The sequence below is a fragment of the Flavobacterium collinsii genome (assembly GCF_902804485.1).
Taxonomy (GTDB): domain Bacteria; phylum Bacteroidota; class Bacteroidia; order Flavobacteriales; family Flavobacteriaceae; genus Flavobacterium; species Flavobacterium collinsii.
Genome location: NZ_CADCST010000067.1, coordinates 1 through 57,671 on the forward strand (window position 1 = coordinate 1; position 57,671 = coordinate 57,671).

The following is a 57,671-nucleotide window of genomic DNA, read 5'->3' on the forward strand; positions in this document are numbered from 1 at the left end:
TATTTATACTATTATAATCATGAAAGACCACATCAGGGAATTGATGGAAAAAAGCCAATTGAAATGATAAATCCGTTACCGAAATAAGTAACTTTTACAATTTCGACGAAGGAGAAATCACATACGCCAATCAGCAAAGATTGACGACCTCTATTGCGGAGTTTCTAATGCGATCTCTCCTGCGTCGAGATGACAAAACTGTGGCTAAGACTAATTGTAAAAAGCAAAAATCTGCAGAATCTGCGTGAAACAAAACCGCCAATCTTTGTCGAGTTCCGTTTGTGATTCTTCGTTCCTCAGAATGACAAAATTGTACACCTGGCAATATTTATTGAAATAACAAGATTACGTCAAAACTTCGCGTCTTTGCAACTTCGCGAGAAAAAAACTAGCGTATTTTGCGTAATCCCTAGCGCCCTTTGCGATAATCCTTCGACTTCGCTCAGAATAACACAAAAACAAATAATAAAACTTTAAGAAATCAATTTCATGCTGTTTGCTGAAAAAACGTAATTTTGAAATTCGAAGTTCAAAAACCGAATTATTATGAAATATCACCAAATAAACAGCGCTCTTTTTGTAAAAAACCGCAAAAAATTCACGGCAGAAATGAAACCTAATTCAGTTGCCGTTTTTAATTCCAATGACATTTACCCTGTTAGTGCCGACAGTACTTTGCCGTTTGCACAACACAGAGATATTTTTTATCTGAGCGGTGTAGACCAGGAAGAAAGTATTTTGCTTTTGTTTCCCGATGCTCCTTACGAGAGTCAAAAAGAAATTCTTTTCCTGAAAGAAACCAGCGAACACATTGCAATCTGGGAAGGTGAAAAACTGACTAAAGAACGTGCTTTTCAGGTTTCAGGAATCAGAACGGTGTATTGGTTACAGGATTTTCATAAAATTTTGAACGAAATGATGACGTATGCCGATACGATGTACATTAACACTAACGAACATTACCGTGCAACTGTTGAAACAGAAACCCGTGAAGCTCGTTTTGTAAAATGGTGGAAAGAGCATTATCCGGCACACAATGTAGCAAAAAGCAACCCGATTTTACAACGCCTTCGTTCTGTAAAAGAAAGTGAAGAACTTGATTTGATTCAGCAAGCTTGTGATATTACCGAAAAAGGTTTCCGCAGATTATTATCATTTGTAAAACCAAATGTTACCGAATATGAAATCGAAGCGGAATTGATTCATGAATTTATCCGTAACCGTTCTAAAGGTTTTGCTTACACCCCAATTATTGCCTCAGGAAACAATGCGAATGTTTTGCATTATATCGAAAACAATCAGCAATGTAAAGACGGAGATTTAATTTTACTGGATGTTGCTGCCGAATATGCGAACTATTCCAGCGATTTATCACGTACAATTCCGGTTTCAGGAAGATATACCGAAAGACAAAAAGCAGTTTACAATGCCGTTTTGAGAGTAAAAAACGAAGCTACAAAAATGTTGACTCCGGGAACTCTTTGGAAGCAATACCATGTTGAAGTGGGTAAAATCATGACCTCTGAATTACTTGGCTTAGGTTTGATCGACAAAGCCGATGTTCAGAACGAAAATCCGGAATGGCCAGCCTACAAAAAATATTTTATGCACGGAACATCTCACCACATGGGACTGGACACGCACGACTACGGATTACTTCACGAACCAATGAAGGCCAATATGGTTTTTACCGTTGAACCGGGAATCTACATTCCAGCCGAAGGATTCGGAATTCGTTTAGAAGACAACGTTGTGGTACAGGAAAAAGGAGAACCTTTTAACCTGATGCGTAATATTCCGATTGAAGCTGACGAGATTGAAAGCTTGATGAATGAATAAATAGAAAAAAGCCCTTAATAAAATTTATTAAGGGCTTTTTCAATTTTATAAATCAACTATTATGCGATTTTTGCGATTTGCACATCCAACTGGAATTTGCCGGCAGCTTCACTTTCATCAATCAACTCAAAAAGCTCTAAAGCTCTTCTTGCGTTTTTCTCTTCTTCTCTCTGCTCAGCAACATACCACATCATAAAATCTTCTGTAGCATAGTCATTTTCAGCTCTACATTTTGCAATTACTTTATTCACTGCTTGTGTAACTGCAATTTCATTCTGCAAAGCAATTTCAAATACTTCTCTTAAAGAAGCAAATTCCTGCTGCACTTCCGGAACAGACGGCGTAATGGCAATCCCTCCCATATCTGTAATATATTTGAAAACTTTTAGGAAATGCTCTCTTTCTTCTTCGGCTTGTTTGTACAAATAAGATGCTGTATTAGCATAACCATTTCTATCTAACCATGCAGCCATAGCTAAATATTTGTTAGAAGCGTCACTTTCTAATTTTGCTTGTAAGTTTAATATATTTTCTACACTTTCAACTAATGAAGTACGTGTTCTTAATAAATCTTTCATATCCTCTAATTTTTATATCTGTAAAATTACAAAAATTAAAGAAGGCTCCTCCAACTCCTTGAAAATTTGGATTTGATCTAAGTAAGAATCTAAATAAGCTCTACGTTTACAATGTTACAAAGCATAGAATGTAAAGTGAGGGTAAATTTAGTTCCGTTTAATAAATCTCTTAACTGCACTATTTCACAGATAGTAAGATTTCTGGAAAAATTTCTTTTGGTGGTTTCAATCAATTGTGCGTCTGACCGGTCAGATAAGTCATAAAGCATATTAAGAATGTCAACGCTATTAACCTTTCTTTGAAAAATCAAAAAATCATGAATTTTGTAACTTGACACTGTATCAACAAAATTGATAATTATACTATTGGTCAAATCACATTGATAACTATATCCTTTTTCGGTTTCAAATAATACTTTGGTGGTCAAATCACTAACTAACGCCATTCTGATAAAATATAATAACGTTGCAAAAATATAGAATTTAAAGCAATAAAAAACATAATTAAGACTAATTTAAAATAACAAAATCATTTAATCTTCTTAAAAACAACGGTAACTCACTAAAGAGTGTAACATTCTACGGCATTATTAGTCTAATTTTAAAAACAGATAAATTAAGAAATTATGCAAGCACACGAAATAGATTATCAGATTTTTGGTGAAGAAATGCAATATGTTGAAATAGAACTGGACCCGCAGGAAATTGTAATTGCCGAAGCCGGCAGTTTCATGATGATGGAAAACAATATCCAGATGGAAACGATATTTGGAGACGGTTCTCAACAGCAAGGCTCAGGTTTGTTTGGCAAACTTTTAAACGCAGGAAAAAGAGTTCTTACCGGCGAAAGTTTATTTATGACAGCATTTTTAAACCAAGGCACTAGCAAAAGCAAAGTTTCATTTGCGTCGCCATATCCTGGAAAAATCCTTCCAATTGATTTAACAGAATTTCAAGGCAAATTTATCTGCCAAAAAAGCTCGTTTTTATGCGCTGCTAAAGGTGTTTCTGTCGGAATAGAATTTTCTCAGAAACTTGGACGTGGTTTATTTGGCGGTGAAGGCTTTATTATGCAAAAAATCGAAGGAGATGGAATGGCATTTGTACATTCGGGCGGAACAATGGCCAAAAAAGTATTGGGACCAGGCGAAGTCCTAAAAGTAGATACGGGATGCATCATTGGTTTTACCAAAGATGTAAATTATGATATTGAATTTATTGGCGGAATTAAGAATTCTATTTTTGGCGGCGAAGGATTATTTTATGCCACATTAAAAGGTCCCGGAACGGTTTACATACAATCATTGCCTTTCTCGAGACTGGCTGACCGCATTATTGCATCTGCACCAAAATCTGGCGGAAACAGCCGCGAAGAAGGCAGTCTTCTTGGCGGATTAGGAAATCTTTTAGATGGTGATAACCGATTTTAATTTGTAATGGCTTTCAGAAATGGAAGCCATTTTTATTTCGTTCACAAACCCTATTTTGCTATAAATAAATTTATTCCAGTTTTAAAGATTTCCCAATTAAATCAAGACATCTCGATATTTTACTTCAGCTTTCTTAACTTTGTGCCTGACAACAAAAAAAGTTCATTTTGAAAACGCTTTTATACAAAAATACCAAAATATCATACTCAGATTCGGGAACTGGAAATACAATTGTTTTACTTCACGGCTTTCTGGAAAACAAAAAAATGTGGAAAGACTATGTTGATTTTTTCTCCGAAAAACATCGCATCATTACGATCGATTTACTGGGACACGGCGAGTCAGATTCTTTGGGATATGTACATGCAATGGAAGACAATGCCAATGCTGTTCACGAAGTTCTAAATCACTTAAAAATTGAGAAAGCTACAATCGTTGGACATTCGATGGGAGGTTACGTAGGTTTGGCTTTCGCCGAATTATTCCCAAAAAGTATCCGAAAACTCGTTTTACTCAATTCTACTTCAAGAGAAGACAGTGCTGAGAAAAAAATCAACCGAACACGTGCAATCAAAGCGGTCAAACAAAACTACATAACATTCGTAAGCCTTGCCATTGGCAACTTGTTTAGCGAAAACAATCGAATCCTATTACAAGACGAAATTGAGAAAGTCAAAATTCAAGCCCTAAAAACTCCGTTACAAGGAATTGTTGCTTCTTTGGAAGGGATGAAAATTAGAAAAGACAGAGAAGCACTCCTTCATCAGAATTTGTTTCCGGTCTTATTGATTTTAGGCAAAAAAGACCCTGTTTTAAATTATGAAGAAAGCATCACCCAAATCAATGACACTACAGCTGAACTGGTTTCTTTTGAAGACGGTCACATGAGCCATATTGAAAACAAAGAAGAACTCAAAACCATATTATTAGGTTTTTTCGAATAAATCAGGAAAATATAATTATCCAGCTTATAAAACTCTAAGTCTCTAAGAAGTTTAACCAGGAGCTATTTCCTGCTGTCCGCTATATCTTTTTAGGCAGAAGATTTATGCTAAACCAAAAAACTTCCTGATTGCCTAAAAAGGATGCCGCTTCCATCAGGGCTAGGGCATCCGGTTTCAAGAAGAAAATTCAATAGGTTAACCATTAATAGTTCGATGGTTTAATCTATCTTTTCTTCAAAAGGAATATCCATATTAAAGATTTCTTTTAGCAACACCACAATCTCTTCCAGATAGCTGTTTAAGATCTCATTCGTAACGGTAACATTCAATTCCTTATCTTCTTTAAATCCAAAAGGCAAAAATCCTGATTTTAGATTTTTAAAAGATATAATCCCAACTTCAATCGGAATATCACCCGCTTCCTTTTCAAACATGAACGCATAGGCCAAAACCTGAATAATTTTATCATTTTTAAGCTCCTGAGTCAATCCGTTCCAGGATTTAAGGATAACGTTCGTCTTTTCAACTTTTCCGGTCTTATAATCAATAATTCTGATTTTACCGTTGCGCAATTCAATTCGATCCACATTTCCTTTAATCAAAACCGGAAATGGCAGATCCGGATGATGCAACTCACGTTCGTATGTTTCTTCTAATGCAATGATCTTAACGGCATCACCATTCTTAAGAGACTCCAGTTCCATTTTTAAAAAATTGGAGACGTTTCGTTTTGCTACTTCAAAGGCCAGAAGATTACGTCCTTTTTTAATTTCTCCTTCTTTATAGACCAGTTTAAATTGTTTTAAGACTTCATCATCCAGTAATTTGAAGCAATTTTCAAGATCCGCTTCCGAGATAAACTTTCCGATAAAAGGTTCGTATAAAGTCTTTAATGTTTCATGAATTATGGTACCAAGGGTATTCAAAGCGATGTTCTCCTCTACCTCTTCAACCTCTCGAATTCGAAGTATTTTTTGAAAATAAAAGTCAATCGGATTTCTAATGTAACTCGTCAAAGCCGAAGGCGAAAAACCCGCGAGTGCAATTTCTTTTAAACGATCCATTACAGCCTCGGATTTCGGGACCATCATTGGCTGATAAGCCGTTGTTGGTAAAACCGGGTTATAGATATCAAAAGTCAAATTGTGTTTGTGTTGTTTTTCTACTTCCAGCTGCGTGATGAAACGGCTGCGTTCTCCGGCATCCAGTCCGTCATTTTCGGTATTATAAATCAAATAGATGTTTTTAGCCCTCTGCAATAAATGATAAAAGTGGTAGGTATAAATAGCGTCTTTCTCTTTAAAAGTTGGCAAACCTAATTCGTTTTTAACGTCATAAGGAATAAATGAATTTTGAGATTTCCCGGCCGGGAATTTCCCTTCATTCATAGACGTTACGATTACGGTATCAAAATCCAGCACACGGCTTTCAAGGACACCCATAATCTGCAAACCACGCAAAGGCTCCCCTTCAAACGAAACTTCTGCAACATCGATAATTTGTTTATAGATCGCATGCAAAGTATCTATATTGTCGATATGATTGTGTTTTGTATAATAATTAATCAGCTTATTAATTACTTTAAAAACCGCATAAACAAAAGCCTTGGCAATTTTTTCCTCTTCATTGTCATTGCTAAAATTCTCTTTTATCAGAAGTAAAAGTGCAGAAACATTTTCAAGAACAGCAATCGATCCGCTTTCCCACTTTTGGAAAAGCAATTTAAACAATGGAGACGGATTTAGATTAAGTTCCAAAACCCGGTTATGCGTAATAAAAGTGTAATTATTCTCCTTGATAATCCGCACTAAATTACCGGCATTCGCATACGGTTCAACCAACGGATGCGTCAGGATATCAAGTATATCTTTATAATAAAAAACATAACTTTCCCCTTTACGCGAAAGCGCATTAGTGTGCATTCTGAACAATTTTGCAATTAATATCTGCGACGGGTTGTTCTTTCCGGAATATCCCATCGTAATATTCAAACTTCCAACCGAAGAAGGCAGCGAATATAAAATTGGCATCAGCAAATTTTCCTCACCAAGCACAATAGCCACTTTATCAAGAGCAGTTGCTGGGTTCTCTGTAATAATATTTTCGATAATACTACCCGCCAATTTTGCCTGACCAATAGTTTTGGGTGTACCAATTATCTGAATGTTTTTAGACTGCGAAAAATCATCTACAATCCACTCAAACGGGTTAGCTTTATAATGTTTCCAATTTTCTTTAAAACGTCTGACAAAGAGTCCCGCATCATGATAAGGATCGTTCAGAAAAGTCTGATCGACATCCCAATAAATTTTAGCTTGGCCTAAAGCCAAAAGATGCTGAACAATTTTTTCTTCAGCTGCATTTAAAGCATTAAATCCCGCAAAAATAAAACTTCGTTTTGAAACTGTATTCGAAAAGTGATTAAGGTTGTTTACCGCCTCACGATAAATCAGTCCCTGATAGCCAATTGATTTATTAAGCAAATGATTGTACAACGAATCATAATACAACGGAAGAAGTTTCCAGAAATCAATATAATTTTCTAAAAGTTTGGTTTTATTTTCAACCTCAATCCCCCATTTTTTGATATCTTCAATATCGCTCAAGTAAGACAAAACATGGGAAGGATCTAAAAGATAACGATCGATTTCGTTAAAATCCTGCAGCAGTGTTTTCGCCCAATTGGCAAACAATTCAAAGGACTGCTGCTGTTGTTTTTCGGTTACAGAAAGATAAACTTCATAAAACTCAAACAAAAGTTCAATTGAATCAACCGACCTGATCGACGCTACATCTTGCACAAAATCTTCAATACTAATAATTTCAGGAGAGAGTATCGTTTTCTTAGTCTCATTTTTCAGGGCTTCGATTAAAAAAACTTTCGCTCTTTTATTAGGTAAAATAATGGTTGTTTCAGCAAGTTTAGCCGAATAATCCTGAATTATAACAGTCGCTATTTTTCCGAGAAAGGAAGTGTTTATCATTTGATAAAAATAAAAAAAGCCATTCAATTAAGAATGGCTTTTAGTATTTATTTAGAAAGTAAATTAGATTTTACCTTGGTATTTAGAACCAATGTGTCTAATTTCTGTTCTTCTGTTTTGTGCTTTACCTGCAGCAGTTTTGTTACTTGCAACTGGTTGAGAAGATCCAAATCCTTTAGACTCTAAATTTTCTGGATTAACACCTCTTTCGATTAATGCATTTTTCACAGCGTCAGCTCTTTCTTGAGAAAGTTTGTCGTTGATTTTTGCAGAACCTGTACTATCTGTGTGTCCTTCGATAGCGAATTTCGCGTTTGGATAGTTTTTAAGGATTTCTTTAATAGCATCTAATCTAGCTGGAGTTTCTTTGTCTCCTGTTTTGAAAGTTGCTTTTCCTGAGTTAAAGTAAACCGCTCTAGCTTGAACTTTAAGATCTTCTAAAGCTTCAGTAGTTACTTCAGGACAACCTCTGTTAGAAGCAGGACCAGCTACTGTAGGACAATCATCATCTTTATCAGCAACACCGTCTTTGTCAGCGTCTAAGAAAGGACAACCACCATTTTCTTTAGGACCAGCAACTGTAGGACATTTGTCATCTTTGTCTGGAACACCGTCTCCGTCTGTATCAGGACATCCGTTGAATTGTTTTGGACCAGCAACATCTGGACAAGCATCATCTTTATCAGCAATTCCGTCTCCGTCTTTGTCTGGACAACCGTTTAATGCAGCTAAACCAAATTCAGTTGGACAAGCATCACTAGCGTCAACGATTCCGTCTCCATCAGTATCAGGACATCCGTTGAATTGTTTTAAACCAGCAACATCTGGACAAGCATCATCTTTATCATAGATTCCGTCTCCGTCAGTATCTTTACCTCCGAATTTGAAAACTAGACCAGCAGTGTGTTGAAAGTGAGATGGAGCATCTGGAACACCAGCTTTGTCTTCTCTATCACCACTAACTGACCATTTGTATCTTGTAGCAAGCTCAAGACCAATAGCATCAGTAAACCAGAAAGTAACACCAGCACCTGGGTTAACAGTTCCGTAGCTGCTATCTCCGAAGAAAGTATAACCTCCACCAACAGATAACGAAGGATCAATCACTTTAGATTTGATCAACTCTTGGAAGCTATATTTAATAGTAGCATCAATTCCGTAATACATCAAATCACCAGGATTAGTAACTACATTACCTCTACTATCATGCCCTACAGCAGATGGATTGAAAGTAACATATTTATCGATCTTGTTTACAGATCCTTGTAAACCAACAGAGAAACCGCTACCTACATATCTATTCACACCAATGTAAGATAAAGAAGGAAGGATATTCCAGTTGTCTTTTACAGCGAATGGCTGAGAGAAGTGTTGATCAAAGAAACCACTTCCAGCACCAGAACTTGTTCTAGTGTCAACGGCATTAACTCCGAAAGAGATAGCCCATGGATTGTTACTGTCTTGTGCGTGAGAACTTAAACCCATCACCATCATCACAGCAACTAAAAGTTTGTTAAGATGTTTCATACTTAATTTTTTTAATTACAATTTAGTTAATTACAAGCAAAAGTAACACCAAAATTTTTAAATACAAAATGAAATGTTAAAAAAAACCTACAAAAATTTGACCAAAGTGGGAATTATATAACTTTTAACATTTGTCCGACAACTATAAACGCCTCTATAGCCCTGTCTAAGTGCTCTTTTGTATGTGCTGCAGATAATTGCACTCTAATCCTGGCTTTTTCTTTCGGAACTACAGGGAAGAAGAATCCGATTACATAAATACCTTGTTTCAATAACTCATTAGCCATTGTTTGCGACAATTTTGCATCGTATAACATTACCGGAACAATCGCTGAATCTCCATCAATGATATCAAAACCGGCTTTTTTCATTCCTTCTTTAAAATAATTAGTATTCCATTCTAACTTATCTCTCAAAGAAGTATCTTGTTCCAACAACTCAAACACCTTTATTGAAGCACCAACAATAGCCGGTGCCAGTGAGTTTGAAAACAAATATGGTCGTGAACGCTGACGCAATAACTCAATTATTTCTTTTTTAGCAGTTGTATAACCTCCCATTGCTCCTCCTAAAGCTTTACCAAGTGTTCCGGTTATAATATCAACCCTTCCCATAACACCTTTGGCTTCAAGAGTCCCTTTTCCTGTTGCTCCAATAAATCCGGCAGCATGACATTCATCCACCATCACCATAGCGTCATATTTATCAGCCAAATCACAAATCTTATCCAAAGGCGCCACAAGACCATCCATTGAGAAAACTCCATCAGTAACAATTAATTTGAATCGTGCACCAGCCTCATTAGCTTTAATTAACTGTTGCTCCAAATCTTCCATATTACTATTTTCATAACGGTAACGCGCCGCTTTACACAAACGAACTCCATCAATAATAGAAGCATGATTTAAACTGTCTGAAATAATAGCATCGTTTTCTCCCAGCAGCGGCTCAAAAACACCACCATTTGCATCAAAAGCAGCAGCATAAAGAATCGTATCTTCTGTACCATAAAAATCTGCTATCTTTTTCTCCAAAGTCTTATGAATATCCTGTGTTCCACAAATAAAGCGTACTGATGACATTCCGAAACCATGTGTATCCATAGCATCTTTTGCTGCCTGCACCACTTGAGGGTGTGACGAAAGCCCTAAATAATTGTTGGCGCAAAAATTCAAAACTTTTTCTCCTGTAGAAATCGTTATCTCTGCATCTTGTGCTGAAGTTATAATGCGTTCTTTCTTGAAAATTCCATTTTCTTCAATCGTTTGCAACTCATTTTGCAAATGTTCTTTTATTTTTCCGTACATTTTTATTTATTTAAAACGTTAAAAATTAACAACTTAAGCCATAAATACCTAACTAAATCCTTAACATCTGATTAATTTTTTCACAAATTTACTATATCGATTTCTGATCCGATGTATACCAATGCTTTTTTTAACACTTTATACCCTAAATCCTCAATAGCTTCCTGATACTCCTGTATTTGCTTGGTATATTTTGGATTGATAGCTCCCGTTTTATAATCCAACAAATATGCTTCTCTGCCCCCTGTTAAAACAATTCGATCAGGTTTTAAAATCCTGCCTTCTTTCTGAACAATTGTCTGTTCGTTCAAAATAGTATCCTTTCCATCAAAACAAATACTCAACTCAGGATGATTGACAATTTCCCGGAGCGTCTTCAAAACCATATCTATCTGGTCATTCGTGATCAATCCGTTCTCAATACCTTTTGTAATCGCCAGATCGACATCTGTTTTATCTTTTACAAAAGCCAAAATTTCATGAACTATATTCCCATAAGCAATTGCCTCTTGTTGGTGTGTCCCCCACATTAAAGCCTCACGTTGTGCAATTTTAATATTTTTTGGATTTAAAACTTCTGAGACCACCGGAATCACTTTGACCAGATCAACCGACTTTACCGAACTTGAAAGCCTGGTTTTACTCCCAAACTCGTACTCTAATCTCTCGGCATCATAAACTCCTTTATACATTAAATACCTGATAAAAAAAGAAGCCATATTACTGGGCAATTCGCCGTCTTTTCTTTCTTTTAAAGCTTGCGATACTACATGCAGCTGCTCTTCGGCACGTGTTAATGCCACATACAAAACATTAATATTATCGAGTAATTCTTCCTGCTTTTTCAAATTAAAAACCGCCGAAGCACTTTCACCAAAACCTTCAACCGCGCTACTATTATCAATTAAAGCTTTCGGAACATCTAAATTCACATCTTCGGTATCGAGCCACAATTTATCTTTTGGCTTTCTATTGTAATCTTCTTCTGCAAATGGCATAATTACAACCGGAAATTCCAATCCTTTTGATTTATGAATCGTCATAATTCTAACAGCATTGTTTCCTTCCGGAGACGGAATACTAAATTTCTCTGCATTTTTATCCCAATAACTTAAAAAATCAGCTATTCCAGCCTGATTTCTCATGTCCCGCTCTAAAACAATATCCAGAAAAAACTGAACATATGCATTCCCCTCGTCAGGAATAACAAACTTCGAAATTATAATTTCTACCGCTTCATACAATGATTTTTTTCGAACATCTTCAAAAGAAAACGCAACATCAAAAGTCAATAACCATTTTTCAAAATCATCTTCCCTTTTTTGAGCCATTCCCAAAGCAATGAAATCATGAATTGGCATTTGAACCTCTTTGTTCGATCCTAAAAAATGAAGAAAATTAGCTTTTGACTCTAAATCGGCACTATTGTTTAAATATTTCAGCAAATGAACAATCAAACGCACCTCTGTAGCATTTTGAATCATTAAAGTTTCAGAAGATAAAAGCGGGATATTTTGTTCTGTCAAATAATTCGCGATTGCAATTCCCTGATCTCTTTTTCGAGTTAAAATCACAATATCTTTGTACTCAAATCCTTCCCTAACTACTTTCTGAATTATATTTAATGTCGCCAAAACATACAAATCTGATTTCTCCACAACTTCTTCTTCGTCCGCAAAATCTGACTTCTCAATTATAGGCAGAAAAGAAATATTGACATATCCTCCTTTTTTCGAATTTACATTCTGAAAACTATGATTTTCATACAAATCTTTATAATCTTCATTTGTAAATTCAGTCGAAATTAATTTAAAAAAATCATTATTAAACTCAATTACCTCACTATAACTTCGGTAATTTGTATCCAAATGTTTGACTACTTTTTCATGATTAAAAAAAGAAACCTCTTCTTTCCCCAATTCGATAAACTGTTCCGCTTTTCCACCTCTCCATCGATAAATAGATTGTTTCGGATCCCCCACTATCATCAGAGTTCCTTTGTTTCCAAAATCATCCTGACCGGAAAGAGAGTTATGTATTAGCGGAATAAGATTCTGCCATTGCATTTCGGAAGTATCCTGAAATTCATCAATAAAAAAGTGGCGGTATTTCTCCCCTAAACGCTCATAAATAAAGGGCGCGGGCTGATTTTGAATTTCACGATGAATAATCGCATTAAATTCAGAAATAGACAAAATATTTTGTTCTGATTGAATTTTCGCCAATTCGTTACTAACAGTATTCAAAAGCGAAAGTGGTGTAATATTTTTCAGGAACGCTTTATAAAAATCCCTTTTCTCAAAGTTCTTATAGATTTTTTCCAAAATTCGAAGCAGTTCCTGAATTATATTTTCGATTAACGCTCTGTCTTTTGCCGTTTTATTAATCGCAATATCATCAAATTCATGGAACGTTTTATTACGGGGATTAAATTTTCCATCGCGAATACTCTCTAAATGGTTTGGAAACGTTCCGCGTGAAAATGATTTTAAATCAATTCCATTTTTATCTATTAAAGCAAGTGTTTCTGTAGCAAAATTTTCATTTTCAGCTTCCAATTCTTTACACAAAGCCTGCATTTTCTTTTTGATGACAACAAACTCTTCAATAGATTTATCCTGAAAATGGGAGATCTCATTCCGATTGTTTTCATTCAAAACCAACCTTCCTGTTTCTAATATTTCACGAGAAACATCCCAACTTTTATCATCGTCGGTTTTCTCCATCGTAAAATCAATCAACAACTTAGTTAATGTTTCGTCCTGGCCTGCTTGCGCAATAATAGCATCAACAGCTTCAATTAACAAATTCTCAGTATCCAAAGTGACCTCGAAAGTCATTGGCAAATTAAGATCATGCGCGAAAGCACGAATTACTTTGTGGGTAAATTTATCAATAGTAGAAATATCAAAAGCAGCATAATTATGAATCAGATGCTTTATAATATTTTGAGACTTTACTTTGATTTTAACAATTGAAAGTCTTGTATCACGAGACAAGTCCTCCATCAAGTCAACTGCTTTCACAGAAGGCTCTTCTTTTGCAAACTCCGACAAACTTCCCACAATACGGCTTTTCATTTCATGAACCGCCTTATTCGTAAAAGTAATCGCTAAAATATTTCGATAGGCATCATTTCTTGGAGAAGAAAGAATAATTTTGAGATACTCTTTCACCAAAGTATAGGTCTTTCCAGAGCCTGCAGATGCATCGTAGATAGAGAAAGACGGACTTTGCATGAGTTTAGTTTTTCGTACGGTAAAAATAACACATTAAAATATGAAATCCCAATAAAGCAAAAATTCCAAATTCCAATAACTAACTCTTTTATCAAGCAGCTATTGGAATTTGGAATTTTAAATATTTCAGTTTTTCTACAACAACTAGGCAGTTTTAGGAAAGGCTCTTTTATTAAAAACCAACAATATACCTACTCCTGTAGAAATTGCTACATCGGCAACATTAAAGATCGCATTAAAAAAAGAAACTTCTTCACCACCCCAGTAAGGGAACCAAGACGGTAAAGTACCTCTCCAGATTGGAAAGTAAAACATGTCTACCACTAAACCGTGAAACCATGTTCCATAAGGCTCTGGTGAGAAAAGGGTTGCCAGATTACCATGACTACCATCAAAGACAATCCCATAAAATACCGAATCAATTATATTTCCGGCTGCTCCGGCAAAAATCAACGCTATAGCTACAATTAAGTAATTTGAATAACGTTTCTTAACCGAATCTGCCAACCAGTATCCAATTCCTACTACAGCAAAAATTCTAAAAACAGTTAGAAATAGTTTACCATATTCACCAGGTATCTTTGTCCCCCAAGCCATTCCTTCATTTTCAATAAAGTGAATTCTAAACCAGTCAAAAATTACTACTTCATCACCTAAAACAAAGTTTGTTTTTACATAGATTTTTGAAAGCTGATCGACAATTAAAACTAAAAATATAAGGAAATACGCTTTTCGTAATGACATTTTATTAAATTTTGATGGGGCAAAAGTAACAATTTAATCAAAAAAAACGCCCCTATCGGAGCGTTAATTGTTTTTGGAGATAAACCAGCAACTGCCAAAGCATTTTAGTCCTTTAACTGAAGCTCTATTTTTTAACATTTGACCGAACCGTTTTTTTAGGTGGATCCGCAAAGAAATCTGAAATAGATTTAAGCAATCCTTTACCTTCTTTTCCCGCTGTCCCATTCTTGACTTCAGCCTTCTTTATCTGAGTTTTAAACTGTATACGAATCTTTTCAAATTCCTTCATTCGATGCTCAACATCGGAGTTCACTTCTTTGAATTTCAATACTTTAGCCATTTTATAAGATTTTTATGTTAAATAAATAAAATTATAATGATTTGATATTACAATGATACATAATTTAATTTATATTTGTTAATAAAAATTAACACTTGTTTAGACTAAAAGATCATATTTACCTCTCACGCAGTATTAAAACGAAAAGAATTTAACAACTTTCCTAAATCTTACAAAATATGAATGAAATCACAACTACTCTAAACGATTTTCTACTTACTACCAAATCTTCCGCAGCATTAATCATTAATGGGAAAGGAAAATTAATCACATCACTTCATTTAGATTATGCGGATAGTATCGCCGCAATGAGCTCGGCCATCGTATCGATGAGCGACAAATTTTTATTAGATCTCGAAAAAGGCTCTTTAAAGCAACTTTTTTTAAAAACCACAGAAGGAGTTGTTGTGGGAAACAAAATAAGCGGCACAAATTTTATTATTACATTTTCAAAAGACGGCAGTAACCTCGGTTTATTACTACGATCGACCGAAGAAACAGCTACGGAACTAAGCAAAAATTCTTTGTTAAAATAACATATTTCTATTAACACCAAACCCCGAAAAACTATGAGTAATGACTTTTTAAACGTTTTTTTGAATGAAATGAAAACTAACGTAAACGGCTTTATTGCAGTAGCTGTAACAGAAATCGAATCAGGATTAAGCTTTGGAAACCTGACAACAGATCCGGCATTTGACCCTGAACTTGCAGCAGCTTACAATCTCGAAGTTGTGAAAGCAAAATTAAGTGCAGTAAAAGCTTTAAATTTAAACCAGGAAATCGAAGACATTTTGATTACTCTTTCCAATCAAATTCACATCATCGACATTTCTCCCAACAAAAAGTTCATGATCTATCTTGCCGCAGATTCGACTAAAGCAAATTTAGGAATGACAAGAGCCGTTTTAAGAAAACACAAATTAGAATTAGAAAAAAACTTAGCTTAAACTCAAGCTTATTTTATTAATTAGAACTGTCTGCAAAGAAGACAGTTCTAATTGATATTACTTCTTTCCTACGTAAAAACTCCTGTTTTTTAAATTCTTACAAAAACAAACAACCCAATTTTACTACATCTTTATTTATATGTAGTAAAATTCTCTCTTTAAGGAATTATCTTTACTTCGACAAAGCTGCTCAAACATTAAACAAAAAAAACGCCCCTAAAAGGAGCGTTTTATTTTATAGAGTACAAAAACCCTGGATTTTATCTCTGCAAGTTTTTAGCTTCGATACTCATTGTAGCATGAGGAACGATTTTAAGCCTTTCTTTGCTAATTAATTTACCTGTTACTTTACAAATACCATAGGTTTTATTTTCAACACGGAATAGTGCGTTTTTTAGATCGCGAATAAACTTTTCCTGTCTGATAGCCAACTGTGAGTTTGCCTCTTTAGACATTGTTTCGCTTCCTTCTTCAAATGCTTTAAAAGTTGGAGAAGTATCATCTGTACCGTTATTCAAATCATTCATGTAAGCACTTTTAATTAAATCCAGATCGGCTTGTGCTTTTTGTATTTTAATTTGAATTATTTCTTTGAACTCTGCTAAATCAGCATCAGAGTATCTTGTAATTTCATCTATCATATTATACTTATTTTGAAATTAATATCACTGTTTTAATATCATCAAATTCAATTTCTGTGCCGTTTTCCAAAGCGTCTACAAAAACCAAATCATCAGTTAATGTCTCAGACTTAATATAGTCTTCATTTTTTAGAATTGCCTCTTCTAAAAGGCCGCTTCTTTTTATTTGAACTTTAATCTTATCGGTAACTTCAAATCCTGAATCCTTACGGATGTTTTGAATTCTGTTTACCAATTCTCTTGCGATTCCCTCGTTTTTCAATTCGTCAGATATTGTAATATCAAGCGCAACCGTAATTCCGTTTGAATTTGCAACCAACCAACCTTCAATATCCTGAGAGGTTATTTCTACATCTTCTAATGATAAAGTTACAGTATTTCCTGCAATAACAATATCCAATGCGCCCTGCTTGTCTAATTGACTGATTTGATCTGCCGAAAAAGACTGTATCTCTTTGGAAATCAGACCCATATCTTTCCCGAATCGCGGCCCTAAGGCTTTAAAATTAGGCTTAATCTGCTTCACCAAAATACCCGAATCATCGTCTAAGAGTACAATTTCTTTCACGTTAACTTCCGCTTTTACAAGTTCAGAAATAGCTTCAATTTTAGCTCTCTGATTATCGTCAAGTACCGGAATCATTACCTTTTGCAAAGGCTGACGCACTTTAATCATTTCCTTTTTACGAAGTGATAAAACCAAAGACGAGATGGTTTGCGCCTTCTGCATTTTACTTTCTAACGTTTTATTAACAAAGTTTTCGACAAATTTTGGAAACTCTGCCAAGTGAACACTGCTATATTGCTCGGTTTGCGTAGAACCTGTTAAGTCGCGGTATAATTTATCCATGAAAAAAGGAGCGATCGGCGCACTTAATTTACTTATCGTTAATAAACAAGTATAAAGTGTTTGATACGCTGCAATTTTATCATGAGCGTACTCCCCTTTCCAGAAACGACGACGACACAAACGAACGTACCAGTTACTTAGATTTTCCTGAACGAAGTCAGAAATAGCTCTAGCTGCCTTAGTAGGCTCATAATCTTCATAACATTCATCAACAAATTTTATTAATGTATGCAATTCAGACACGATCCATTGGTCAATTTCCGGCCTTTCGTTTAATGGAATTTCTGCCTCAGCATATTTAAATCCATCGATATTTGCATATAACGAAAAGAAGGAATAGGTATTATACAGGGTTCCGAAGAATTTACGACGAACCTCAGCAATCCCTTCAATATCAAATTTTAAGTTATCCCAAGGATTTGCGTTAGAGATCATGTACCAGCGTGTGGCATCAGGACCGTATTCCTTAATTGTTTCAAAAGGATCTGTCGCATTTCCTAAACGTTTCGACATCTTTTGTCCGTTTTTATCCAGAACCAAACCATTCGAAACTACATTCTTGTACGCAATTTTATCAAAAACCAAAGTTCCGATTGCGTGCAGCGTATAAAACCATCCACGAGTCTGATCGACACCTTCTGCAATGAAATTTGCAGGGAAATCTTTATTCTCGTCAATTTTATCTTTATTTTCAAAAGGATAATGCCATTGTGCATAAGGCATTGCTCCTGAATCAAACCAAACATCAATTAAATCACTTTCGCGTTTCATTGGCTGGCCTGAAGCTGAAACCAACGTGATTTCGTCCACTACATTTTTATGTAGGTCGACTAAATCATAGTTTGATTCAGACATATTTCCGATTTCAAAACCTCTGAATGGATTTTCTTTTTGAAAACCTGCTTCGATAGATTTTTCGATCGCATTGTACAATTCTTCAACAGAACCAATAAGAACTTCTTCTTTTTTGTCTTCAGTTCTCCAAATTGGCAACGGAATCCCCCAATATCTAGAACGAGATAAATTCCAGTCGTTAGCATTTTTCAGCCAGTTTCCAAAACGTCCTTCACCAGTAGACTTAGGCTTCCAATTGATAGTTTCGTTCAGGTCGAACATTCTATCTTTAACATCGGTTACTTTAATGAACCATGAATCTAGTGGATAATATAATAACGGCTCATCAGTTCTCCAACTGTGTGGATAACTATGTACGTATTTTTCAACTTTAAAGGCTTTATTTTCTTCTTTTAATCGAATAGCAATCTCAACATCTACAGAACGCTCTGGCGCCTGACCCGCATCATAATATTCATTCTTTACATATTTACCGGCCAAATCACCTACATGTGAAGTAAATCTTCCCTGTAAATCAACTAAAGGAACTGCTGTCCCATTTTCGTCTAAAACTAACATTGGTGGCACTTCCGGTTTTGCTTCTTTTGCAACTTTAGCATCATCAGCACCAAAAGTAGGAGCGGTATGTACTACCCCTGTTCCATCCTCTGTAGTAACAAAATCTCCTGTGATTACCCTGAACGCATTCTCAGAATTCTGATAAGGCAATACGTATGGCAATAATTGCTCATAACGGATTTCAGCCAAATCGGCACCTTTTGCCTCTGCTAAAATTTTATACGGAAGCTGTTTGTCTCCATTTTTCACTTTATCAAAATCAACATCGTCTTCGCTCACAAAAAATCCTTTTCCGAACTGTTTTCCGACCAAATTTTTAGCCAGAACTACATTAATCGGTTCAAAAGTATACTGATTGAAGGTTTTCACTAAAACATAATCTATTTTTGGCCCAACTGTCAAAGCTGTATTCGACGGTAATGTCCATGGAGTTGTCGTCCAGGCCAAAATATGAACATCTCCAAAACCTTGTAAAAAGGCTGGCAAAGTTTCCGGCAAAGTTTTAAATTGTGCTACGATCGTAGTATCCGTAACATCACGATACGCTCCGGGCTGATTTACTTCGTGAGAAGACAATCCTGTTCCGGCTTTAGGTGAATAAGGCTGAATCGTGTATCCTTTGTACAACAAACCTTTATCATAGATTTGTTTCAAAAGCCACCATACAGATTCCATATATTTAGGTTTGTAAGTTACATACGGATCTTCCATATCTACCCAATATCCCATTTTTTCGGTCAAATCATTCCATACATCGGTATAACGCATTACGGTTTTTTTACACGCTTCGTTATATTCTTCGATAGAAATTGTTTTACCAATATCTTCTTTTGTAATTCCAAGTTCTTTTTCGGTCCCTAATTCTACAGGTAATCCGTGAGTATCCCAACCCGCTTTTCTTTTTACCTGAAAACCTTTTTGAGTTTTATAACGACAAAAAATATCTTTAATCGCACGCGCCATCACGTGGTGAATACCCGGCAATCCGTTAGCTGAAGGCGGACCTTCAAAAAACACATAAGGCTCAGCACCTTCACGGGTACTTACACTCTTTTCAAATATATTTTCTTTCTTCCAAAAATCAAGTACTTCTGATGCTACTGTTGGCAAGTCAAGTCCTTTGTATTCAGTAAATTTTGTGCTCATTTTATCCTTTTCTTAAACGAGGTGCGAAAGTAAGGAATTTTGGATTATTGACCATCAATTTCTTTAAATTTCACAAACTTTTGTTGAGATAATACGCCCTAAAACAAAAGAATTGATTAATTTCCGGCATCCAACTCAGAAAACCGAGTCTATAAACCAAAAACTAATCAATTCTGATTATTCTTTTTCAAAAAGACAACATAGACTATTTAAAGCCTCCGAAATACACTTCTTTCATAAAAATTCGATTTCCAAAAACGGGATTAACCTCTACTTTTTCGCGTATTTCCTGATAAAGGGTTTCTCCGTTAAAATCTTCGATTTCATAATTAATCTTATGTGGAATTTTTCCGGAATTTAATGTTGCAACGGGGCGGTAATCGCCAAAAAGTTTTCGTTCGAAAAAACTTTTGTTACCGTTATCGAATTCTGTTTTTTCGGTAGAAACGATATTAAAATTCTCTTTATCAATAAAAACATGATAATCTGTTTTAGGAATTGTTCTATTTCCTGAACTTAATGTTTTTTCAAAATAATTCAAATGATAACATACTCTTCCTTCATACATTTCATCTTGCAAAACTTCAAAATTATTCCATAAATCAAGTCTTAAATCGGTTAAAAAATTTACCGGATCTAAATTTTTAGATAAATTACTGTAATCGTATGCGGTGAGTTTTGCCCATTTTGCATTTACGCCACTTTCGCGATCATCATGACTCCAGGCTTCGGTTCCATTAACAATCTCATAATAACTTTCAGGCATTTTTTTTCTTAAAAGATAATTCAAGTTAGTCGCCCATCTTTCTTCTGTTTGAGATACTTTATTACCCTCTATAGAAAGCTTAGAATACAAATGTGCTTTTTCGATTTTTTTTAAAGCCTGACTTCCTCCTAAATTATCAATTACTTTGGCCAGCAAATTAGCATTGAGCTGATAAGGTATAGAATCAAGCAAATTAGATCTTTGCATTTTAGCTTTTTCTAGTTTGGCCTCACGATTCGATTTTTCGATTTCCCACTCTGCATCCTGCTGCTCTATTTTCTCAAAGAAAGCTAATCTTTTTTCTTCTTTTTCTTCAGCGATTTTCAATCCTAATTTTTTAAGATCGGCAAAACGTGTTGTATGGCTTCTGACTTTTTTGTCAACAAAATTGGCACTATTTACTCTTTTAACAATAGCCGAGCCCCGTGAATCCTGCTTGTCATTTTCGATCAGTAAATTTGCATACTGCAACGCTTTTTCTTTATTTTCCAGTAAAAAATACGTTTCGGCTAAATTGTTTGTTACAATAAACCGGATATTTTCGTTTGCAGGTGAAGGCGGATATTTGACCAATAAACTTTCTAAATATTGTAAATGCGGCGCCAGTAATTTCTCGTCTAACCCCTTTTCAAGTGTTATTTTTTCTATTTGAGCCGTAATTTCATTCTCAAAATCCAGCATCTGTTTGTATTCTGAATGCCCTTTTGAAGTTACGAATTCAAACTTTTCTTTGGATTCATCAATTGTATAAGCAAATTTATAATTAAGATAATTCTGGATCTTTTCTACAGATTGATAAATTACTCTATCCATACCCAATTCTTCTGCAGTGTAATCATTATCTTTTTCTGCTTGTTCAACTCTTTGATTACTTAAAGCTATCGCGGCTTTTACATTTTCTTTTTGATAAGAACCTCCAATTACATACGATTCTGTATTATTAAAATCTTCAGATAATAAAAGTTTATCTCCACATTTAGCTTCTACTTTTATTTTCACACTATAATTAGAATAGACCATAAATTGCCAGCTATTCTTTTTCTTATCAAATGTGCTATCGACTTTTGTCGCATTGTACTTAGGAAGTGCAATGGTTAAATAAATTTTCAACTTACCATTTGCAGGATCCTTTATAAAACCTTCTATATCAAAATATTTTTTCTTTAAGATAAGCTCTTCCTGCACCAATTCTTTATCCATTTGATAAAACGTGGTTTGTGTTAAGGCATTATCAAGAATAGGGAATGAAGAATATTTAATTACTGGTATAAAAAATTTCTTCTTTTTTGAGCTTATCTTTTCTTGTGCCTGAATTGAACCAATTACAAGCAAAGCAATTAAGAGTAATGTTTTTTTCATAGGCAAAAAAAAAGCCACCAGAAATAAATTCTGATGGCTTTAGGTTTTTATTTGGTTTATTTTTTATTGAAAATTTGAATAGATTTGTCAGACACATAAAAAATGTTTTGCGTCGCAGGATCTACCTCATAAATAGGTTTTGTGTTATTGAAGATAATTTTATCCACTTCAGTCCCTTCAGCTTTACTAACTTTCACTAAAACTTTTTCTCCACTATCTGCTTTTGCAAAAATATAAGAGTAGTCTCTGTTTTGTTTCATCGCATTAAAACGAGAATTAAATTTAGCAGCTACAATACCAAGAGCTGCTGAAGCCATAGCCATATTCTTAGCCTGGTTCTTTTTTGATTTATCCTCTTCTTTAATAACAGTAGACCTCATATTTCCGCTGGAATCACGATAAGTCATTGTTAACTCAGCACCTTGTGCAGCACTTACTGCTGATCCAACTCCTAAACCAATACTTCCAGCAATTGCAGCACTTTTAAGTAAACGTCTGGTTCCTTCACCAGGTTGTGTATAAGTAAGGTGATATTTTATTGTTCCATCCATATTAACTCCCATTACCTCAACTGGCCCTGAAAGCACTACACCCCAAGGAAATAATTCGATACTGTTTAATTCTTTTTCCTTTTTGATATTTACTTTAGCAAAAGGCTCTGGTTTGTCCTTAATACTTGGATCGAATTTGTATAATTTCTCATCATTATATACCAAATACGAATTTGTAGCTTCGTCATAAGTTGGTAAAACCGGACGACCTTTATCAAAACCGATGTTACGCTTCCAAAGTTTAATTCCAGTTTTATAATCAACCATATTTCCGTAAGTTCCGGTAAGGTACATTACTTTTTCGCCTACTTTTCCTAAGTAGTAAATTGGATCTTCTTTGTCATCTGAAATTTCGATGAATTTTTTCCAAAGTTTTTCTCCGTCTTTATTGATCAGCATCATTTCATTTTCTGCAACATATAAGAAATCCTCGTCGATAGGAATTACTCTTTTTAATCCATCTCCGCGAGCATCTTTTTTCCAAACTTTTTCGCCTGTATTTAGGTCAAAAAAGTTAAATCCGCCATAATGAGCAATTAATAATTTTGTACCCCAATCTTCTAAATAAACAACACGTTTTGTTTTAATAGATTCTTTCCAGATACTTTTTCCGTTTTCTGTATTCAAAACATTTAAATATTCTTTGGCCGCAAACAAACCTTTACTGTTCACTACTACAATATTTTTATCATTCTGAGTCAAAAAGAATCTTGAGTACTCTTCTTCAGCTTTCCAGTTTAATTTTCCTGAATTTCTGTCGAATGAATATAATTTCCCGTACAATAAATAATAAATTACTGATCCATGTACCGTAGCTTTATTTGTAAATGCAGATTCTTTTACTGATAGTGAAAAACTAAACAATGATTTTGCTTTATCTACAGTAGTGTTCCATTTTAACTCTCCTGTTTTCATATCTAATAAGGCAATTGCCATATCTCCGTCTTTTTTCATAGTAAGCAAATACTCATCTGTTTCAGGAATAAAATCTGACTGCATTACCCAGAAAGATTCTTTAGATGAATTATAAACCACTTTACCTGTATCAGTATTAATAATAATATATTTACTGTTGATATAGGCCTCTACATAAGGACTTCCGGCAACACTTGACAAATCACTTTTTTCTTTAAAAAGTTTCCCAAAATCAGGATCAGTCAAAATATCACCTGCAGAGGTTGATCCAAAATCATCTTTTGTTAAAGTCCAAACAATTTTTTTTGTCTCAGGATCTAAACCTTTTACAGTTCCTCCTTCTTTAAAAACAACAATTCCTGTTATTTCGTTTTGAACCATGTCTTTTACACTGTTCTCTGTAGTGATGATTTCATCATATTTTCTTTGAGCTGTAACCGAAAGGCTAACCAGAAAAAGTAAAATAATAGAAAAAGTCATTTTCTTCATGCTTTTTTTCTTTTAAAAAAATTAATAATTAGGCTGAAAATTTCATTATCGAATTGACATACTAAAAAATATTTATCAAAACTTTAATAAAAATTCCCTGCACAAATATATAAAAATAGCATTCCGTTTTAAGAAAATATCTCTTTCAAAACATCAAGTGATTTTGGTCTTTTAAAACCCTCCAGATGAAAACCATAATAATCAATTAAAACCTTCAGTAATACTTGTCTTTCAGCTACGTGAAAAACCTTCTGATCGTTTTCGAATTTAAGATCTATCAGTTTCTTAAAAAGATTGGTTTCGTGTTCTGTCAGTGTATTTGCTCCGTGAAACAAAGTAAAAACACCATCGATCATTTCAAAGTAAGGGAGTTCTGCTTCTGAGAAATCAGGGTAAAAACCAAAATACTTTGTAGCTTCCAAAAGCAGAATCAAATGAAAATTCGAAATTTCATCATGATGATCCAACCAGGTCAGTGCTGTCTCTAAGAACACAAAAAATGATTCGTTTTTCTCCTCTTCCTGAATAGAATAATGGAGCATCTCAGACAAAAACATAACCATAGTACTTTTTACCAGATCGGTATGGATACTCTGAAAAGGCACTGCTGTTTTTATTTCTTTAAAAGTCTCCAAAGTTCCTTTATTCTTATGCATCGCCTCAATTTCAAGAATAGACAAAGGCTGAAAATAGGCAATTTTCTGACTTGCTTTCCGACTTGAAAAAGCATCACGCACAAAATAAGATTTCAGGCCGTTTGAAAGAGTAAAACACTTTACAATCAAACTTTTCTCCTGAAATTTTAACGATGAAATTACTATTGCTTTGGTTTTGATTAACAAAATTAGACTTTCTTAGAGATTAGACTTTCTTAGACTTCTTAGATTTAACAATTATCACATTATCTAATTATCATCACTTTTTTCACTTTGGTCTCACTACCATCCTCAGCCGAAATAAAAACCATATATACTCCCGAAGCTACTTTATATTTTCCAAAAGCGGTTGTATCCCATTCAATTGTTCCGCCTGATGAAGTGGCTTCATAAACCAGATTACCTTCAATATCTGTAATTTTAATATTAGCTTTATCAATAAGTCCGGCAACTTTTACCGTTCCGGCATATGTTGGACGCACTGGATTTGGATAAACATATACATTGCTCAAATCTTCATTTGCTCCCGTTGCTATTCCTTTAAAAGATATCATTCCTTTGTTAGTCGCAATAAAAACTTCCCCGGTTACACTGTTGATTTTAACATCGTTTACGACATTACTTGGTAAAGGTGAATTGTTTATTGTAAAATGATACTTCGTTTCCTGACCGTTTGGTGACACCATAAATATTCCGGAATCTACTGTACCAATCCATTTATTATTAGCACCGTCAACTGCGATCGATGTGATAAACTGCTCGTAAAGTAATTCCTGAGCCAAATTATCCTCCATAATTATAATCGGGTTTGCCTTTAGCTGACTTTCTGTTTGAAAACCTCCCACATTAGATAAAACTCTTAATCCTTTAGTGGTACCAATCCAAAGCTGATTCTTTATATCAAGTGCCACCGCTCTGACATCAGCAATTGGAAGATTTCCCAAATCAGCTCCAAAAGTCATCTTTTTAAAGGTATTATTACTTTCATTAAAAGCAATTAACCCGTCATTGTTCGTTGCAATCCACTTTGTATTGTTTTTATCGATTACAATACCAGCATAGCTGGTTGCTTCTGCATTTTTAAGAATTGAGGTTGTAGCATAACTCTGCCACTTCCCATCAGTTTTCAGTACTTTTAAACCATTCTTAATTCTACTGTTGGTCACCCACAAATTACCTGTTTTATCAAAAGCGGTTCCGTTAACACGAACATCAATATAATTTGGCCCTTCGTAGGTTATCGTCTCTAATCCACTATTTTTTTCATTATATAAAAAGACCGGAATATCATTTTCAATTTTCAATAATCCGGAAAAAAAAGAACTTACAAAGACCTGTTTTTCATTAGTTGGATTTATAATAACCCGAGTCAATGATTTCGCATCTAAAACCTGTGAATAAGGAATATTCAGCCAACTCGAAGTATTGTATTTACTCACGCCGTAGCTATCTAAGTTATAGGGATTATAATAAATATCATAATCACCATACACAGCCCAAAGTACATTAGGACTTACATCCAGAGAAAAAATATTATTTCGTACTGGTCCCGAAGGTGTATTCTCCTGAAAAGCAGAATTTCCTGAAAGTGTAGACGAAAATAGACCTTTTTCTTTTGTTCCAATATAAATCTGATCTCCAATAAGGGTTGAGCAGGTAAAATTCAGGGTGTTATCCAAAACCTGCGTATTTGCTATTTGGCGCATCAATACCATTTGATTGGTATAAACATAAACCGTACTAGATGTTGTAACTACTAAATTATGATTTACAGCGCGCATGTCTGTTGAAGGCCGCGGAAGCTGAAAAAAGCTAACAAATACATTTGAATTGTACCGATGAATGTATCCTCCTGAATTTATAGCAATAAGCTCACTATCTAATGGTTCGACACTGGTCCAATCACCCGCGGTTACCAAACTCCACTGGTTAAAATCGATAAGATTACCATTAGTACTACTGGCTTTTTTAATTCCGTTTGAAGTCGCAGCATAGAAAAATCCATTAAAATAAGCCGTTTGTCTTACTTTTACTTCCGCACCATTATCTCCGATAAAATAAGTATCTCCAAATTGCAGAGTGGTTAAATTAAACTGCACAATTCCAAAATCGCAGGAAACATAAACTATTCCGTTATGCTCCATAAAATGGTTAATTCTCTTTAAATTGGCCGGCAATTGTTTATTAATAATATCGATCACCTTTAATATACTGCCATCGGTATCATTTACCACGATCATTAATCCGTTTTCATATCCAATTACTGTTTTCTTAAATCCTTCGCTATGGTATAAAGAAGAGATCGTCTGTCCTGATAGCCCATCGACAGTTGTGGTAGTTTTTATTGTATTTAACGCCGTGTTTTTAGAAAAAAGGGCATTCTCTGAAGCAGTAAAAATGGTAGTTGAGGATTGTGAGATATCTTTTACTTCATTGAATGAAAAATAACCCTGCCAGGACAATTTATTCTGAGAGAAACAAAATTGCACCACCAACAAAAACAAAACGTAGAAAAACCTTCTTTTCATTATTTAATAAATTCAGATAGACAAATATACTACAAACGAAAGTATTTGATTTTTGTTCTCCTGTAAATAAAAAAATGCCTCCGATTTATCTTTATAAAAGACAAATGGAGGCACTAAAAAACTATAACTAAAAAATTATACTACACCTTGTGCAAGCATAGCATCGGCAACTTTAACAAATCCTGCAATGTTAGCTCCTTTAACGTAGTCAACATAACCTGATTTATCCGAACCGTATTTTACACATGAAGCATGGATTGCTAACATGATTCCTTTTAATCTTTCGTCAACTTCTTCAGAAGACCAGCTTAAACGCAATGAGTTTTGCGACATTTCAAGACCTGAAGTTGCAACACCACCAGCATTAGAAGCTTTTCCAGGAGCAAATAAAATTTTTGCATCAAGAAAAACAGTAACAGCTTCCGGAGTAGAAGGCATGTTTGCTCCCTCTGCAACGGCAATACATCCGTTAGCCACTAAAGCTTTAGCCTCATCACCATTTAATTCGTTTTGAGTTGCACATGGTAATGCTACATCACACTTAACTTCCCATGGACGTTTTCCTTCTACGTATTTCGCATTTGGATATTTTGCCACGTACTCGCTGATTCTTCCTCTAAGCTCATTTTTCAACTCCATTACAAAAGCTAATTTTTCAGCATCGATTCCATCTGCATCATAAATGTATCCGGCAGAATCTGATAATGTCACAACTTTTGCTCCTAATTGAGTTGCTTTTTCGGTTGCATATTGTGCTACATTTCCAGAACCAGAAACTGCAACAATTTTTCCTTTAAAGCTATCTCCTTTAGTTGCTAACATACTTTGAGCAAAGTAAACTGCTCCGTAACCTGTAGCTTCAGGACGAATTAATGATCCTCCAAAAGAAATCCCTTTTCCGGTTAAAACTCCGGTAAACTCATTTCTTAATCTTTTGTACTGACCAAACATATATCCTACTTCTCTACCTCCTACTCCGATATCTCCGGCAGGAACATCTGTATCAGCTCCAATATGTTTTGAAAGTTCCGTCATAAAACTTTGACAAAATTTCATAATTTCGTTATCTGATTTTCCTTTTGGATCAAAATCAGAACCTCCTTTACCACCACCCATAGGCAATGTCGTTAAGCTATTTTTAAAAGTTTGCTCAAAAGCCAAAAACTTCAAAATACTTAAGTTAACAGAAGGATGAAAACGCAAACCTCCTTTGTAAGGTCCGATTGCTGAGTTCATCTGGATACGATATCCTTTATTAACCTGGATTTCACCTTTGTCGTTCAACCAGTTTACTCTGAACAAGATAACACGTTCAGGTTCTACCATACGCTCTAAAAGCATTTTATTCTGGTATTTTTTATTTTCTTCAATAAAAGGAATTACCGTTTCGGCAACTTCTAAAACTGCTTGTAAAAACTCTGATTCGTTCGGGTTTTTTGCACTAACCGAATCCATAAAAGCGGTAATACTTTGTGACATGATTATTAGATTATTAACATTTAAGAAAACGTTTTCGTTATTTAAGACAAAGGTAATCGAAAATGGTATTTATTGAATATTTTTTTAAGAATCTCTTAAACTTTTATTTATAATACAGCTAATAGAGAAAAAAGATATTTTAGGTTTTGCGTTTTGCAGTAAATTACTACCGAAATATTTAATAATTTAATATTTTTAATAAATATTCATCAATACACCTGTTTATCCTTTTTAGTTCCTCGTGTTTTTATATATTTGCCGGGATTTGAAAGCCCAAACCCCATGCTTAAACCTATAGTACTCACGTTATTTGCCTTTCTGGGCATCTCAACATTATCGACTGCACAATCACTGGCACACGAAGTTGGAATAATATTCGGCCCCGTTACTTTCCAATCTGATTTTGGTGAAAGAAATAACCTGGATACTAATCTTGGAAACACCGGATTTGGTGTCGGATTGGTTCACTTTATCAATTTCTCATCCAATAGCAACGGAGAAAGCTTCTTTACCGAGCATTTTAAAGTTAGATCAGAGCTTTCTTTTAACAATACAAAACTGAATCATTTTGGAGAATGGACTGAGAAAAAACCTCAAACATTAGGCGTTAAGCAGCTTAAAGCCATGCACGGAAAATCAACTGTAATTAGTTTTGGATCACAACTCGAATTTTCTCCAGTAAAAATACATTACTACGAAACTTCTATAGGGACTTTCAGTCCTTATGTAAGCTTAGGCTTTTTAGTAAGTTACTATACGACAGAAGTAAGCTCTGAACTTGGCCAACTGGGAACTCCCGAAACTACATTTCCAAAATACCTAACCCCTTCAGACGGACGTCAATTTGGCTATTCCAGTGAGAATGGTTTGGTTTTATCAGGTACAGCTGGTTTAGGTATTCATTACAAATTAGGCCGTATGAATGATTTAATGTTTGAAACCCGTTTTCAGGTTTTCAACTCCGACTGGGTTGACGGTTTAAATCCAAACAAGAAGATTTACAAAGAAAACAAATCAAATGACTCACAGATTTGGTTTAACGTAGGATATATACAGTACTTATAATCTTTAAAATTCCACATAAAATAAATCCCAAATTCCAAAATATTAAAATTGGAATTTGGGATTTATTTTTTGGATTTTACTTTTTTATGCTAAGGCTTGTTCCAGATCAGCAATTAAATCTTCGGCATCTTCAATACCAACACTTAATCGAACTAAGTCGTCGGTAATGCCAACTTCTGCTCTTTTGTCTGCCGGAATTGAAGCATGTGTCATCAAAGCCGGATGATTCGCCAAAGATTCCACTCCACCTAAAGACTCAGCCAAAGTAAAAACTTTCAGCTTTTCTAAAAAAGTAATCGAATCTTCTTTTTTCCCTGACTTAAATGTAAAAGACACCATTCCGCCAAAAGCTTTCATTTGTTTTTTAGCAATTTCATGAAATGGATGACTCTTTAAACCCGGATAATAAACGGTATCAATCTTAGGATGATTACTCAGATATTCTACTACTTTTTCCCCATTTTCACAATGTCTCTGTACTCTCAACGAAAGTGTCTTGATCCCTCTTAAAACCAGAAAACTATCCATTGGTCCTAATGTTGCTCCGGTAGCAAATTGCTGAAAATGCAACTGATCACCTAAAGCCTCATCTTTCACAATTAAAGCTCCGGCAATGACATCTGAATGTCCTCCCAGGTATTTTGTTGCAGAGTGCATTACAATATCAGCTCCCAAATCAAGTGGTTTTTGCAAATAAGGTGTCGCAAAAGTATTATCGACAGCAAATAGAATATTATTCGCTTTGGTAATTTTTGCTACTTCTTCGATATCTGCTAGTTTCATCAACGGGTTAGTTGGCGTTTCAACCCAGATCAGTTTCGTATTTTCATTGATTAACGATTTCAGTTTTTCGAGATCTGTCATATCAACAAAATGAAACTTAATCCCTGAATCTTTATAGATTCGAGAGAACATTCTATAGGTTCCTCCGTACAAATCATCCATTGCGATAATCTCATCGCCAGCTTTAAACGATCTTAAAACACAATCAGTAGCCGCCAAACCTGATGAAAAAGCCAATCCACGAGTACCATTCTCAATACTTGCCAAAGCATTTTCTAAAGCCGAACGCGTTGGATTTGATGCTCTGCTATACTCATAGTCCGCCAAAGGTTTTCCCGGACTGGTTTGTATAAAAGTTGAAGTTTGATACACGGGAGGCATAACAGCCCCTGTAGCTGGATCATGATGCTGACCACCATGTATTACTTTAGTATTGAATTTCATATAGTTATATATTTAAAATGCATAATTGTGGTACAAATTTACCGTTTAATTTATTTTAATCCTGACACAACTTCTTACCTTTGTATATAATTAACATTTTTTGACATGAAACAATATACTTTTTTAATCTTTTTGCTTTTGACGCTTATAAGCTGCAGCAAAGAACTTTCGTTTGAAAATGAGACATTTGAAAAAGAATCTACATTGCCTTGCGAAAAAGACTGCCCAAAAATAACCATTGATATTCCTATTGCAAAAAACATCCCTATTGTAGCTGACAGCATTAATAAAAAAGTTTTTTCGGTCATTAAAGAAATCGTCTATTTTGAAGAAGATCCGAAAAAAGCCAATGATTACAAAGCCCTGACGGCTTCTTTTATCGGCTCTTATGAAGAAATGCATAAAAAATTCCCTGGTGAAACTTTTGGTTGGGAAGCAAAAATCAAAGGAAATGTTGAATTTGAATCCGATCAGATTATCAACCTGAAAATTGACCACTATACTTTTACCGGAGGAGCGCACGGTTATCAAGGGTATCGATCCTTACTATTTCATTCTAAAACCGGAAAAACGATTTTTACCGATCAGATCTTTAAAAACGAAAAAGAATTTTTGGCTTACGCCGAAAAAGAATTCCGCAAGAAATATAAAATCCCGGAAAAATCAAATATTAACGCAACAGGCCTGATGTTTGAAAATGACAAATTCCACCTGCCACAAAACATTTTTTATACCAAAGAAGGATTGCTTTTGTATTACAACTCGTATGAAGCCGCTTCTTATGCCGATGGCCCAAAAGAACTATTGTTTCCTTATGATGAAATCAGTAAATATTTAAAATACCTATAGCTTTAAACCAAAGCTGCACGTGCCAAAAAAGCCTTTGTCGCTCTGAACCTTTGCAACTTCACTTAGAACCTTAGCAACTTAGAACCTCTATTTAGCCCCTTCCTGAAAATCGTATTTCATCTTACGCAAGATTCGAAGTGCTTCTTTAAAGGACAGATAAATATTTCCAAAAGGTTTTAAAAGTAGTTTGGCATCAATTAGTTTTTGTTTGGCATCGTCAAAGCCATTCAAATAACAGATCATGAAAGTGGAAGGCAGATTTTCCAGATCTTTCAATTCCCGCTCTGACAAAACCATTCCCCGTTGAAGTTTTTGAAGTAAAGCCATATTCGCATTGTAAATATGATACAGCATTTTACGGTTGAACTCAGGAGGCTGAAAAAGCATTTCGCTATCAATTTTATAATAGCCGTTGTCAAAAAAATGAATGGTTTGCTTTTCTAACGGATAGTAGCTGGTCTTGTCGTTTAAACCCAAAGGAACATACTCCGTTATGGTAAAACTATCTTCATCATAAACAATTGTAACCACATCCTGAGCAGAATAAAAAAGTTTAATCTGTTCATTGATCAGCTCAATATCAACACGGGATAAGAAGGTTTTATCTCTGGATTTTTTTGGAACCCCAGCCCAGCAAATTACAAACAGCTCTTTAAAAACATGATATTTGGGCGACATGTCTTTATGTCTGAAATTCATAAAATCAATTACACCGTCAAGCGTGTACTGAATGCTGTTTCTCGAACTGTTTTCGATCCCGATGACGGTTTCTGTGTTCTGGTAGTTTTTTTCGATTTCGCCCTCAACGGGAACCGAATTACTCCCCCGACGCACAAAAACACTATTAGCAACGATCGTATGAATTCCTTTTTTGAAATAGGAGATTTTACTTTTTGGTTTAATAGTCACCAATCCGATTACTTTATCTTTTGGAAGATTCGGAAAAGGCACATTTTCGTATTGAATTTTAGGTGGGTTTTCTAAAAAGGCATTAACAAGATTCTGGATTCGGCTGTCATCAAAGAAATCATCACCTACAATTTCGTTGTCGTGATCCTCTACTCCCACCACGATATAAGAATTATTCGTAGGATTTGAATTCGACAAAGCACAAATGTGTTTCAGGAACTTCCCTTTTCCTTCACGGGAATGCAGGTTCAATTGCCTTTTTTTATCATAAAAACTGCTCTCGTCGTTATGAGCGAGCAGGTTTTTTATTAAAAGGCGTTTATTGATCATGTGAATGTTGATTATTTTTTATTTCTATTATTTATTATTCAGATTGCTCACTATTCATTATTTCAATCTATTAATCAATCGTATTTTGAACCTTTCTTTTCTGAAACCTTTAAGTAATTAATGAATTTAGAAATTTGATCAATTATAATTTGTGCATTAGCATTTAACTCTAAAAATGTAATCTCATTAATATACTTTCTATCAAAACATCTTTGCAATTGAGCTTTTGTTTCACAACATGATCCTCTGGAATAGCTTAAAAAAGTAATAAACTCTTTATTACCCCCTCGACCAAAACCTTCCGCAATATTATCCATCACTGAACCTGAAGATCCATTAATCTGTTCTCTCAACTTAAAATCCTGACCTAAAGCTGTTGTCAAAATTAAATTCCAAACTTGATTACTTTGTTCCCTTGTCAATTTATAAATCACCATTTCTTCAAAAGAACTGTAATTTGCCATATTTTAAATAATAAAAAATAGAAATAAATAATAATTTAATCTCTTTTAACAATGGTCGATGACGCCTGCGCCGTACTCATGACCACTAAATCGGCAATATTAACATGGTAAGGTCTTGAAATTACAAAGTGAATAATATCGGCGATATCTTCTGCCTGAAGCGGATCAAAACCTTTGTACACATTCGAAGCTCTTTCGACATCTCCCTTAAAACGCACTTCACTAAATTCGGTTGCTACCATCCCAGGATGAATCCCTCCAACTCTGATTCCAAAAGGATTTAAGTCAATTCGCATTCCTGCAGTGATGGCATCAACGGCATGTTTACTTCCGCAGTATACATTTCCGTTAGGATAAACTTCTTTTGCAGCTGTTGAGCCAATGTTTATAATGTGCCCTGATTTTTTGGCTGTCATTTTCGGAATAACCGCTTTCGAAACATACAAAAGTCCTTTTACATTAATATCGATCATAGCGTCCCAATCGTCTAAATCTCCCGTTTGAATAGGATCTAAACCGTGTGCATTCCCGGCATTATTGATCAAAACATCAATATCCGAAAAGGACGCAGGAAGTGCCTCAATTTTTTCAAGAACCTCCTTTTTATCCCGAACATCAAATGACAGAGAATGTACTTCTGTAAATGCCGAAAGTTCGTTTTCAAGTTCGTTTAAGCGATCGATACGTCTTCCACAAAGCACCACTTTAAAGTTGTTTTTAGCCAGTATTTGTGCGGTTGCTTTTCCAATTCCGCTTGTGGCACCAGTAATTAAAACTGTTTTTTTCATTGTGTATTTTTATTTTTTTGCCACAGATTAAAAGATTTTCACAGATTAATCAATCATCTCTAATCCGTTAATCCGTGGCAAAATATTTTTAGCATTTTCCCTGAATACTCAAAACTGCGACTGAAAACTTAAAAAAATTAAGCAACATCGTCACCCATACTTTCTGTCCAAATAGCGAACCAGTCTTCTTTATCCATTTCCAATTCTACTGCTTTCATCAACGATTGAATTCGGGCAACATTTACAGTTCCTGCAATCGGAATTACTTTCGCAGGATGTTTTAAAATCCATGCCAATAAAAGTGTATCAGAACCAAAACCATATTTTTTAACTAAATCTGACAGCAGTTTTTTCAATCGACGTGTTTTTTTAGTGTCTTCTCTAAAAACTGTTCCTAGCGGATTCCATGACAACGGACGGATTCCGTGTGTTTGCATATAATCAAAACTTCCGTCAACCATAGGCTCAAAATTCGTTGCTGAAAATTGCACCTGATTGTAACTCACTTCTGTTTTCTGACGAATCAGCTCGGTTTGTGAACTTGTAAAATTCGAAAGTCCGAAATCAATAATTTTACCTTCCGATTTTAACCTTTCAACAGCTTCTGCAATTTCATCGGCCTGCATAAGCGGACTCGGTCTGTGCAGCAAAAAAACGTCAACATAGTCTGTTTTCAGTTTCTTCAATGATTCTTCAACAGACCACACTATATATTCTTTAGAGTAATCGTAATGTTTGATTGTATTTTTACGACTTTCAGCAATCATCTGAATACCGCATTTGGTAATTAATTGTAATTTTTCTCGCGAAATTTTGCTGGTTTGAAATGCTTTTCCAAAATCGGCTTCAGTAGTATAAGCGCCGTAAATATCTGCGTGATCAAAAGTAGTAATTTTGTTTTCGATACAAATCTGTATCATGTTTTCCATTTCTTTAAGCGTTAGGTTTTTATCCCATACACCCCAATTCATAGTGCCCGAAATAATAGGCGATAATGCTGTTTTACTCATGGTTTTATTGCGTTATTTTTGGTAATAAATATGCTTTTCTGAAGCATAATCACCAAAGTTCTTAAAAATATAAAAATAGATTCCCAATTCGTCCTTAAAATTAGGTCTTTGGTCGAAGTTTTAACCATTTTTTAACATCTTACTTCTCAAAAAATATTCAATTTGCACTCTCAAAAGTTAGGCATAAAAATCAACGTTTTAAAAAGGTTTTAAAAATATTTATATGGAAGAAAATACAACGACTTTAGACATTAGAGCGATAAATGAGAAAATTGAAAGAGAAAGTGCTTTTATAGACCTTCTTACAATGGAAATGAACAAAGTTATTGTGGGCCAGAAACATATGGTCGAGCGTTTACTAATCGGACTTTTAGGACAAGGGCACATTTTGCTTGAAGGTGTTCCGGGATTGGCCAAAACTTTAGCGATAAATACTTTGTCGCAAGCGGTTCAGGGTTCGTTTAGCCGTATTCAGTTTACTCCGGACTTATTGCCTGCCGATGTCGTTGGAACGATGATCTACAATATCAAAGCCAACGAATTTTCAATTAAAAAAGGACCAATCTTCGCTAATTTCGTCCTTGCCGATGAGATTAACCGTGCTCCGGCAAAAGTACAGTCAGCACTTTTGGAGGCGATGCAGGAAAAACAAGTTACCATTGGTGATACTACTTTCAAACTAGACCGTCCGTTTTTAGTTCTTGCAACGCAAAATCCGGTGGAGCAGGAAGGAACTTACCAACTTCCGGAAGCCCAAGTCGATCGTTTTATGCTTAAAACTGTAATTGACTATCCAAAAATCGACGAAGAACGTTTTGTAATTCGTCAAAACTTAAAAGGATCTTACGAAAAAGTAAATCCTGTGGTTTCTGTAGAGCAAATCCTGCGTGCGCAGGAAGCTGTACGTGAAGTTTACATGGACGAAAAAATAGAAAAATATATCTTAGATATCATCTTTGCTACCCGTTATCCGGAGAAGTATAAACTTGCCGACTTAAAACCTCTTATCAGTTTTGGAGCATCACCACGTGGAAGTATCAATTTAGCTAATGCAGCAAAATGTTACGCTTTCATCAAACGTCGTGGATATGTAATTCCAGAAGATGTTCGTGCAGTTGTACATGATGTTCTACGTCACAGAGTTGGTATTACTTATGAGGCTGAAGCCGAAAACATTACTTCTGTAGACATTATCAACAAAATCGTAAACGAGATTGAGGTACCTTAAAAATAGTTTTCAGTTTTCAGTCACAGTGAACACCTTATTAAATAAACTGCGACTGAAAACTGCGACTGAAAACTAAAGAAATGGATACAAAAGAGCTTTTAAAAAAAGTACGGAAAATAGAAATCAAAACCAAAAGACTGAGCAATCATATCTTTTCGGGAGAATACCACTCTTCCTTTAAGGGACGAGGGATGACTTTTAGTGAAGTACGTCAATACCAATATGGCGATGACATTCGTAACATCGATTGGAATGTAACGGCGCGCTACAATGAAGCCCACGTAAAAGTTTTTGAAGAAGAACGTGAACTAACCATGGTTTTAATGGTGGATATTTCGGGATCTGAAAGTTTTGGTTCAAAAAGTCAGTTTAAAAAAGACATCGTCACCGAAATTGCGGCAACGATGGCTTTTTCGGCTACACAAAATAATGATAAAATTGGTTTAATATTATTCTCTGACAATGTAGAGTTGTATATTCCCCCAAAAAAAGGACGTTCTCATGTACTCCGAATCATTCGCGAGTTAATTGAATTTGAACCGAAGAGTCATAAAACCGATATTTCGCAAGCTTTGAAGTTCCTATCCGGAACGCAAAAAAAGAAAGCTATCGTTTTTATGATTTCCGATTTTATGTCTGAAAATTACGAGCAGACTTTAAAAATCGCATCTAAAAAACATGACATAACCGGCGTTCGTGTTTACGATATCCGTGAGGAAAAAATTCCAAATTTAGGAATGGTAAGTATGCTCGATGCCGAAACAGGGAAAATTCAATTGGTCAATACCGGCTCAAAAACAGTACGACTGAATTACGAGAAGCATTATCAGGACAGAGTAAACTATTTCAAGGATATTTTTAGTAAATCAGGAGCTGGTGTCGTAAATACAAGAGTCGACGAAAATTACGTGACCAAATTATTAGGTTACTTCAAATCAAGATGATAATTCTAGATTGTTAGACTTCTGCGATTGTTAGAGTATTAGATTTTAAAGAATATAAATATCCCAAAAATAAAATCCGCTTAAATCTGTGTCATCCGTGTTCCATTTTTAAGCATTCATTTTAGACCAAAATCTGAAATCAAAAACCAAATGAAATTAAAATTTTACATATTTTTATTTTTACTTTCCTCAGCTGTTTTTGCGCAACAAAAACAAGTTGAGACAAGCATTGATACTACAAAAAATAAAATTGGCGCCGAATTTAAACTTACCCTTAAAACGGTTGTAAGTTCGAAGTCTAAGGTTGTTTTTCCGAAACTAAAAAACATTGGTCCGTTAGAGGTTATTCAATCCTATCCTATCGACACTGTCAAGAAAAATGACACTTACGAACTGATTAAAAAATACGGATTAACCCAATTTGATTCCGGAAAATATACCATTCCGTCTATTAAAATTTTAATTGACAAGAAACCCTACTTAACAGATTCTGTTCGTGTTGAAGTGGCGAATGTAAAAGTGGACACGCTGCAACAAAAAATGTATGACATCAAGGACATTACAGCTGCTGACAATTCAATTGGTGACTGGTGGATTTATGTTTTGATTCTGATTGTAATTCTTGCCATTGGAGCTTTTGTATATTGGTACGTTAAGAAACACCAAAAGAAAAAAATAGAAGAGGAAGTTTACAAGACTCCTATCGAAAAAGCGACCAGCTTGTTGAACAATCTGGAGCAAAAAGAACTGGTACAGAAAGGCGAAATTAAAGAATACTATAGTGAATTAACGGATATCGCCCGAAACTATATCGAAGAAGCCATTCATATTCCGGCAATGGAAAGCACCACTTCTGAATTGATTCAAGCCATCAGAACCGCTTCTACAAAAAAGAAAATGACTTTAACACCGGAAACCGTTGAAAACTTAGAACGCGTGCTGCGTCAGGCGGATTTGGTAAAATTTGCGAAGTCTAAACCTTTAGAGTTTGAAATTACCGAAGACCGAAATAAAATTCAAAAAGTAATCCTAACCCTTGATAATGCTATTCCAACCGAAGTTCCGGCAGAGGAAGAAGATCAATTGTTAAACGAAGCACAAAAACAAAAGCAAATTAAACTTCAGCTGTTAAAAAAACGCAACAAACGTATTGCGATCTCAGTAGGATCTGTTTTATTTTTATTAATAGCAACAACGGCATTTTTTATCGTTACAAAAGGCTTTACTTATGTAAAAGACAATGTAATTGGACATCCTTCGAAAGAACTGTTAGAGGGAGAATGGGTAAAAAGTGAGTACGGGAATCCGGGTATTTTAATTGAGACGCCTAAGGTTTTAAAACGTATGGATACTCAAAAAGTGCTTCCAAAAGAAACCATGGCGCTAATCAAAGAGATGCAGCTTTTCACTTATGGAAGCATGGTTGGAAATTTCTATGTAACCGTTTCAACAAGCAAATTTAAAAATCCGGTAGAACTTGATCTGGCCAAAGCATTGGAAGGTTCCTTAAAAGTTATCGAAGCTCAAGGCGGACAAAATATCATTGTAAAACAAGAAGATTTTCAAACCAACGAAGGGGTTCAGGGACTAAAAGGATACGGAACCATGACCGTTCTAAACCCGGTTGACAAAACAAGTACAAAAGCATATTACGAGCTTTTACTCTTTAAACAGGATCAGGGATTGCAACAAATTCTGATTTTACATGAAGAAGGAGACACTTATGCGAATGATATTACAACCAGAATATTAAATTCTGTCGAACTTAGAAAAGCGAGTAACTAATGAATAAGATAACTTTTTTAAATCCGGAATTCTTTTGGTTATTTCTGTTAATTCCAATTGCGATCGCTTGGTTCTTCTGGAAACGCAACCAGCAATCGGCGACTTTAAAGATGAGTTCAACTCAGGGTTTCAAAAACAGCGAATCGTTGCTGACCAAATTAAAACCTTGTTTATATGTTTTCAGGATAATTGCCTTAAGCTCTTTAATCATCGCTTTAGCAAGACCAAGAACGGTTGACATCAGCAATCAGACCAAAACCACGAAAGGGATCGATATTGTTATGGCAATTGACGTTTCGGGTAGTATGCTTGCCAAAGATTTAAAGCCAAACCGTATGGAAGCTTTAAAAAGAGTCGCGGCAGATTTTGTTGAAGAAAGACCTAATGACAGAATCGGATTGGTTTTATATGCCTCAGAAGCATACACTAAAACTCCCGTTACAAGTGATAAAGCCATAATCTTAGAAGCGATCAAAGGAATCAAATACGACACGGTTCTGCAAGACGGAACAGGAATTGGAATGGGGTTGGCAACGGCCGTAAACCGTCTAAAAGACAGTAAAGCAAAAAGCCGTGTAATTATCTTAATGACCGATGGTGTGAACAACGCTGGTTTTATTGAGCCTGAAACAGCTTCAGACATTGCAAAACAATACGGAATAAAAGTATACACGATTGGAATTGGAACTAATGGAATGGCTCCTTCTCCATATGCATACGCACCAAACGGAGGTTTCCTTTTTAAAATGCAAAAAGTAGAAATCGACGAACAACTAATGAAAAGCATAGCTCGTAAAACGGATGGAACTTATTTTAGAGCCACAAGTAACGATCGATTAGCCGAAATATACAGTGCCATCAATAAATTAGAAACTACTGAAATACAAGAATTAAAATTCTATGATTACGATGAAAAGTACAGAACATTTGTTTTATTAGCAGCCTTTTTACTATTATTGGAAGTAGGTTTAAGAAATACTGTTTATAGAAGCTTTATATAATATTTTAGTTTCAGTCACAGTTTTCAGTTTACAGCTGAAAACTGTGACTGAGACTGAGAACTAGAATTAAAAAATGGAATTAGACGAAAAAAAATATTTATACCTTTTATTCTTACTCCCAATTGTGGCGTGCATTTTTCTTTTCAATATGTATTGGAAGAAGAAAAAGCAACGCGAATTTGGCGATCTTGAAATGGTAAAAAGACTGAGCCCTGAGCGCTCTGTTTTTAAACCTGTATTAAAATTATCGGTATTGCTTTTGGCACTTGCCTGTTTGATTATTGGATTAGTAAATCCGAAGATCGGAACCAAAATGGAAACCGTAAAACGGGAAGGAATCGATATTGTTTTTGCCGTTGACGTTTCAAAAAGTATGCTTGCCGAAGATGTCGCACCAAGTCGTTTAGAGAAAAGCAAACAATTGGTTTCTCAAATCATCAACAATTTAGGAAGTGACAGAATTGGAATTGTAGCCTATGCCGGAAGTGCTTTCCCGGTTCTACCTATTACTTCGGATTATAGTGTGGCCAAAATGTTTCTGCAAAGCATGACTCCTGATATGGTTTCCTCACAGGGAACTTCACTGGATGAAGCCATTCGATTGTCTTCAACTTATTTTGACGAAAAAAGCAAAACCAGCAAACTACTAATTTTGATTTCAGACGGAGAAGATCACTCTGAAGGTGCCTCAGCAGCTGCGGAAGAAGCCAACAAAATGGGAATGAAAATCATTACTGTTGGTGTTGGAACTGAAAAAGGAAGTACAATACCGTTAAAAGAAAACGGAGTAGTCAGAAGCTATCAAAAAGATCAAAACGGACAAACTGTTATTACCAAATTAAATCAGGAAGGTTTAAAAACTATTGCAAAAGCGACTAAAGGTGGCTATGTTTACGGCGGGAATACAAAAGAAGTGCTGGAATACATTAAAAACGCCCTAAACAATATTCAGAAAACAGAATTTGAAGCTACTCAAATGGCTGATTTTCAATCACAATTCCAATGGTTTATTGGATTCGCTTTTCTGTTATTATTTTTAGACATTTTCCTCTTAGAAAGAAAAACAAACTGGATAAAAGAGTTGAATTTATTTAACGAAAAGAAATAATTAAAGTCAGCCACTAATTACACGAAAGAAAAAAGCTTTTGTGAGATTTAAAAATAAAAAACAATTAGATTAGTGATAATTGGTACAATTCGTGGCCAACTAAAAACATAAAAAATTAGAATGAAAAATTTACTTCTTTATATTTTACTAACATTTTCTTTGGCAGTTTCTGCTCAGGAGAAAGACAAAACATTGCCTGACGCCAATGAGGAATATAAGCAGAATAAATTTACTGATGCAGAAGCCAACTACAGAATTTCAGAATCAAAATTCCCAAAACGTGCTACCGCTCCTTATAATCTGGGAAATACCATTTACAGACAAAATCAGGCTTCTGAAGCTAAGTTTGCTTACGCGAAAGCCATAAAAAATTCCAAAACAAGACCTGAAAAACATAAAGCATTTCACAATTTAGGAAATGTTTTAATGAAAGAGAAAAATTACACTCAGGCTGTCGAAGCATACAAAGAAGCTTTGCGTAACGATCCAACTGATGAAGAGACGCGTTACAACTATGCTTTGGCAAAACAAAAACTAAAAGAAAATCCTCCGAAAAACGACAAAAACAAAGACAAGAATAAGGACAAGGATAAAAAGAACGACAAAAAAGACGATCAGAAAAAAGACGGCGACAATAAAGACAAAAAGGACGGAAAAGACGATCAGAAGAAGGACGATAAAGGCGACAAAGACAAGGATAAAAAAGACGGCAAAAATGACCCAAAGAAAGATGACAAATCCGACAACAAAGGGGAGCCAAAACCAATGCCGGGAGGTATATCCAAAGAAAGAGTTCAGAATTTACTGGATGCAGTAAACAACGAAGAGAAGAAAATTCAGGACAAAGTTAACGCCCAAAAGGTAAAAGGTAACCCTAAAAAAACAGAAAAAGACTGGTAGGATTTTGAGGTTAACCGTTTATTCGTTTAACTGTTAATTCGGGCAAACAGCAAAACTGTACAAAAACGATTAAACAAATTACCCATAAACGATTAAACATAAAAAAAGATTAAACAAGTAATGAAAAGATATTTAATTCTATTACTATTCACTTTTCAGGGGCTTATGGCTCAAGTTCAATTTGAAGCCAAAGTAAGCAAGAATACGCTTGGAGTAAATGAAAGACTCCGTATTGACTTCATCATGAATGTTGATGGAGACAACTTTGACCAGCCCACATTTGATGGTTTTAAAATTGTAGCCGGACCCAGCCAGCAAATAAGTCAGTCCTGGATTAATGGAAGAAGCTCTTTTCAGAAAATCTACTCATATATTTTACAGCCCAACCAAAAAGGAACTGTAACGATCAAACAGGCCGCTATCGAATATAATGGTCAGATTTACAAAACAGCACCTTTAAAGATTGTTGTAACCAATGCTGTTGCACAGGAAAGAGATCCAAATGACAGACCGCAGGGATCCAGTTCTGGCGATGAAATGCTAAATCTTGTAGCCGAAATTTCAAAAACCAACCCATATCTCAATGAACCTATTACAGTTGTGTACAAATTGTATTTCAATTATATCAACGTAACAGGATTTAAAGAACTTGCAAAACCTAAATACAACGACTTCTGGAATCAGAATATCGACATCAAACAACTGGCTGTTGAGCAGGGAAGTTATCAGGGACAAAGGTGTTATTATGTCGTCTTAAAAAAGACCATCTTATATCCTCAAAAATCAGGAAGACTTACTATCGAACCACTTTCACTGGACATAGGTGTACAACTGCCAACTAACCGTCGTGACATGTTTGGTCAGATGATTGTAAGCGACGACAACAAAGTGGTTTCTGCCGGGGCCAAAACAATCAACGTACGTCCTCTACCGGAGTCTACCAAACCTGAAGGTTTTGGTGGTGCTGTGGGTAAATTTAATTTTACGGTTACCCCTTCTAAAACGACCTTGAAGAGCGGAGAAAGTCTTGACTTGTTTGTGAGTGCATCCGGAAATGGAAACATGAAATTGTTTACTTTGCCAAAACCTGTTGTTCCTAATGCCTTAGAGATGTACGATCCGGTTCACGACGAAAAGGTGACCACATCGCTTTCGGGAATGTCCGGAAAAATAAGCGACAAGTATACCATTATTCCGCAATACAAAGGAAAATATGCGATAAAGCCAATGCAATTTTCTTATTTTGATTTGAGTACCGGTTCATACAAAACAATCACGTCCCAGGAGATCATGATTGATGTTTTAGATGGTCCAATGCCATCGGCAGCAAATGCCCCTGCACATGCGGCTACAAATGCAATTGCCAAAACAGAACAATTTAAATATATCAAGCCAAAAACAACTTTAGTTTCTATAGCTAAGGAAGATTTTTACGGTTCTAATCTATATTACACTCTATTGTTCTTGCCTTTCGTTATTCTGCCAATTATCATTCTGGCTAAGAAAAGAAAAGAAGCAATTGATGGTGACATTACCGGAAACCGAATTAAAATGAACAATAAGCTGGCGAAGAAATATTTATCTGAAGCCAAAAAACAGCTTAACAACAAAGAACCATTTTATATTGCCCTGGAAAAAGCAATGCACAATTTCCTAAAAGCGAAACTGCATATCGAAACCTCAGAGATGAGTAAGGATAATATTCGCGAATTGTTACTGTCCAGAAGTGCCAACCCGGAATCCGTTCAAAGTTTTATTGATTTGACTGAAAACTGTGAATTTGCAAGATATGCTCCGGCGTCGAGCGCATCAATCCAGCAGGATTTTGACAAAGCTGTTTTGATCATTTCGGAGTTAGAAAAACAAATTGTTTAAACTTAAATAAACTCAAATCCGACACGTTTTAAAAAGCTGTCAGGTTTAAAAGAAATAAAATGAAAAACATAGTAGTGTACCTTTTTTTATTAATTACCCAGGTTTTCTTTGCTCAGAGCAGCTTCGAAAAGGGAAATGCGTTGTATCAAAAAGGACAATATCAACAAGCCGTTGATGTTTATGAAAGCATTATCAAAGAAGACAAACAACAATCGGCAGAATTGTATTTTAATCTGGCAAACAGTTATTATAAATTAAACAAAGTCGCTCCTTCGATCTATAACTACGAAAAAGCACTGGTATTAAAGCCACATGATCCGGAGACCTTAAACAACTTAAAATTTGCCAAGAAACTAACCATTGATGAAATCAAAGAGGTTCCAAAAGTAGGTTTCGCAAAACTGATTCAGAACTTTACCGGTATTTTTAATTACAATACCTGGGCAATCATTTCCATCGTAATTGCCTTTGCCTTCTTATTGACTTTTATTGGTTATTACTTTTCTCAGCTTACCCTTTCGAAAAGAATTTATTTCATTGGAATGTTTGTGCTTTTGGTTGCTTTACTTTTAAGTGTTTCGGCGGGAATGTCTGAAAAAAACCATTTTGACAACGATCGCCCTGCAATTGTTTTTTCCGAATTGAGTGAAGTTCGAAGCGAACCGCAAAAAGCAGGTTCTGCCATTCTCTTACTACACGAAGGAGCAAAAGTTTATGTAATGGAAACTGTCGGAAGTTGGAAAAAAGTCGAACTAACCGACGGAACGGAAGGTTGGATTGATGCTTCAACGATCAAAGAAGTAAAATAAAATTTCTCAAACACTCAAATAAAAAATCCCAAATACCGATCTTAAAATGGTGCTTGGGATTTTTCATTACATGACCTGGTTACTTATAAATCACACAAATGCTATAAGAAAAATTAGTCTTCAGATTGTTTAAGCAACAAACCTACTTATATCACTTCTACGATTTACAATCAAAAAGTATATATTTTTAAAGGCGTTACACAGTAATCCAGCTTCACATCTGATTCAAAGACATCTGTAATCTGATTCTCCGCTTCAAAAAAGGAAAGTCCAATTTTGATTGTGTCAGGTTTGCATTCAGCGAGAAACTTATCGTAAAAACCCTTTCCGTAACCTACCCGATTTCCAGAAACATCAAAAACTAAAAGCGGCACAAAAACCACCTCAATCGTTTCGGATGGAACCGGCAAACCATTTACAGGTTCCGGAATATTATATTCGTTTTTTTTAATTCTGGTATTATCCGTCAACAAAAAATGTGTCATACCCCGAGTTTCAAAATCACTTTTTGAAACTACTATTTCCTTGTCTTTTCCGGAAAGCAAATGCAGAACATATTCTGTATTGACTTCCCGCTGTTCTTCAATAGGAAGAAAAACATGGTAATAGGTTTTATCCCAGATAGGCAATTGGATTAAAGTATTGGCAATAGCCAGACTTTTTTCTTCGATATCATTTTCCGAAAGTTCTTTTCGAAGACTCTTATAGTGTAATCGTAACTCTTTTTTATTCGTCGGCATGTTCATCACTGTTTTTAGACATATGGTAAATGGCGTCCCCTTCGTACACGATTGGCGAGTGATTGGCGTTAATCACAAATCCATCATGAGGTGCTTTTACTTTTTGTTCAAATTTACCAAACGGATCCGTAATAATGGCCAGGATAGTTCCTTTGGTTACAAAACGTCCAATTCTGTTATAATCATGCAGCAGGCCTGAGCATTTGGCACGCAGCCAAACCGAATTTTTAATATAAATAGAAGGTTCATCCTCTGTTTCCACTAGCTGTTTGGAATCCAGCATCTTTAAATAATTCAACAAACGCTTTGCTCCCTTTACCCCTTCATTTGCAACAAAATCATTAATATCCAGCGATTTTCCTCCTTCAAAAAGCAGCATTTTTACATTAGCTTTTTCACAAGTATTTCGGAAAGAACCGTTGATATTTTTAGAGTATAAAGTAAAAGGCGCGTTAAACACATCGGCAAGTATTTTCAATTCGGGATTGTTCTCTGTGATCCGAATTTGCGGAGCATTAAAACGACTTGCTCCTCCGGCATGAAAATCAACAGCGTAATCGATAATCGGTAAAATTTCTGCCACAATATGATAAGCAAAGCGACTTGCTAAAGAACCTTTTTTACTTCCCGGAAACACCCTGTTTAAGTCACGTCCATCAGGAAACTCTCTCGACTTATTTACAAAACCATACATATTGATAATGGGAATACAGATAATGGTTCCTCTTGAAGGGCGATTGATTTTTTTACTGATAATCTGTCTGACAACTTCAACACCATTGATCTCGTCACCATGAATTCCGGCCGAAAATAAAACAACAGGACCTTCTATTTTTGAACGGCGTACAATAACCGGAATATTAAGTTTTGTAGTGGTATGCAGACGTGCAATTTCAACGTTTATAGTTTTACTCTCGCCCGGCAAAATTGCTTCGCCAAAAATTATCAGGGGTTTACTATTTTTCATGTAGAATTATAAAATCTAAATATAGAAATTATTCTTTTGATTTCGTAAATTTGAAACTAAATCAATGTTAAGCTTTTTAAACCTCAAAATGTTTTTAAAAGTATAACATCTATCTTCAGAGACAAAACAGAATGCAAAAACCATCCCTAGATCTTCAAATTCTAACCTTGCCTGACAATCCGGGTGTATATCAGTATTATGATAAAGACGGGAAGATTTTATATGTTGGAAAAGCCAAGAACTTAAAAAAAAGAGTTTCCTCTTATTTCAATAAAATACACGATACTGCCAAAACCAATGTTCTGGTTAAGAAAATTGTCACCATAAAACACATTGTAGTTCCCACAGAAACCGATGCACTTTTATTGGAAAACAACCTGATTAAAACTCTGCAGCCACGATACAACGTCCTGCTTCGTGACGATAAAAGTTACCCTTGGCTCTGCATCAAAAAGGAACCCTTTTCGAGAATATTCTATACACGAAAAATGGTCAAAGACGGCTCTGAGTATTTTGGCCCTTACACCAGTTTCAAAACAGTACATACCATTCTGGATTTAATCAAAGAATTATATCCTTTACGAACCTGTAATTTCGATTTGAGCCAATCAAATATTGATTCAGGAAAATTTAAAGTTTGCCTCGAATATCACATTGGCAATTGCAAAGGCCCTTGTGAAGGATTGGAGTCTTTGGAAGATTATCAGCGACAAGTGGATGCTATCCGCGAAATCTTAAAAGGAAATTTCAAAGAAAGCATGAAAGACTTCAAACGACTCATGACACAATACGCAAAGGATTTACGTTTTGAAGAAGCGCAAAAAATAAAAGAAAAAATTGACGTCCTCGAAAATTACCAGTCACGATCGACCATTGTAAATCCGAAGATTACCAATATTGATGTTTTCTCGATTGTTTCAGATGAAAGTGCAGCTTATGTTAACTTTCTTCAGATTTCACACGGATCGATTATACGTTCGCATACTTTAGAAATCAAGAAAAAACTGGATGAAACAGATGAAGAATTATTAGAACTGGCAATTATAGAACTTCGCGAACGTTTTCAATTACTTTCTAAAGAAATCATTGTTCCGTTTGAAATGGATCTGGGCGAGAACATTAAAACCACCGTTCCGCAACTGGGAGACAAAAAACAAATACTGGAACTGTCTATTCGAAATGCAAAGTTTTATCGAATTGAACAACTCAAACAGTTACAAATTGTAGATCCCGACCGACATGCTAACCGAATCATGGCACAAATGCAAAAAGACCTGCGATTGCCTGTTGAACCACGTCATATCGAATGTTTTGACAACTCGAACATTCAGGGAACAAATCCGGTAGCAGCCTGTGTTGTTTTTAAAGACGGGAAACCCAGCAAAAAAGACTACCGCCATTTTAACGTTAAAACCGTTGAAGGTCCTGACGATTTTGCTTCGATGACCGAAATTGTATACCGTCGTTACAAAAGATTATTAGACGAAAATGAGCCTTTACCACAATTAATTATTATTGACGGTGGAAAAGGACAACTATCTGCGGCATTAAAAAGTATCGACGCCTTAGAACTTCGTGGCAAGATTGCTATCATTGGAATTGCGAAACGTCTTGAGGAATTGTTTTACCCAGGAGATTCTATTCCGTTATATCTGGATAAAAAATCAGAAACCTTAAAAGTGATTCAGCAATTGCGAAACGAAGCACATCGATTTGGAATTACCTTTCACAGAGACAAACGAAGCAAAGCAGCACTTAATTCCTCCGTAGAAAGCATACCCGGCATTGGCGAAAAAACGATGCTCACGTTAATACAACATTTCAAAAGTGTTAAAAGATTAAAACTCGCGACAGAAAAAGAAATATCTGACGTTGTAGGAGTATCAAAAGCCAAAAAAATTGTCGACTTTTACAAAACCAACTAGTTATCTTCATGCGTATAGATCAACTGCCCCACGAAAATACCATATCGAAAAGTTTTTTTTCTTCACTGGAGAAAGAGCTTTCCAAAGTTGCTCTTTTCTTTCAGAAAGGAAAAACTCTTTGTATTCTGCAGTTTTCTTTTTCTGTATGTAGTGCAACAGTCTTAATTTTTGCAGTATTACTACTAAATCCACAAAAAACATTTTCGCAAGAACAAAAAAAGGATAGCCTAAAAAGACCAAAAATAGGATTGGTTTTAAGCGGTGGAGGAGCCAAAGGATTTGCACATATTGGTGTTTTAAAAGTTCTGGAAGAAGCCGGAATTAAAATCGACTATATTGGTGGTACCAGTATGGGATCTATAATCGGCGGACTTTATGCTTCCGGTTACAATGCTTCTCAAATTGATTCCATTTTCAAGAAAACTAACTTTGACGAACTCATCAACGATTACATACCGCGATCGTCCAAAAACTTCTATGGCAAAAAAAATGACGAGTTATATGCCATTGCATTGCCTTTTAGCAACTTCAGAATCGGGATTCCGGAAGCCCTTTCAAAAGGGATGTACAATTACAATTTGTTAAGCGGTCTTACCCGAAATGTACGTCATGTACGTGATTTCAATCAACTTCCGACTCCTTTTTTATGTATCGGAACTAATATTGAAACCGGAGAAGAAGTTTTACTAAACAAAGGAAATCTCGTTCAGGCTATGATGGCGAGTTCAGCATTCCCTTCCCTGTTCACCCCTATCGAAATTGATGGAAATTTATTAGTAGATGGAGGCGTAGTCAACAACTATCCCATAAAAGAAGTTCGTAATCTGGGTGCTGATATTATTATTGGTGTCGATGTTCAGGACGATCTTATGAATCGTAAAAATCTGAAAAACGCGACCAAGATACTCGTACAGATTACCAATTTGCAGTCTATCGATAAGATGAAAAATAAAATCAAGGATACCGATGTTTATATCAAACCGGACATTCGGGATTATGGCGTAATTTCATTTGACAAAGGAGAAGAAATTATCCGAAAAGGAGAAGAAGCCGCTTTTGCAGTCTATGAAAGAATCAAATCTTTAACTGATGAAGCTCATTTTTATAAAAAACCCAAACTAAAAATCGCCAGTGACACACTGCAAATCAATCAGATAAACAGTGAAAATCTTGAGAATTACACGAAAGAATACATTCGCGGAAAACTACGTTTTAAACCCGGAAGTACGATTACTTACAATGATCTTAAAACCGGAATCAATAACCTTAATGCTACCCAGAACTTCAGTACCATTTCTTACTGCCTGCAACCGGATGACCAACAGGACGACCTTGATATCGTCTTAAAAGAAAATCCTACTCAGACTTTTTTAAAACTTGGTCTGCATTATGACGGACTATATAAAAGTGGAATCCTGCTCAATCTTACCCACAAAAAGACCTTTTTAAAAAATGACGTTACCTCACTTGATGTTATTCTGGGAGATAACTTCAGGTACGACTTCAACTATTACATAGAAAACGGTTTTAATATCAGTTTTGGATTCCAGTCACGTTTGAATCAATTTAATCGAAACGTTACCACAAGCATTAATACCTTAACGGCACAGAATCCAAATGTAAATCTTATTAATGTTGACTTCTTAGACATTACCAATCAGGCCTATTTTCAAACCATCTTTGTACAAAAATTTTTAATGGGTGGCGGCTTTGAATACAAATACTTAAAAATAGACTCTCCAACACTTAGCAATACAGTAAATACTATTGAAAAGAGCAGCTATCTTAGTCTTTTTGGTTATTTAAAATACGATTCATTCGACAGCAAAAGCTTCCCTCGCTCCGGCTTGTACTTCTCTACCGATTTACAAACCTACTTAGCGTCGTCTGACTATACACAACAATTTAAACCGTTCTCGATTGCAAAGGCCGAAATTGCTTTTGTAAAAACGTTCTTCAGAAAGGCTACTTTCAAAATTGACGCCGACGCAGGGTTTAACATTGGCAGTGACAGCGTTCCGTTTTTCGACTTTATACTTGGAGGATATGGTTATAGCAAAATCAACAACTTCAATTATTTTTATGGATACGATTTCCTAAGTATAGCCGGAAACAGCTTTATAAAAACGGGGCTTACACTCGATTATGAAATTTTCAAAAAGAATCACGTAAATCTTTCTGCTAATTTTGCCAACTTGGGAAATGATATTTTTACGAAGGTCGACTGGATCTCAATGCCAAAATATACAGGATATGCTGTTGGTTATGGACTGGAAACCATCATTGGTCCAATCGAGATCAAACAATCCTGGTCTCCGGAAATGTCTAAAAGCTTCACCTGGTTTAGTATTGGGTTTTTATTTTAGCAGTAAAGCAAAGAATTGTTCAACAAAATTGTACTATTTTTTTGCCCTTTAAAAATTATATCAAAAAAAATTAAAATAAATCATGTTTATAAATGATATAATTTATAATTTTACTCAGCAAAAATTACGACATTTGTTATAATGAAAACAAAATGGACAGGTTTATTAGAGTATCTTCAATTCCTCATCAAGAGAAATCCTGAGTGAAGCTATCGAATTGAGATAATTGGTCAATTTTAAGAAATTGAGCTGGTTATCTGTTCACACAATTCAAATTTTCAAATTATCTAATTTTAAAATTATCTAATAGAAAAGCCATGCCATTATATCACAAACTTGGAGACTTCCCTCAAAAGAGACACACACAATTCGAAAAACCTAACGGAGGTTTTTATTACGAACAATTATTTGGAACCGAAGGTTTTCATGGACATTCGTCATTATCATATCACGTACACAGACCTACTCAGGTAAAAGAAATTTTAAATTCTTATTCTGTTGAGCCTAAAATCGCCATCGGAAAAAATATAAAATCATTACTCTTTAAAGGTTTTGAATTAAAAGCGGAAAATGATTTTCTGGACAGCCGTAAAGCAATGATGGTCAACAAAGACTGTATCATTGGTTTGGCAGCTCCTAAAGAATCGCTTCGAAATTATTTTTACAAAAATGCCGATGCCGACGAAATGCTTTTCATTCATAAAGGAAAAGGAAAATTAAGAACCATGTTGGGAAACATCCCTTTTGAATATGGAGATTACTTAATTATTCCACGAGGCATTATTTACCAAATAGAATTTGAGACAGAAGAAAACCGACTTTTTTATGTCGAATCTTACTCTCCTTTTTATACCCCAAAACGTTACAAAAACCAATCGGGTCAACATTTAGAGCATTCGCCATTTTGCGAACGCGATTTTATTTTGCCAAACGAATTGGAAACACATGACGAAAAAGGCGATTTTTTAATTAAAATCAAAAAAGAGGGCATGATTCACGAAGTGGTTTACGCCACACATCCATTTGATGTAGTGGGTTGGGACGGTTACAATTTCCCATACGGATTCTCCATTCATAATTTTGAACCAATAACGGGACGTGTTCACCAACCGCCTCCGGTACACCAAACATTCGAAACGGCTACTTTTGTCGTTTGTTCTTTCTGCCCAAGACTTTACGATTATCATCCGAAAGCAATTCCGGCACCTTACAATCACAGTAATATAGATTCTGATGAAGTTCTATATTATGTAGATGGTGACTTCATGAGCCGTAACAACATTGAGCAGGGTCATATCACTTTACACCCAAAAGGAATTCCACACGGTCCTGCGCCTGGCGCGATGGAGCGTAGCATTGGTCACACAGAAACACAGGAATTAGCCGTTATGGTTGATACTTTCCGTCCACTTATGGTTACAGAAGAAGCCATGGGTCTTGATGACGGTCAGTATTACAAATCCTGGACGGAGTAATTCACTAAATCGATCTAACCGCAAAGTTCGCTATCACTACTTTGCAAACCTTGCGAAATAACTTCGCGTGCTTTGCGGTAAAAAAAAATCTTAAAAGCAACACTACGGTTCAATCAATTAAACGATTAACCGATCAAACAAATAAACATTATGTCAAAAGAAGTAAAATCAGTAGAATACGGATTAGAAAAAATCTTTGAAGGAGCACAGGATTTCCTTCCATTATTAGGAACCGATTATGTAGAATTCTACGTTGGTAACGCCAAACAATCGGCACATTATTACAAAACGGCTTTCGGATATCAGTCATTAGCCTATGCCGGATTGGAAACCGGAGTAAAAGACAAAGCTTCTTATGTTTTAAAGCAGGACAAAATCAGAATCGTTCTGACAACACCTTTAACACAGGATTCACCAATACACGAGCATCTTAAAAAACATGGTGATGGTGTAAAAGTAGCAGCTCTTTGGGTTGAAGATGCCAGAAGTGCCTACGAAGAAACTATAAAACGTGGCGCCCGTTCTTTTATGGAGCCAACAGTTGAATCGGACGAATTTGGAGAAGTTATTCGTTCGGGAATCTATACTTACGGAGAAACAGTTCACATTTTCGTAGAAAGAAAAAACTATAACGGTGTTTTCCTTCCGGGTTACAAAGAATGGAAATCGGATTACAATCCGGAACCAACCGGTTTAAAATACATCGACCATATGGTTGGAAATGTAGGCTGGAATGAAATGAATACCTGGGTAAAATTCTACGAAGACGTTATGGGATTCGTAAATTTCTTGTCATTTGATGACAAGCAAATTACCACAGAATATTCAGCATTGATGAGTAAAGTAATGTCAAATGGAAATGGAAGAATCAAATTTCCTATTAATGAACCGGCAGAAGGAAAGAAAAAATCTCAAATCGAAGAATATTTAGATTTCTATGGCGGACCCGGAATTCAGCATATTGCCATTGCAACAGATGACATCATCAAAACAGTATCACAATTGAGAGCACGAGGTGTTGAATTTTTATCTGCTCCTCCACATACCTACTACCAGGCAATTCCTGAAAGATTAGGAGTTCATATGGATATGATGAAAGAAGATATTAACGAAATCGAAAAGTTAGCCATCATGGTCGATGCTGACGAAGACGGTTACTTATTACAAATATTCACGAAGCCTGTTCAAGATAGACCAACGCTGTTTTTCGAAATTATTCAAAGAATGGGAGCAAAAGGATTTGGCGCAGGAAACTTTAAAGCACTTTTCGAGTCAATCGAAAGAGAACAGGAATTGAGAGGAACGCTATAAAAACGCATTTTTTTTACATTATGCGAAAAAATCCTCTGTAAAACGATGGTTTTTATGCAAATGTTATGTTAAACTCACTTTTTAACATTTATTTTTTGAACTTAGTATCTATCTTTGCACTCGCAAATCAGGAAGGGGTGGTTTCCTTCCGAATTGATATAAATTTCATAATTTATAGTTTTTTGGTTAGTTAATAGCATAAAAACTCCGTCATTCCTTGACGGAGTTTTTTTGTTTTGGTACATTTGGAATAAAATTTGCATTTATTTATCTTTATAATGGAATGTAAAAAATGTACTATGAAAAAATTAGTCCTCCTCCTATTAATCCTCACGACTCTAAGCTTCGACACTCAAAAAGAAGATGCTTTCGATACCGGGGAATATTTTAAATTCAGAATTCATTACGGAATTATAAACGCCGGCTATGCTACACTCGAAATTAAAGACGCCACAATCAACAATAAAAAAGTATTTCATGCTGTAGGAAAGGGATACACAACGGGAATGTCAAAATTTTTCTTTAAAGTTGAAGATCTTTACGAAAGCTATTTTGACAAACAAAACGGAGCCCCCTATCGCTACGTTCGAAAAATAAACGAAGGTGGCTACACTAAAAACCAGGAAGGCTTTTTTGATCCGTCTGAAAGTAAAGTTTTAGTAAAAGACTACAAACGTAAGACAGAGAAAACAATAGTAACGACACCTAATGTACAGGATATCATCTCTTCTTTTTATTATCTGAGAAACCATCCAAGCATTGACAAATTAAAATCTGGAGAAGCCATTACTATTGATATGTTTTTTGATGATGAAATCACAAAATTTAAGTTAAAATATGTAGGCCGTCAAGATATTACAACTAAATTTGGCACCGTTTCTACCATGGTCTTCAAACCATTAGTACAAACAGGAAGAGTTTTCAAAGAAAAAGAAAGTGTAACACTCTGGATCACAGATGACGACAATAAAATTCCGATACGTATAAAAGCAGATCTGGCCGTAGGATCACTTAAAGCGGACCTTGACGAATACAAAGGATTAAAAAATCCATTTAAAGCAAAAAAATAATGAACCCTACTGATCATTCAGAATCTATTTTAAAAGAGATTGACCTTAAATACCAAGCTATAAATCAAAAAACTGATGTACAATTAGAAGGATTGCTTTGGTCAAAACCTATCACCTACTGGGACTACATTCAGACCGATGCCCTTTTAAGCTTACAAACACAACGCACCACCCTTCCTGACGAAATGGTTTTCATAATGTACCATCAGGTAAACGAGTTAATTTTTAAAATGATTTTGTGGGAAATTGATCAAATTGCCGATACACAAAACATTCAGGTTGCCTTTTTCAGCGAAAGACTTTCAAGAATTACCCGATACTTTGACATGCTAACCAATTCGTTCAGTATCATGGAAAAAGGAATGGAAGTCGATCAATATATGAAATTCAGAAACACGCTAACTCCGGCCAGCGGCTTTCAAAGTGCACAATACAGATTAATCGAATTTGCTTCGACAGATGTTATCAATTTAACCGACCGCAGATACAAACCTAACTTTGATGAAAACACTCCATTAGAAACAAGTTTTGAACATTTGTACTGGCAGGCTGCAGGAAAAGATTACCAGACAGGAGAAAAGTCATACCTACTTCAGGAATTTGAAAACAAATACAAAGACCAGTTCTTAAGACAAATGTCTACTTTTAAATCAAAAAATATCTGGCAAAAATTCACACAATTACCTTTAGAAGACCAACAAAACCATGCGCTAATCGATGCCATGCGCCATTACGACAAAACGGTAAACATTACCTGGGTTATGCAGCATCTTAACACTGCAAGAAAATACATACTGGAAAGTGGAAAAGGAAACGGAGAAGCTACCGGCGGAAGCGATTGGCAAAAATATATGCACCCAAAATACCAAAGACGCATCTTTTTTCCTAAATTGTGGGCCGAAGAAGAATTGTCCAATTGGGGAAATGAAGCAGCCATATAATTTCCTAAAAAATTTAAAAGTTTGAAAAAAGCATTCGTAATTATAATCATTTTATTCTCAATACTCTCATGCAACAAAACCGCTGAAAAAGTTGAAACTAAAATCACTAAACCAAAAACTAAAAAAGTAGAATTTGGTTTTAATTACGCCGACTTCAATGTTATTCACGATACCATTAAAAAAGGTGATTCCTTTGGATCTATCATTCAGGGGCAAAATATTGGAGACAAAAAAGTCTACGATGTTGTAGAACAAATTAAAGATTCTTTTAATGTAAGAACTATTCGCTACAACAAACCTTATACCGTACTTCGTTCTAAAAACAAAACAAACAAGCTGCAGGTTTTTATTTATCAGCCCGATGCCCTCACCTATTACGTTGTTGACTTTAGAGATAGTATTGCCAAAGCATACAAAAAAATAAAACCTGTCACATTAAAACGCAAAATCATTGGAGGCGTTTTAAAAAGCTCATTATCAGAAACTCTAGGCAATGAAAGTGTAGAAGCAGCACTTGCCAGCAGAATTACAAAAGTATTCTCCTGGTCTATTGACTTCTTTAAACTAAAAAAAGGAGATCGTTACGGGTTAATTTTTACGGAACGTTTTATAAACGGCAAAACCTACGACGGCGTTGAAGATCTTGAAGCTGCTTTTTTTGAATACAAGGGCAAAATCATTTATGCTTTTCCTTTTGAAAGAGACACTACTTCAGGGAAAATTGAATATTATGACGATCAGGGAAGAACGCTTAAAAACTTCTTCTTAAAAACTCCGATTAAATTTAGCCGAATTACTTCCCGATTTACTGCAAACAGATTTCACCCGGTACAACACACCTGGAAAGCTCACAAAGGAACCGACTATGCTGCACCAACCGGAACACCAATTTCGACAACTGCATCTGGAACTGTAGAAGCAACAGGATACACGGCAGGAAACGGAAACTTTGTAAAAGTAAAACACAACGGAACCTACTCTACTCAATACCTGCACATGTCCAGAATTTTAGTCCGACGCGGTCAACGTGTTACTCAGGGACAAACTATCGGATTAGTTGGCAGTACCGGCCTTGCAACGGGACCTCATGTATGTTACCGTTTCTGGAAAAATGGTGTTCAGGTCGATGCTTTAAGACTTAACTTACCAACCGGAGAGTCTTTAACAGGAAATGACAAAACCCGCTTCTTTAAGCAAATCGAACCTTTAAAGAGAGAACTGGACAGTATTGGAAACCTATAAGAATCCATATTTATCCTTAAAATAGAAGTAAACATGAAAAACAAACGCATTAAAGACATTCTTGATGAAACTTTTTCTGACTTAAAACTATTTTACAGAGACACTACTTTAAACAACAACTTACTTGCTTCTTATCAAGTTGGGCAAATACTGAAAGAAAAAGATTTTACAGACATGTCGTTTATTGGCGGCGGCCTTTCCGGCAATTGCAGATATTTGATTGCAAGCGCAAGCGCAAGAGATTTGTCTAAATTCAATCCTGATTCAGCAAAAAACGGACATGCACTCTTAGATGATAATTCTTTCTTTAAAGTATTAGACATTTACAAAATCAGCGACAAAACTCAAATCTTCCTGCTGAACATTCCCGGAAACTCGCTTCCGCTTTTCAAAAATTCGACTTCAAATCTTGAAGAAGAAATTACCGAAAAAGCCAAGCAAAAATTCGTGAATAAAATCAACTCGCCTTTAATTCCGGAGCTTCAAACCGAAAATTGGAAAGAAAAAACCAAAGCCCCTATTGGCATGAGCAGTACCGGTGAATTATATTTTGACGATTCAGCCATAAAAAAAGAAGAACCTAAAAAAATAGAAATCAATAAAGACAGGAAACAGATTGAAATCAACAAAAAGCCCTGGTGGAAAATATGGTAAATAATACTTCCGC

The 57,671-nt window shown here is 35.4% G+C and carries 46 protein-coding genes (1 of these 46 running past the window's edge); 24 read left to right on the forward strand and 22 right to left on the reverse strand.

Features of this window, described 5'->3' with window-relative positions:
* Positions 1–546: 546 nt before the first annotated feature.
* Positions 547–1,839 carry an aminopeptidase P family protein gene (locus FLA105534_RS05465; protein WP_173965028.1) on the forward strand — a complete coding sequence of 431 codons (1,293 nt, stop codon included), beginning with the start codon at positions 547–549 and terminating at the stop codon, positions 1,837–1,839.
* A gap of 59 nt (positions 1,840–1,898) precedes the next feature.
* Here FLA105534_RS05465 and FLA105534_RS05470 read toward each other — a convergent pair whose 3' ends face one another.
* The gene (locus FLA105534_RS05470; RefSeq protein ID WP_173965029.1) at positions 1,899–2,417 is read right to left on the reverse strand and encodes a ferritin; all 519 of its coding nucleotides are present in this window, start codon (positions 2,415–2,417) and stop codon (positions 1,899–1,901) included.
* An 89-nt stretch (positions 2,418–2,506) separates the two neighbouring features.
* On the reverse strand, positions 2,507–2,863 hold the full coding sequence (locus tag FLA105534_RS05475) for a hypothetical protein (RefSeq protein WP_017497689.1): 357 nt from the start codon (positions 2,861–2,863) through the stop codon (positions 2,507–2,509).
* A gap of 180 nt (positions 2,864–3,043) precedes the next feature.
* Between FLA105534_RS05475 and FLA105534_RS05480 the strand changes: the two genes are divergently transcribed.
* Entirely contained in the window at positions 3,044–3,847 is an 804-nt protein-coding gene (locus FLA105534_RS05480; protein ID WP_173965030.1) for a TIGR00266 family protein, read from the forward strand.
* Positions 3,848–4,014: 167 nt separating this feature from the next.
* Positions 4,015–4,791 carry an alpha/beta fold hydrolase gene (locus tag FLA105534_RS05485; RefSeq protein WP_173965031.1) on the forward strand — a complete coding sequence of 259 codons (777 nt, stop codon included), beginning with the start codon at positions 4,015–4,017 and terminating at the stop codon, positions 4,789–4,791.
* A gap of 218 nt (positions 4,792–5,009) precedes the next feature.
* On the opposite strand, the gene FLA105534_RS05490 is transcribed toward FLA105534_RS05485, so the two are convergent.
* From FLA105534_RS05490 to FLA105534_RS05515, 6 genes are all read right to left on the reverse strand, one after another.
* Positions 5,010–7,775, reverse strand: coding sequence for a PD-(D/E)XK nuclease family protein (locus FLA105534_RS05490; RefSeq protein WP_173965032.1), 2,766 nt, complete (start codon positions 7,773–7,775; stop codon positions 5,010–5,012).
* A 63-nt stretch (positions 7,776–7,838) separates the two neighbouring features.
* Complete coding sequence (locus tag FLA105534_RS05495; RefSeq protein ID WP_173965033.1) at positions 7,839–9,302, reverse strand: OmpA family protein; 1,464 nt, start codon at positions 9,300–9,302, stop codon at positions 7,839–7,841.
* Positions 9,303–9,415: 113 nt separating this feature from the next.
* Positions 9,416–10,609 carry a glycine C-acetyltransferase gene (kbl, locus tag FLA105534_RS05500; RefSeq protein WP_173965034.1) on the reverse strand — a complete coding sequence of 398 codons (1,194 nt, stop codon included), beginning with the start codon at positions 10,607–10,609 and terminating at the stop codon, positions 9,416–9,418.
* A gap of 80 nt (positions 10,610–10,689) precedes the next feature.
* Positions 10,690–13,848, reverse strand: a complete 3,159-nt coding sequence (locus FLA105534_RS05505) for a UvrD-helicase domain-containing protein (RefSeq protein ID WP_173965035.1) — start codon at positions 13,846–13,848, stop codon at positions 10,690–10,692.
* Between the two features lie 144 nt (positions 13,849–13,992).
* Entirely contained in the window at positions 13,993–14,592 is a 600-nt protein-coding gene (locus FLA105534_RS05510; protein WP_173965036.1) for a lipoprotein signal peptidase, read from the reverse strand.
* 124 nt (positions 14,593–14,716) lie between these two features.
* Entirely contained in the window at positions 14,717–14,932 is a 216-nt protein-coding gene (locus FLA105534_RS05515; RefSeq protein WP_173965037.1) for a hypothetical protein, read from the reverse strand.
* 179 nt (positions 14,933–15,111) lie between these two features.
* Between FLA105534_RS05515 and FLA105534_RS05520 the strand changes: the two genes are divergently transcribed.
* Both FLA105534_RS05520 and FLA105534_RS05525 read left to right on the forward strand, forming a co-directional pair.
* Complete coding sequence (locus tag FLA105534_RS05520; RefSeq protein ID WP_173965038.1) at positions 15,112–15,468, forward strand: roadblock/LC7 domain-containing protein; 357 nt, start codon at positions 15,112–15,114, stop codon at positions 15,466–15,468.
* Positions 15,469–15,501: 33 nt separating this feature from the next.
* Positions 15,502–15,882, forward strand: coding sequence for a hypothetical protein (locus FLA105534_RS05525; protein ID WP_017497678.1), 381 nt, complete (start codon positions 15,502–15,504; stop codon positions 15,880–15,882).
* 260 nt (positions 15,883–16,142) lie between these two features.
* Here the strand turns inward: FLA105534_RS05525 and FLA105534_RS05530 are convergent, their stop codons facing one another.
* From FLA105534_RS05530 to gdhA, 7 genes are all read right to left on the reverse strand, one after another.
* Complete coding sequence (locus FLA105534_RS05530; protein ID WP_173965039.1) at positions 16,143–16,523, reverse strand: TraR/DksA family transcriptional regulator; 381 nt, start codon at positions 16,521–16,523, stop codon at positions 16,143–16,145.
* A 7-nt stretch (positions 16,524–16,530) separates the two neighbouring features.
* Positions 16,531–19,932: an isoleucine--tRNA ligase gene (gene ileS, locus FLA105534_RS05535; protein ID WP_173965040.1), complete on the reverse strand. Its 3,402-nt coding sequence runs from the start codon at positions 19,930–19,932 to the stop codon at positions 16,531–16,533.
* A 205-nt stretch (positions 19,933–20,137) separates the two neighbouring features.
* Positions 20,138–22,057 carry a hypothetical protein gene (locus FLA105534_RS05540; RefSeq protein WP_173965041.1) on the reverse strand — a complete coding sequence of 640 codons (1,920 nt, stop codon included), beginning with the start codon at positions 22,055–22,057 and terminating at the stop codon, positions 20,138–20,140.
* 56 nt (positions 22,058–22,113) lie between these two features.
* Positions 22,114–24,012: an outer membrane protein assembly factor BamB family protein gene (locus FLA105534_RS05545; RefSeq protein WP_173965042.1), complete on the reverse strand. Its 1,899-nt coding sequence runs from the start codon at positions 24,010–24,012 to the stop codon at positions 22,114–22,116.
* A gap of 128 nt (positions 24,013–24,140) precedes the next feature.
* Positions 24,141–24,854: a DNA repair protein RecO gene (gene recO / locus FLA105534_RS05550; protein ID WP_173965043.1), complete on the reverse strand. Its 714-nt coding sequence runs from the start codon at positions 24,852–24,854 to the stop codon at positions 24,141–24,143.
* 59 nt (positions 24,855–24,913) lie between these two features.
* Entirely contained in the window at positions 24,914–27,196 is a 2,283-nt protein-coding gene (gene porZ / locus FLA105534_RS05555) for a type IX secretion system anionic LPS delivery protein PorZ (protein WP_173965044.1), read from the reverse strand.
* Positions 27,197–27,331: 135 nt separating this feature from the next.
* Complete coding sequence (gene gdhA, locus FLA105534_RS05560; protein WP_173965045.1) at positions 27,332–28,675, reverse strand: NADP-specific glutamate dehydrogenase; 1,344 nt, start codon at positions 28,673–28,675, stop codon at positions 27,332–27,334.
* A gap of 282 nt (positions 28,676–28,957) precedes the next feature.
* Between gdhA and FLA105534_RS05565 the strand changes: the two genes are divergently transcribed.
* Positions 28,958–29,740, forward strand: a complete 783-nt coding sequence (locus FLA105534_RS05565; protein ID WP_173965046.1) for a THC0290_0291 family protein — start codon at positions 28,958–28,960, stop codon at positions 29,738–29,740.
* An 84-nt stretch (positions 29,741–29,824) separates the two neighbouring features.
* Here FLA105534_RS05565 and FLA105534_RS05570 read toward each other — a convergent pair whose 3' ends face one another.
* The gene (locus FLA105534_RS05570; RefSeq protein WP_173965047.1) at positions 29,825–30,967 is read right to left on the reverse strand and encodes a cystathionine gamma-synthase; all 1,143 of its coding nucleotides are present in this window, start codon (positions 30,965–30,967) and stop codon (positions 29,825–29,827) included.
* 105 nt (positions 30,968–31,072) lie between these two features.
* On the opposite strand from FLA105534_RS05570, the gene FLA105534_RS05575 reads away from it, so the two are divergent.
* Positions 31,073–31,816, forward strand: a complete 744-nt coding sequence (locus FLA105534_RS05575) for a DUF3298 and DUF4163 domain-containing protein (RefSeq protein WP_173965048.1) — start codon at positions 31,073–31,075, stop codon at positions 31,814–31,816.
* An 87-nt stretch (positions 31,817–31,903) separates the two neighbouring features.
* On the opposite strand, the gene FLA105534_RS05580 is transcribed toward FLA105534_RS05575, so the two are convergent.
* The 4 genes from FLA105534_RS05580 to FLA105534_RS05595 all read right to left on the reverse strand — a co-directional run bounded on the left by FLA105534_RS05580 (position 31,904) and on the right by FLA105534_RS05595 (position 35,317).
* Complete coding sequence (locus FLA105534_RS05580; protein ID WP_173965049.1) at positions 31,904–33,055, reverse strand: ATP-binding protein; 1,152 nt, start codon at positions 33,053–33,055, stop codon at positions 31,904–31,906.
* A gap of 74 nt (positions 33,056–33,129) precedes the next feature.
* The gene (locus tag FLA105534_RS05585) at positions 33,130–33,519 is read right to left on the reverse strand and encodes a four helix bundle protein (RefSeq protein ID WP_173965050.1); all 390 of its coding nucleotides are present in this window, start codon (positions 33,517–33,519) and stop codon (positions 33,130–33,132) included.
* 35 nt (positions 33,520–33,554) lie between these two features.
* Positions 33,555–34,307 (reverse strand): SDR family NAD(P)-dependent oxidoreductase, encoded by a 753-nt coding sequence (locus FLA105534_RS05590; RefSeq protein ID WP_173965051.1) that lies wholly within the window; start codon positions 34,305–34,307, stop codon positions 33,555–33,557.
* Between the two features lie 137 nt (positions 34,308–34,444).
* Positions 34,445–35,317: an aldo/keto reductase gene (locus FLA105534_RS05595; protein WP_173965052.1), complete on the reverse strand. Its 873-nt coding sequence runs from the start codon at positions 35,315–35,317 to the stop codon at positions 34,445–34,447.
* A 223-nt stretch (positions 35,318–35,540) separates the two neighbouring features.
* On the opposite strand from FLA105534_RS05595, the gene FLA105534_RS05600 reads away from it, so the two are divergent.
* The 8 genes from FLA105534_RS05600 (at position 35,541) to FLA105534_RS05635 (ending at position 44,967) form a co-directional block, all read left to right on the forward strand.
* Positions 35,541–36,545, forward strand: coding sequence for an AAA family ATPase (locus tag FLA105534_RS05600; protein ID WP_007807095.1), 1,005 nt, complete (start codon positions 35,541–35,543; stop codon positions 36,543–36,545).
* A gap of 80 nt (positions 36,546–36,625) precedes the next feature.
* Positions 36,626–37,489 carry a DUF58 domain-containing protein gene (locus FLA105534_RS05605; RefSeq protein ID WP_173965053.1) on the forward strand — a complete coding sequence of 288 codons (864 nt, stop codon included), beginning with the start codon at positions 36,626–36,628 and terminating at the stop codon, positions 37,487–37,489.
* A gap of 150 nt (positions 37,490–37,639) precedes the next feature.
* Positions 37,640–39,274, forward strand: a complete 1,635-nt coding sequence (locus FLA105534_RS05610; RefSeq protein ID WP_173965054.1) for an EGFR-like transmembrane domain-containing protein — start codon at positions 37,640–37,642, stop codon at positions 39,272–39,274.
* Complete coding sequence (locus FLA105534_RS05615) at positions 39,274–40,275, forward strand: vWA domain-containing protein (protein WP_173965055.1); 1,002 nt, start codon at positions 39,274–39,276, stop codon at positions 40,273–40,275. Before FLA105534_RS05610 ends, FLA105534_RS05615 begins: the two co-directional genes overlap by 1 nt.
* Before the next feature lie 73 nt (positions 40,276–40,348).
* The gene (locus tag FLA105534_RS05620; RefSeq protein WP_173965056.1) at positions 40,349–41,383 is read left to right on the forward strand and encodes a VWA domain-containing protein; all 1,035 of its coding nucleotides are present in this window, start codon (positions 40,349–40,351) and stop codon (positions 41,381–41,383) included.
* Between the two features lie 120 nt (positions 41,384–41,503).
* A complete protein-coding gene (locus FLA105534_RS05625; RefSeq protein WP_173965057.1) occupies positions 41,504–42,283 on the forward strand; it encodes a tetratricopeptide repeat protein in 780 nt (259 codons plus the stop codon).
* 120 nt (positions 42,284–42,403) lie between these two features.
* Positions 42,404–44,158 (forward strand): BatD family protein, encoded by a 1,755-nt coding sequence (locus tag FLA105534_RS05630; protein WP_173965058.1) that lies wholly within the window; start codon positions 42,404–42,406, stop codon positions 44,156–44,158.
* Between the two features lie 59 nt (positions 44,159–44,217).
* Complete coding sequence (locus tag FLA105534_RS05635; RefSeq protein WP_173965059.1) at positions 44,218–44,967, forward strand: tetratricopeptide repeat protein; 750 nt, start codon at positions 44,218–44,220, stop codon at positions 44,965–44,967.
* 170 nt (positions 44,968–45,137) lie between these two features.
* Here the strand turns inward: FLA105534_RS05635 and FLA105534_RS05640 are convergent, their stop codons facing one another.
* Together FLA105534_RS05640 and FLA105534_RS05645 are read right to left on the reverse strand one after the other, a co-directional pair.
* On the reverse strand, positions 45,138–45,707 hold the full coding sequence (locus FLA105534_RS05640) for a 5-formyltetrahydrofolate cyclo-ligase (RefSeq protein ID WP_173965060.1): 570 nt from the start codon (positions 45,705–45,707) through the stop codon (positions 45,138–45,140).
* Positions 45,694–46,674, reverse strand: a complete 981-nt coding sequence (locus FLA105534_RS05645; protein WP_173965061.1) for a succinylglutamate desuccinylase/aspartoacylase family protein — start codon at positions 46,672–46,674, stop codon at positions 45,694–45,696. The genes FLA105534_RS05640 and FLA105534_RS05645 overlap by 14 nt, the downstream gene beginning before the upstream one ends.
* Before the next feature lie 131 nt (positions 46,675–46,805).
* On the opposite strand from FLA105534_RS05645, the gene uvrC reads away from it, so the two are divergent.
* From uvrC to FLA105534_RS05690, 9 genes are all read left to right on the forward strand, one after another.
* The gene (gene uvrC / locus FLA105534_RS05650) at positions 46,806–48,599 is read left to right on the forward strand and encodes an excinuclease ABC subunit UvrC (RefSeq protein WP_173965062.1); all 1,794 of its coding nucleotides are present in this window, start codon (positions 46,806–46,808) and stop codon (positions 48,597–48,599) included.
* A gap of 8 nt (positions 48,600–48,607) precedes the next feature.
* The gene (locus FLA105534_RS05655; protein ID WP_173965063.1) at positions 48,608–50,965 is read left to right on the forward strand and encodes a patatin-like phospholipase family protein; all 2,358 of its coding nucleotides are present in this window, start codon (positions 48,608–48,610) and stop codon (positions 50,963–50,965) included.
* Between the two features lie 317 nt (positions 50,966–51,282).
* Positions 51,283–52,440 (forward strand): homogentisate 1,2-dioxygenase, encoded by a 1,158-nt coding sequence (locus FLA105534_RS05660; protein ID WP_173965064.1) that lies wholly within the window; start codon positions 51,283–51,285, stop codon positions 52,438–52,440.
* 150 nt (positions 52,441–52,590) lie between these two features.
* Entirely contained in the window at positions 52,591–53,751 is a 1,161-nt protein-coding gene (gene hppD / locus FLA105534_RS05665) for a 4-hydroxyphenylpyruvate dioxygenase (RefSeq protein ID WP_173965065.1), read from the forward strand.
* A 299-nt stretch (positions 53,752–54,050) separates the two neighbouring features.
* Positions 54,051–54,821, forward strand: a complete 771-nt coding sequence (locus FLA105534_RS05670; protein WP_173965066.1) for a DUF3108 domain-containing protein — start codon at positions 54,051–54,053, stop codon at positions 54,819–54,821.
* Complete coding sequence (locus FLA105534_RS05675; protein WP_173965067.1) at positions 54,821–55,762, forward strand: tryptophan 2,3-dioxygenase family protein; 942 nt, start codon at positions 54,821–54,823, stop codon at positions 55,760–55,762. Before FLA105534_RS05670 ends, FLA105534_RS05675 begins: the two co-directional genes overlap by 1 nt.
* Before the next feature lie 21 nt (positions 55,763–55,783).
* Positions 55,784–57,004 (forward strand): peptidoglycan DD-metalloendopeptidase family protein, encoded by a 1,221-nt coding sequence (locus FLA105534_RS05680; protein WP_173965068.1) that lies wholly within the window; start codon positions 55,784–55,786, stop codon positions 57,002–57,004.
* A 33-nt stretch (positions 57,005–57,037) separates the two neighbouring features.
* The gene (locus FLA105534_RS05685; protein ID WP_173965069.1) at positions 57,038–57,658 is read left to right on the forward strand and encodes a hypothetical protein; all 621 of its coding nucleotides are present in this window, start codon (positions 57,038–57,040) and stop codon (positions 57,656–57,658) included.
* On the forward strand, positions 57,652–57,671 hold the start of the coding sequence (locus FLA105534_RS05690; RefSeq protein WP_246253171.1) for a hypothetical protein. It continues 373 nt past the right edge of the window; the window shows 20 of its 393 coding nt (coding positions 1–20); it begins with the start codon at positions 57,652–57,654; its stop codon lies off the right edge, out of view. The genes FLA105534_RS05685 and FLA105534_RS05690 overlap by 7 nt, the downstream gene beginning before the upstream one ends.

Excerpts from the sequence above, each read along its gene's own strand:
- FLA105534_RS05465 (WP_173965028.1), top strand. The coding sequence starts at position 547 with ATGAAATATCACCAAATAAACAGCGCTCTTTTTGTAAAAAACCGCAAA.
- FLA105534_RS05470 (WP_173965029.1), bottom strand. The coding sequence starts at position 2,417 with ATGAAAGATTTATTAAGAACACGTACTTCATTAGTTGAAAGTGTAGAA.
- FLA105534_RS05475 (WP_017497689.1), bottom strand. The coding sequence starts at position 2,863 with ATGGCGTTAGTTAGTGATTTGACCACCAAAGTATTATTTGAAACCGAA.
- FLA105534_RS05480 (WP_173965030.1), top strand. The coding sequence starts at position 3,044 with ATGCAAGCACACGAAATAGATTATCAGATTTTTGGTGAAGAAATGCAA.
- FLA105534_RS05490 (WP_173965032.1), bottom strand. The coding sequence starts at position 7,775 with ATGATAAACACTTCCTTTCTCGGAAAAATAGCGACTGTTATAATTCAG.
- FLA105534_RS05495 (WP_173965033.1), bottom strand. The coding sequence starts at position 9,302 with ATGAAACATCTTAACAAACTTTTAGTTGCTGTGATGATGGTGATGGGT.
- kbl (WP_173965034.1), bottom strand. The coding sequence starts at position 10,609 with ATGTACGGAAAAATAAAAGAACATTTGCAAAATGAGTTGCAAACGATT.
- FLA105534_RS05505 (WP_173965035.1), bottom strand. The coding sequence starts at position 13,848 with ATGCAAAGTCCGTCTTTCTCTATCTACGATGCATCTGCAGGCTCTGGA.
- FLA105534_RS05510 (WP_173965036.1), bottom strand. The coding sequence starts at position 14,592 with ATGTCATTACGAAAAGCGTATTTCCTTATATTTTTAGTTTTAATTGTC.
- FLA105534_RS05515 (WP_173965037.1), bottom strand. The coding sequence starts at position 14,932 with ATGGCTAAAGTATTGAAATTCAAAGAAGTGAACTCCGATGTTGAGCAT.
- FLA105534_RS05520 (WP_173965038.1), top strand. The coding sequence starts at position 15,112 with ATGAATGAAATCACAACTACTCTAAACGATTTTCTACTTACTACCAAA.
- FLA105534_RS05525 (WP_017497678.1), top strand. The coding sequence starts at position 15,502 with ATGAGTAATGACTTTTTAAACGTTTTTTTGAATGAAATGAAAACTAAC.
- FLA105534_RS05530 (WP_173965039.1), bottom strand. The coding sequence starts at position 16,523 with ATGATAGATGAAATTACAAGATACTCTGATGCTGATTTAGCAGAGTTC.
- ileS (WP_173965040.1), bottom strand. The coding sequence starts at position 19,932 with ATGAGCACAAAATTTACTGAATACAAAGGACTTGACTTGCCAACAGTA.
- FLA105534_RS05540 (WP_173965041.1), bottom strand. The coding sequence starts at position 22,057 with ATGAAAAAAACATTACTCTTAATTGCTTTGCTTGTAATTGGTTCAATT.
- FLA105534_RS05545 (WP_173965042.1), bottom strand. The coding sequence starts at position 24,012 with ATGAAGAAAATGACTTTTTCTATTATTTTACTTTTTCTGGTTAGCCTT.
- porZ (WP_173965044.1), bottom strand. The coding sequence starts at position 27,196 with ATGAAAAGAAGGTTTTTCTACGTTTTGTTTTTGTTGGTGGTGCAATTT.
- gdhA (WP_173965045.1), bottom strand. The coding sequence starts at position 28,675 with ATGTCACAAAGTATTACCGCTTTTATGGATTCGGTTAGTGCAAAAAAC.
- FLA105534_RS05565 (WP_173965046.1), top strand. The coding sequence starts at position 28,958 with ATGCTTAAACCTATAGTACTCACGTTATTTGCCTTTCTGGGCATCTCA.
- FLA105534_RS05570 (WP_173965047.1), bottom strand. The coding sequence starts at position 30,967 with ATGAAATTCAATACTAAAGTAATACATGGTGGTCAGCATCATGATCCA.
- FLA105534_RS05575 (WP_173965048.1), top strand. The coding sequence starts at position 31,073 with ATGAAACAATATACTTTTTTAATCTTTTTGCTTTTGACGCTTATAAGC.
- FLA105534_RS05580 (WP_173965049.1), bottom strand. The coding sequence starts at position 33,055 with ATGATCAATAAACGCCTTTTAATAAAAAACCTGCTCGCTCATAACGAC.
- FLA105534_RS05585 (WP_173965050.1), bottom strand. The coding sequence starts at position 33,519 with ATGGCAAATTACAGTTCTTTTGAAGAAATGGTGATTTATAAATTGACA.
- FLA105534_RS05590 (WP_173965051.1), bottom strand. The coding sequence starts at position 34,307 with ATGAAAAAAACAGTTTTAATTACTGGTGCCACAAGCGGAATTGGAAAA.
- FLA105534_RS05595 (WP_173965052.1), bottom strand. The coding sequence starts at position 35,317 with ATGAGTAAAACAGCATTATCGCCTATTATTTCGGGCACTATGAATTGG.
- FLA105534_RS05600 (WP_007807095.1), top strand. The coding sequence starts at position 35,541 with ATGGAAGAAAATACAACGACTTTAGACATTAGAGCGATAAATGAGAAA.
- FLA105534_RS05605 (WP_173965053.1), top strand. The coding sequence starts at position 36,626 with ATGGATACAAAAGAGCTTTTAAAAAAAGTACGGAAAATAGAAATCAAA.
- FLA105534_RS05610 (WP_173965054.1), top strand. The coding sequence starts at position 37,640 with ATGAAATTAAAATTTTACATATTTTTATTTTTACTTTCCTCAGCTGTT.
- FLA105534_RS05615 (WP_173965055.1), top strand. The coding sequence starts at position 39,274 with ATGAATAAGATAACTTTTTTAAATCCGGAATTCTTTTGGTTATTTCTG.
- FLA105534_RS05620 (WP_173965056.1), top strand. The coding sequence starts at position 40,349 with ATGGAATTAGACGAAAAAAAATATTTATACCTTTTATTCTTACTCCCA.
- FLA105534_RS05625 (WP_173965057.1), top strand. The coding sequence starts at position 41,504 with ATGAAAAATTTACTTCTTTATATTTTACTAACATTTTCTTTGGCAGTT.
- FLA105534_RS05630 (WP_173965058.1), top strand. The coding sequence starts at position 42,404 with ATGAAAAGATATTTAATTCTATTACTATTCACTTTTCAGGGGCTTATG.
- FLA105534_RS05635 (WP_173965059.1), top strand. The coding sequence starts at position 44,218 with ATGAAAAACATAGTAGTGTACCTTTTTTTATTAATTACCCAGGTTTTC.
- FLA105534_RS05640 (WP_173965060.1), bottom strand. The coding sequence starts at position 45,707 with ATGCCGACGAATAAAAAAGAGTTACGATTACACTATAAGAGTCTTCGA.
- FLA105534_RS05645 (WP_173965061.1), bottom strand. The coding sequence starts at position 46,674 with ATGAAAAATAGTAAACCCCTGATAATTTTTGGCGAAGCAATTTTGCCG.
- uvrC (WP_173965062.1), top strand. The coding sequence starts at position 46,806 with ATGCAAAAACCATCCCTAGATCTTCAAATTCTAACCTTGCCTGACAAT.
- FLA105534_RS05655 (WP_173965063.1), top strand. The coding sequence starts at position 48,608 with ATGCGTATAGATCAACTGCCCCACGAAAATACCATATCGAAAAGTTTT.
- FLA105534_RS05660 (WP_173965064.1), top strand. The coding sequence starts at position 51,283 with ATGCCATTATATCACAAACTTGGAGACTTCCCTCAAAAGAGACACACA.
- hppD (WP_173965065.1), top strand. The coding sequence starts at position 52,591 with ATGTCAAAAGAAGTAAAATCAGTAGAATACGGATTAGAAAAAATCTTT.
- FLA105534_RS05670 (WP_173965066.1), top strand. The coding sequence starts at position 54,051 with ATGAAAAAATTAGTCCTCCTCCTATTAATCCTCACGACTCTAAGCTTC.
- FLA105534_RS05675 (WP_173965067.1), top strand. The coding sequence starts at position 54,821 with ATGAACCCTACTGATCATTCAGAATCTATTTTAAAAGAGATTGACCTT.
- FLA105534_RS05685 (WP_173965069.1), top strand. The coding sequence starts at position 57,038 with ATGAAAAACAAACGCATTAAAGACATTCTTGATGAAACTTTTTCTGAC.